This is a genomic window from Lysinibacillus sp. UGB7 (assembly GCF_049058285.1).
GTDB lineage: Bacteria > Bacillota > Bacilli > Bacillales_A > Planococcaceae > Lysinibacillus > Lysinibacillus sphaericus_B.
Window position 1 is genome coordinate 57,672 of sequence record NZ_JBMGUV010000020.1, and the last position, 44,237, is coordinate 101,908.

The 44,237-nt window shown below is 38.3% G+C and carries 39 protein-coding genes and 1 pseudogene; 21 read left to right on the forward strand and 19 right to left on the reverse strand.

All coding sequences use genetic code 11. From position 1 onward, the window contains the following. Nucleotides 1-87 precede the first annotated feature (87 nt). From ACOMCU_RS17665 to ACOMCU_RS17690, 6 genes are all read left to right on the forward strand, one after another. Nucleotides 88-573 carry a hypothetical protein gene (locus ACOMCU_RS17665; protein ID WP_421050909.1) on the forward strand — a complete coding sequence of 162 codons (486 nt, stop codon included), beginning with the start codon at nucleotides 88-90 and terminating at the stop codon, nucleotides 571-573. 151 nt (nucleotides 574-724) lie between these two features. After that, nucleotides 725-1,915, forward strand: coding sequence for a YbfB/YjiJ family MFS transporter (locus tag ACOMCU_RS17670; protein ID WP_421050895.1), 1,191 nt, complete (start codon nucleotides 725-727; stop codon nucleotides 1,913-1,915). A 257-nt stretch (nucleotides 1,916-2,172) separates the two neighbouring features. Further along, on the forward strand, nucleotides 2,173-2,514 hold the full coding sequence (locus ACOMCU_RS17675; protein WP_230491902.1) for a MerR family transcriptional regulator: 342 nt from the start codon (nucleotides 2,173-2,175) through the stop codon (nucleotides 2,512-2,514). Nucleotides 2,515-2,546: 32 nt separating this feature from the next. Next, complete coding sequence (locus ACOMCU_RS17680) at nucleotides 2,547-3,866, forward strand: hemolysin family protein (protein WP_421050896.1); 1,320 nt, start codon at nucleotides 2,547-2,549, stop codon at nucleotides 3,864-3,866. 158 nt (nucleotides 3,867-4,024) lie between these two features. Beyond that, nucleotides 4,025-4,429: a hypothetical protein gene (locus ACOMCU_RS17685; protein ID WP_010859855.1), complete on the forward strand. Its 405-nt coding sequence runs from the start codon at nucleotides 4,025-4,027 to the stop codon at nucleotides 4,427-4,429. Between the two features lie 182 nt (nucleotides 4,430-4,611). Continuing rightward, nucleotides 4,612-5,055, forward strand: coding sequence for a helix-turn-helix transcriptional regulator (locus tag ACOMCU_RS17690; RefSeq protein ID WP_010859856.1), 444 nt, complete (start codon nucleotides 4,612-4,614; stop codon nucleotides 5,053-5,055). A 537-nt stretch (nucleotides 5,056-5,592) separates the two neighbouring features. Here ACOMCU_RS17690 and ACOMCU_RS17695 read toward each other — a convergent pair. Together ACOMCU_RS17695 and ACOMCU_RS17700 are read right to left on the reverse strand one after the other, a co-directional pair. After that, nucleotides 5,593-6,549: a hypothetical protein gene (locus ACOMCU_RS17695; protein WP_421050897.1), complete on the reverse strand. Its 957-nt coding sequence runs from the start codon at nucleotides 6,547-6,549 to the stop codon at nucleotides 5,593-5,595. Then, a complete protein-coding gene (locus ACOMCU_RS17700; RefSeq protein WP_421050899.1) occupies nucleotides 6,542-7,051 on the reverse strand; it encodes an RNA polymerase sigma factor in 510 nt (169 codons plus the stop codon). The genes ACOMCU_RS17695 and ACOMCU_RS17700 overlap by 8 nt, the downstream gene beginning before the upstream one ends. A 284-nt stretch (nucleotides 7,052-7,335) precedes the next feature. Between ACOMCU_RS17700 and ACOMCU_RS17705 the strand changes: the two genes are divergently transcribed. After that, the gene (locus ACOMCU_RS17705; protein ID WP_010859859.1) at nucleotides 7,336-8,070 is read left to right on the forward strand and encodes a metallophosphoesterase; all 735 of its coding nucleotides are present in this window, start codon (nucleotides 7,336-7,338) and stop codon (nucleotides 8,068-8,070) included. A gap of 38 nt (nucleotides 8,071-8,108) precedes the next feature. Here the strand turns inward: ACOMCU_RS17705 and cyoE are convergent, their stop codons facing one another. Continuing rightward, on the reverse strand, nucleotides 8,109-9,059 hold the full coding sequence (cyoE, locus tag ACOMCU_RS17710) for a heme o synthase (RefSeq protein ID WP_010859860.1): 951 nt from the start codon (nucleotides 9,057-9,059) through the stop codon (nucleotides 8,109-8,111). A gap of 307 nt (nucleotides 9,060-9,366) precedes the next feature. Here cyoE and proC point away from each other — a divergent pair, with 307 nt between their 5' ends. After that, on the forward strand, nucleotides 9,367-10,167 hold the full coding sequence (gene proC / locus ACOMCU_RS17715) for a pyrroline-5-carboxylate reductase (protein WP_010859861.1): 801 nt from the start codon (nucleotides 9,367-9,369) through the stop codon (nucleotides 10,165-10,167). Nucleotides 10,168-11,024: 857 nt separating this feature from the next. On the opposite strand, the gene ACOMCU_RS17720 is transcribed toward proC, so the two are convergent. The 4 genes from ACOMCU_RS17720 to ACOMCU_RS17735 form a co-directional block, all read right to left on the reverse strand. Further along, nucleotides 11,025-11,678, reverse strand: a complete 654-nt coding sequence (locus tag ACOMCU_RS17720; protein WP_421050900.1) for an alpha/beta hydrolase — start codon at nucleotides 11,676-11,678, stop codon at nucleotides 11,025-11,027. Between the two features lie 183 nt (nucleotides 11,679-11,861). Continuing rightward, on the reverse strand, nucleotides 11,862-12,419 hold the full coding sequence (locus ACOMCU_RS17725; RefSeq protein WP_010859863.1) for a hypothetical protein: 558 nt from the start codon (nucleotides 12,417-12,419) through the stop codon (nucleotides 11,862-11,864). A gap of 291 nt (nucleotides 12,420-12,710) precedes the next feature. After that, nucleotides 12,711-13,412 carry an O-linked GlcNAc transferase gene (locus ACOMCU_RS17730; protein WP_421050901.1) on the reverse strand — a complete coding sequence of 234 codons (702 nt, stop codon included), beginning with the start codon at nucleotides 13,410-13,412 and terminating at the stop codon, nucleotides 12,711-12,713. 757 nt (nucleotides 13,413-14,169) lie between these two features. Further along, nucleotides 14,170-14,649, reverse strand: a complete 480-nt coding sequence (locus ACOMCU_RS17735) for a thioredoxin family protein (protein WP_010859865.1) — start codon at nucleotides 14,647-14,649, stop codon at nucleotides 14,170-14,172. A gap of 197 nt (nucleotides 14,650-14,846) precedes the next feature. On the opposite strand from ACOMCU_RS17735, the gene ACOMCU_RS17740 reads away from it, so the two are divergent. Both ACOMCU_RS17740 and ACOMCU_RS17745 read left to right on the forward strand, forming a co-directional pair. Then, nucleotides 14,847-17,159 carry a YhgE/Pip family protein gene (locus ACOMCU_RS17740; RefSeq protein WP_421050902.1) on the forward strand — a complete coding sequence of 771 codons (2,313 nt, stop codon included), beginning with the start codon at nucleotides 14,847-14,849 and terminating at the stop codon, nucleotides 17,157-17,159. A gap of 80 nt (nucleotides 17,160-17,239) precedes the next feature. Then, nucleotides 17,240-17,749, forward strand: a complete 510-nt coding sequence (locus tag ACOMCU_RS17745) for a PCYCGC motif-containing (lipo)protein (protein ID WP_010859867.1) — start codon at nucleotides 17,240-17,242, stop codon at nucleotides 17,747-17,749. 308 nt (nucleotides 17,750-18,057) lie between these two features. Here the strand turns inward: ACOMCU_RS17745 and ACOMCU_RS17750 are convergent, their stop codons facing one another. After that, on the reverse strand, nucleotides 18,058-18,594 hold the full coding sequence (locus ACOMCU_RS17750; protein WP_010859868.1) for an isochorismatase family protein: 537 nt from the start codon (nucleotides 18,592-18,594) through the stop codon (nucleotides 18,058-18,060). A 259-nt stretch (nucleotides 18,595-18,853) separates the two neighbouring features. Between ACOMCU_RS17750 and serC the strand changes: the two genes are divergently transcribed. Together serC and ACOMCU_RS17760 are read left to right on the forward strand one after the other, a co-directional pair. After that, the gene (gene serC, locus ACOMCU_RS17755; protein WP_010859869.1) at nucleotides 18,854-19,942 is read left to right on the forward strand and encodes a 3-phosphoserine/phosphohydroxythreonine transaminase; all 1,089 of its coding nucleotides are present in this window, start codon (nucleotides 18,854-18,856) and stop codon (nucleotides 19,940-19,942) included. Between the two features lie 435 nt (nucleotides 19,943-20,377). Further along, nucleotides 20,378-20,749, forward strand: a complete 372-nt coding sequence (locus ACOMCU_RS17760) for a hypothetical protein (protein ID WP_010859870.1) — start codon at nucleotides 20,378-20,380, stop codon at nucleotides 20,747-20,749. A 208-nt stretch (nucleotides 20,750-20,957) separates the two neighbouring features. Here ACOMCU_RS17760 and ACOMCU_RS17765 read toward each other — a convergent pair whose 3' ends face one another. The 3 genes from ACOMCU_RS17765 to ACOMCU_RS17775 are packed head-to-tail and all read right to left on the reverse strand — an operon-like array spanning nucleotide 20,958 to nucleotide 23,007. Continuing rightward, entirely contained in the window at nucleotides 20,958-21,386 is a 429-nt protein-coding gene (locus tag ACOMCU_RS17765; protein WP_010859871.1) for a Fur family transcriptional regulator, read from the reverse strand. Then, the gene (locus ACOMCU_RS17770; RefSeq protein WP_010859872.1) at nucleotides 21,383-22,246 is read right to left on the reverse strand and encodes a metal ABC transporter permease; all 864 of its coding nucleotides are present in this window, start codon (nucleotides 22,244-22,246) and stop codon (nucleotides 21,383-21,385) included. The genes ACOMCU_RS17765 and ACOMCU_RS17770 overlap by 4 nt, the downstream gene beginning before the upstream one ends. 14 nt (nucleotides 22,247-22,260) lie before the next feature. Then, a complete protein-coding gene (locus ACOMCU_RS17775; protein WP_010859873.1) occupies nucleotides 22,261-23,007 on the reverse strand; it encodes a metal ABC transporter ATP-binding protein in 747 nt (248 codons plus the stop codon). Between the two features lie 105 nt (nucleotides 23,008-23,112). Between ACOMCU_RS17775 and ACOMCU_RS17780 the strand changes: the two genes are divergently transcribed. After that, nucleotides 23,113-23,349: a hypothetical protein gene (locus ACOMCU_RS17780; RefSeq protein ID WP_010859874.1), complete on the forward strand. Its 237-nt coding sequence runs from the start codon at nucleotides 23,113-23,115 to the stop codon at nucleotides 23,347-23,349. Nucleotides 23,350-23,430: 81 nt separating this feature from the next. Here the strand turns inward: ACOMCU_RS17780 and ACOMCU_RS17785 are convergent, their stop codons facing one another. Next, on the reverse strand, nucleotides 23,431-24,324 hold the full coding sequence (locus ACOMCU_RS17785) for a deoxyribonuclease IV (protein WP_010859875.1): 894 nt from the start codon (nucleotides 24,322-24,324) through the stop codon (nucleotides 23,431-23,433). Nucleotides 24,325-24,336: 12 nt separating this feature from the next. Then, nucleotides 24,337-25,638, reverse strand: a complete 1,302-nt coding sequence (locus ACOMCU_RS17790) for a DEAD/DEAH box helicase (protein WP_010859876.1) — start codon at nucleotides 25,636-25,638, stop codon at nucleotides 24,337-24,339. Nucleotides 25,639-25,939: 301 nt separating this feature from the next. Here ACOMCU_RS17790 and ACOMCU_RS17795 point away from each other — a divergent pair, with 301 nt between their 5' ends. Beyond that, nucleotides 25,940-26,995: a 2,3-butanediol dehydrogenase gene (locus ACOMCU_RS17795; RefSeq protein WP_421050910.1), complete on the forward strand. Its 1,056-nt coding sequence runs from the start codon at nucleotides 25,940-25,942 to the stop codon at nucleotides 26,993-26,995. 97 nt (nucleotides 26,996-27,092) lie between these two features. Here the strand turns inward: ACOMCU_RS17795 and kdpC are convergent, their stop codons facing one another. From kdpC to kdpA, 3 genes are read right to left on the reverse strand one after another with little or no spacing between them, the layout of a single operon-like run. After that, nucleotides 27,093-27,734, reverse strand: coding sequence for a potassium-transporting ATPase subunit KdpC (kdpC, locus tag ACOMCU_RS17800; RefSeq protein ID WP_010859878.1), 642 nt, complete (start codon nucleotides 27,732-27,734; stop codon nucleotides 27,093-27,095). A 12-nt stretch (nucleotides 27,735-27,746) separates the two neighbouring features. Further along, nucleotides 27,747-29,810 carry a potassium-transporting ATPase subunit KdpB gene (gene kdpB, locus ACOMCU_RS17805; RefSeq protein WP_421050904.1) on the reverse strand — a complete coding sequence of 688 codons (2,064 nt, stop codon included), beginning with the start codon at nucleotides 29,808-29,810 and terminating at the stop codon, nucleotides 27,747-27,749. 15 nt (nucleotides 29,811-29,825) lie between these two features. Further along, the gene (gene kdpA, locus ACOMCU_RS17810) at nucleotides 29,826-31,520 is read right to left on the reverse strand and encodes a potassium-transporting ATPase subunit KdpA (protein ID WP_010859880.1); all 1,695 of its coding nucleotides are present in this window, start codon (nucleotides 31,518-31,520) and stop codon (nucleotides 29,826-29,828) included. Between the two features lie 371 nt (nucleotides 31,521-31,891). Here kdpA and ACOMCU_RS17815 point away from each other — a divergent pair, with 371 nt between their 5' ends. The 4 genes from ACOMCU_RS17815 to ACOMCU_RS17830 all read left to right on the forward strand — a co-directional run bounded on the left by ACOMCU_RS17815 (nucleotide 31,892) and on the right by ACOMCU_RS17830 (nucleotide 37,444). Next, on the forward strand, nucleotides 31,892-34,600 hold the full coding sequence (locus ACOMCU_RS17815) for a DUF4118 domain-containing protein (protein ID WP_421050905.1): 2,709 nt from the start codon (nucleotides 31,892-31,894) through the stop codon (nucleotides 34,598-34,600). Further along, nucleotides 34,593-35,297 (forward strand): response regulator, encoded by a 705-nt coding sequence (locus ACOMCU_RS17820; RefSeq protein WP_010859882.1) that lies wholly within the window; start codon nucleotides 34,593-34,595, stop codon nucleotides 35,295-35,297. The genes ACOMCU_RS17815 and ACOMCU_RS17820 overlap by 8 nt, the downstream gene beginning before the upstream one ends. Nucleotides 35,298-35,726: 429 nt before the next feature. Continuing rightward, nucleotides 35,727-36,284: a VrrA/YqfQ family protein gene (gene vrrA, locus ACOMCU_RS17825; RefSeq protein ID WP_010859883.1), complete on the forward strand. Its 558-nt coding sequence runs from the start codon at nucleotides 35,727-35,729 to the stop codon at nucleotides 36,282-36,284. 191 nt (nucleotides 36,285-36,475) lie between these two features. After that, a complete protein-coding gene (locus ACOMCU_RS17830; RefSeq protein WP_010859884.1) occupies nucleotides 36,476-37,444 on the forward strand; it encodes a 4-hydroxy-3-methylbut-2-enyl diphosphate reductase in 969 nt (322 codons plus the stop codon). 130 nt (nucleotides 37,445-37,574) lie between these two features. Here the strand turns inward: ACOMCU_RS17830 and ACOMCU_RS17835 are convergent, their stop codons facing one another. After that, nucleotides 37,575-38,663, reverse strand: coding sequence for an IS3 family transposase (locus ACOMCU_RS17835; protein WP_421050906.1), 1,089 nt, complete (start codon nucleotides 38,661-38,663; stop codon nucleotides 37,575-37,577). Between the two features lie 245 nt (nucleotides 38,664-38,908). Between ACOMCU_RS17835 and ACOMCU_RS17840 the strand changes: the two are divergent. Then, nucleotides 38,909-39,043: pseudogene (locus ACOMCU_RS17840) on the forward strand (IS5/IS1182 family transposase); the annotation flags it as partial. 25 nt (nucleotides 39,044-39,068) lie between these two features. Here ACOMCU_RS17840 and ACOMCU_RS17845 read toward each other — a convergent pair. After that, nucleotides 39,069-39,770 (reverse strand): response regulator, encoded by a 702-nt coding sequence (locus ACOMCU_RS17845; protein WP_010859886.1) that lies wholly within the window; start codon nucleotides 39,768-39,770, stop codon nucleotides 39,069-39,071. A gap of 43 nt (nucleotides 39,771-39,813) precedes the next feature. Further along, complete coding sequence (locus ACOMCU_RS17850; protein WP_230491903.1) at nucleotides 39,814-41,394, reverse strand: ATP-binding protein; 1,581 nt, start codon at nucleotides 41,392-41,394, stop codon at nucleotides 39,814-39,816. Between the two features lie 111 nt (nucleotides 41,395-41,505). Between ACOMCU_RS17850 and ACOMCU_RS17855 the strand changes: the two genes are divergently transcribed. After that, complete coding sequence (locus ACOMCU_RS17855; protein ID WP_421050907.1) at nucleotides 41,506-42,555, forward strand: TRAP transporter substrate-binding protein; 1,050 nt, start codon at nucleotides 41,506-41,508, stop codon at nucleotides 42,553-42,555. A 263-nt stretch (nucleotides 42,556-42,818) separates the two neighbouring features. Further along, the gene (locus tag ACOMCU_RS17860) at nucleotides 42,819-44,081 is read left to right on the forward strand and encodes a dicarboxylate/amino acid:cation symporter (protein ID WP_421050908.1); all 1,263 of its coding nucleotides are present in this window, start codon (nucleotides 42,819-42,821) and stop codon (nucleotides 44,079-44,081) included. Nucleotides 44,082-44,237 lie beyond the last annotated feature (156 nt).

Here is a 44,237-nt window from a genome sequence, read left to right on the forward strand (position 1 = left end):
ATCTCCTCATGCCCTTTTTTCATGTTTTCCTTTTCGCTAATATAGTAAATAACAACTTGCTTTCTGGAGGGATTACTTGTGAAATGGATGACCAAAGTTATTTGTATCATATGCCTCTCTACATTACTTGTAGGCTGTGGCGATCGACTAACCGAAATTAAAGATGCCGCATCTGGCATTTCCTCAGCAGCTGACTCAGCAGCTACTGCAGTTAGCCGTGATGTTCACGCGATCAGAGCGATTCCGATTGACTACAACGACAAAACATTTACTGTTAATGACTTATTTAAAACTATTTTACGTGACGTACGCTGGGATTATGACGCTAAGCACAACGAGCTACAAGTACATGGCACTTGGCAACCACCATTATTTTCTGAGCAAGGCTGGGACGATACTATACAGAAACAGCTTGCTGAAACTGGTTTGGTCACTGTTACATGCACGATTAAAGGCGATAAAATCGACCGTGCCCTCACCGAGTTAAAGCTTGTCTATAATAATGAAATAATGTACCAAATGAATGGCGAAGAGGCTCTTCATTATCTATATGATACATACTTACAAAAGTAAATTTCTTAGCTTTTCTAGCGATTATTTCGCCTAGAAGAGCTATTTTTATGTAATGGCCTACTACGTAAAGTTTAATTTCAATACCCCTCCCCTCTCATCTCCTATATACTAAAATAATAGCTTTATATTTTTTCACAAAGGGGTTTTGGCTATGAATAAAAAGCATGCTGGCGTTTTACTGGGGGGTGTCCTGTTGCTTGTCATTGCGATGGGCATCAGTCGTTTCGCGTTCACACCGATTTTACCGTTTATGCGGAGAGACGCGGGTTTCACACTAGAAACAGCTGGGTATTTAGCATCTAGCAATTATGTTGGCTATTTTTTGGGGGCTTTATGGGCAGGATTTTTGTTTAGACGTAAAAAATACTTATTATTAGTTAGTGTTATAGTGAATATCCTATCGGTTATTTGGATGGGTCTTACAGAGGCATTTTTTATATGGATGTTGTTGCGCTTTGTTGCAGGTGTTACAGGCGGACTTATTTTTGTCTTAACGTCCAGCATTATTATGGATTACCTAGCGCAGGTGATTTTAACAAAATGGTCTGGCTATTTATTTAGTGGGATTGGGCTTGGTATCGCCATTTCAGGCTTACTTGTGCCTTACTTAGAGCTTTCTTATACATGGAAAGGTGCATGGCTAGGACTTGGGTTTCTTTCACTTGTCTTTTTCTGTATCACCCTTGTCACATGGCGCAAGTTAACCATTCAAGATGGGGTAAAGAAAGTGTCTACGGCTAGCGGAAAGATGACAGCTGGTTTTATGCCATGGCTGATTGCTTCATATAGTTTAGAGGGGCTTGGCTATATTATAACGGGTACATTTTTAGTAGACATTATTCATAATATCCCTACATTATCAGCCTATTCTTCATATAGCTGGGTAGTGGTTGGTTTAGCTGCTGTGCCATCTGCCCCTGTATGGATTATGCTGTTATCGAAATATTCACCTGTAACCATATTATCGGTTGCATATGTGATGCAGGTTGTCGGCATTATTCTGCCAGTCTTTTCACAAACCGTTCCTAGCGTACTCATTTCAGCGTTTTTATTTGGTATGACCTTTGTTGGTATTGTAACGATGACCACATCCTATGCTAGACAAGTATTTCCTAGCCAGAGTAACGCAGTGGTTTCTGTGTTAACAACATTTTATGCATTCGGACAAATAATCGGACCGATTATTGCGGGTAAATTGGCCGCTTATTATGATAGCTATAAAGCAGCCTTACTTTTCGCTGGGATTATGGTTTTTGCAGCCCTTGTGATTATGCTCATCGGCCATTACAAAACACATGTACGTATGGACAGTCACAATAATGGTATATCCATCGAAACATAGAAGCTACGCTGTGCCATGTGCACAGCGTAGCTTCTATGTATTTACATATCAAAATTGGTATGAACCAGCCATGAAATCAGTGCATACTTTCTCAAAAAATCTTACAATTTTGAAATATTCGAGCCTATTATTTGAATTCTATTAAACCATCACGTTATAATCAAAGTATCACGTGATGGTTCGGAGGTGTTTGTATTGGGACAGAGAAATTAAGAATTGGCGAATTTGCAGAAAAAACAGGCATTACTAAAAGAACAATTGATTACTATACAAATATTGGTCTGTTAGTAGCTGAACGATCTGCATCGAATTATCGCTACTATGAACCTACTATGATTGACCGGCTCCATTATATCGAGCAACGCAAACTGGAGGGTCTGTCACTTGAAGAAATACAGCACGAACTAAACATCACACCGTATGAAGAAATTGATGTCCAAACGCTTCGCTTAAAAATGCAAGATTTGGAGCATGATGTCACGTCTCTACTTGCGCAGATGGACAAACAAGACCAAAAAAATATACAAACAATCAAAAAAAATGTTTCGCCTGAAAGTATTGCACTTATGCAATCTTTACTACTACTCATTAATAATTAGGAGGTGACGTTCTGTTTTAACAGAACGACTATTTGGAGACCATACTTAACTTATCGATTTTTACCATTTTATTAGCATTAACAGGCTTTTTCGTGGCAACAGAATTCGCTATCGTAAAAGTACGTTCCTCAAGGCTTGACCAACTGATTGCAGAGGGCAATAAAAAAGCCATTTCTGCCAAGCATGTCGTCGATCACTTAGATGAGTACTTATCGGCCTGCCAGCTTGGTATTACGGTTACAGCACTTGGTATCGGGATGGTCGGTGAAAAAACCTTTGAATTTATGCTACATCCACTTTTTGAAATGGTCGGTATTTCCGATAAGTACATGACAATTTTTACAATTGGTTCAGCTTTCGCCATCGCAACATTCCTACATGTTGTTGTCGGAGAATTAGCACCTAAAACAGCTGCCATCCAAAAAGCAGAAACGATTACACTACTTTTTGCTAAACCAATTATGGCTTTCTATAAATTAATGTATCCATTCATTTGGTTTTTAAACGGCTCTGCCCGTGTTCTCGTTGGCTTATTTGGCATGAAGCCCGCTTCTGAGCATGAACTATCACATACAGAGGAAGAATTACGTCTTTTGCTTTCTGAAAGCTTTAAAAGCGGTGAAATCAATAAAAACGAGTTAAAATTCGTTAATAATATCTTTGAATTTGACGAACGCATTGCACGCGAAATTATGGTGCCACGAACGGAAATAGTAGGTATAGAAAAAAACGAATCATTTACAGATATCATTCACTTTATCGCCTCAGAAAAATATACACGATACCCCGTTTATGACGGTGACCGTGATAATATTTTAGGCTCACTCAACTCAAAGGAATTATTCACCCATGGATTGATTGAGCAGTTAACAGACGAATCATTAGTGCTTGAAAATTTTATTAATCCCGTTATTCGTGTTATTGAGACAATCCCAATTCATGAATTACTCGTACGTATGCAAAAAGATCGTATTCATATGGCGATTTTAATGGATGAATATGGCGGTACTTCTGGTTTGGTAACGGTAGAGGATATTTTAGAGGAAATCGTCGGTGAGATCCGTGATGAATTTGATGGTGATGAAATTGCTGAAATTCGAAAAGTAAGTGAAAATCATTATATATTAAATGCAAAAATGCTTGTAGAAGATGTTGAAAATTTATTGCAAGTCAAACTTGATGCAGAAGAGGTAGAAACACTAGGCGGCTGGTTTTTAACAGTTAATAATGCCAATAAAATAGCCAAAAACATTGAGCTTGCTCCCTATGTATTTAGCGTCTATGAACAACAAGGTCACCAATTACATTATGTAGAGGTTCGACCTTTACGAAAATCAGCAGAAATTAAATAAACCTGCTACTGTTTTATTGATAGTTTTTATTAAATATACATTAAATCACACTATACTAATAGGCTATTCTATCCAAATGTACTTGTCTTGTTCCATTATTAGCCATCCCCCTATATAATGAAACTATGAATTTGATTCTATTCTCAGGGGGCAATGCTATGAAATTATTCAAGCTTTATCATTCGGACGGTATTCACATTATTACCGACGTAAAAAAACACAAAACAAATATCGAATTAAAAACTATTACAGGTGAAGTATTATATATAATCGTTGTAACTGACGAAAATTATACAGTGTATGATGACCGTTTTGCTGGTGCTTCTAAGCAGTTAAATTCTGTAGAGGCATTTGATATTGACGGTAGCTTCCGAAGCCTAGACTTCGATAATATGCGCACACTATTCAAAGAGGCCTTCACAAAACTGTTACAGGAAATCGCTGAGTGCGTGAATGATAAAGACGAGCTAGTAGATATTGATACACTTCGTCATAAAGTAAGTGCTCAAATTAAAGGCATTCACTTCAGAGTCATCTCTGACACGAAAAAATACGAATATTAATAGCCTTTTCTCATTATTAACATTAAATAGACTGCTCAATGTGGATTATTCCATTGAGCAGTCTATTTATTTTTGTGCGTATTCTATCAATCTTAATACATGTTCCATCGGTCATAGCCGCTCCCACTTTTTCAACTTTCATGTATAATGGAGCTTAACAACCTGAAAGAAAGGGTGTTTGGATGAATCGTGAACAACTAATCACACTCGTTACAGAAAAACTAAAATTAATTCGAACAGAAAAAGCGTTAACACAGGATCAGATGAGTGATTTGCTGGGTCTTTCAAAAAAAACACTTGTCCAGATTGAAAAGGGACGTATTCAAACAGGCTGGACAACAGCCGTAGCCATTTGTGCCCTATGCCGTGACAGCTCCATTTTACAACACGAACTCGGAGGTGATCCTCTCGAGGTCATCGATTTAATCGCCAATCACGGGACATTACAACCGAAAGATAAAACAATGGGTGGCTACATATGGTGGAAAAATCTTAGCGAACGCAATGGCTATCGCCTACAGCAAAACGTTATCAGTAATCACTATCGAATTTTAGATACCAACAACTACCGCCTTCTCTCTTCGTTTGACGAGCAAATCACCATGCAAGTATGGGAGAAACTATAAGGTTCCTTTGACTGAGTCAAGATAGTCCATAACAAGGTCTATCTACTAGAACTGTATCTAAAAAGTCCTTCAAACAATAACGCCGTCCGCCTATTATGGTAAAAATCCGCTTCACTTTCCGCAGGCAAGGCATGAGCCGCATTGCGCACTGCTATCTCATGCACTTGCCATACCTTTTCCTGTCGCTATTTTTCACTCACGTTTTCATCGTAAAACCAATTCGTAGGAGTCTACTGGTGATTATTACCCTTTTATCGAAAAATAGCCTACTGAATCAATCAATTTCATAATTCACTTTCATATCAATAAAGGCGAAGATGATGAAAGAAAACAAAGCAATTGTTCCTATCACATAAGTATATTCCGCTACAGGCGGACGCTTTCCGCGGAGCACCGATCCTTTGCTTTTTTCTCGCTGGAGTTGCCTCTTTACGCTCCTACCAAAAATGTTCGTGTTTCTTTATAGAAAAAATATTTATGAAATGACTTCTAATAGAAACCTAAAACTTCTTGCTTTACTTTTGGGACAGCCTCATATTAAGAAAGCATGTAAAATAAAATGACAAAAATATATGCAACATATAAATAACGCAATAGTAAATAGCCAGATTGCGGAGTTAGCTTTCGATTAATCCAATACTGCCAATAACATATCATGATTACACCTGGCGTGATGCATCCAATAAATAACGGTTGAGCAAATTTGAATAAATGTAGCATCCCCAATATGAACAAGAGGCTCACCCAAATTATATCCACAGCCACCCATTTTTTTTGTGGGAATAGCTCTGGCTTTTTCGGAAGTTTGTATTTTTTCAATATTAATCGAGTCAACAAAGCGTTTAGTAAAACCGCCACAATTAATATGATAGATCCCTTAATTGAAATGTGTGAAAAATCTTTCTGGAGCTGCCATATCTCTTCTCTTACTTCTAATGCAGTTGCCTCAGGAATCATGTGAAAAACTTTTGTATCCCAATCCAACATTAATAGTTCGCCGTCAGTAGCAGCATAGTGATACCACTTTAGACGTTGTTGATGCCCATCTTGAAATGTAATGACCAAATCATAAGCTTCGCTGTCAAAATCCTTTACCACATTTGCGGGCAATTGCGTGTTTTGCTGTAAAGCTAAAAGTTTTTCTAGCTGTTGATAGGCTGTTGATGTGAGCTTTTCTACACCCAAATATAATCTTGAGTCCTTGCCATTAAATTGATTGGGTGTATCTGTTTCATAAAAATGAACCGTACGAATAGCATTCGACAAAGGTAGGGTCGCATTTTTATTCGAATAGTTACTTTCAGTTATTAGCATCGCCATAATCAGTACTAACATCGCAAGTACCACTGTAAACACCGTCCGATATTGCCAGTGGTTGGATCTTGTCTTCTTCTGCAATCTCCCCTGTAGTTTTCTCCAGGTTTCCTCCTTTTCTGCATCGTTTCGCTTAACTTCCTGCATTTCCTGTAACAAATGATTTAGCTTTTCATTCATAAGTTAACCCCTCCTCCCCTAAGTGTTTTCTTAGTGTCTGTAAGCCTCTTGCTGTATTATTTTTCACCTTGGCCTCGCTCCACCCAAGTAACTTCGCCGTATCTTTTACTGAAAGTTCTTCTAAATAACGTAAGATAATTGCTTCTCGATATTCGAGCTTAATTTTATAAAGCGCTAGGAATACTGCTGAAAAATCCTCCCCTTTTATTAGAAATTCCTCTGGTAGTACAGTTTCATCTCGGATACATTCGTTATGAACAAACGGGATAAATCGCAAAATTTTCTTGCGCCGAAAATGGTCGTATACTAGGTTTCTTGCTATTTTACGTAGCCACGTATGAACGTTTGATTCTTGTCTGTATGTATGGAAATGTTGAAAGGCTTTATAGAACGTTTCCTGCGTTAAATCCTCGGCCATCTCCTTATTGCCTACTAAATAATAAATGTATTTATAAATGGCATCACTATGCATCTTATAGTCCTGTTGAAATTGTTGTAGCACATATTTCCCTCCTTTCCTACCTCAACTCTATAGACGAATGAATAAAGAAATGGCATCACCCCGACATATGATAAAGTGAAACTATTAACAGTAGAGATACACACTGACTATTAGTTAATACATATGGACGGGGTCACTGTTACTTGGATGTCTTACTTACTCATAGTTAAAAATGGTTGATGTAGTAACCGTCAAACATGCTCAAAGTAGAACAGTCGAATTTTGTAGAACATTTCTCTATACTTAATAGTAACCGCGTTTATACTGGAAAGGATGCTGTTTTTATGACACGAATACTAGCAATTAGTGATATCCACGGGGAATTAGACCTTTTTGAAGAATTATTAGTAAAGGTAAAGTATGATGCTACTCAAGATCAGTTATTTTTACTTGGTGATTATATCGACCGAGGACCTTCTTCTAGCGGGGTTTTAAATTTAGTAAGTGAACTACAAGCAAAGGGTGCTCGTGTTTTGCTTGGCAATCATGAAGCTATTATGTTAAAAGCCTGTCGCTCAGGCCTTCCTAAGTCTTGGAAGCATTGGATTAGTCTTTGCGGGGGAGATGCAACACTGTCAAGCTATGGCTTTCAGGCAGAAGACTTTGAAGAGGCCCTTAACAGCGATACATTACCTAGTTTTATTCAAACTTTACCTAAGCTCGAAGAACATTTACAGTTAATTGAAACGTTTGAAACCTATATTGAATTAGAAGATGCTATTTTTGTCCATGCCGGAGTGGTGCCTGGTATAGCTATAGAGGATACTGATCCCTTGCAGTTATTATGGATTCGAGAAGAGTTTCATGCAAACTATGCAGGGGAAAAAACCGTGATTTTTGGGCATACCTCAACTTATAGGCTTCACCACGATCCAACCAATTTCAATGTCTATTTTGGGGAAAATAATATAATCGGAATTGATGGTGGAGCTGTTTTTGGTGGTCAACTACATGCCTTGGAATGGCCGAGTTGCCACATAACCTCCGTGGAAAGGGAAAAGCCAACAAGCGAAGAATAACTTGTTGGCCTGTCCTTTTCTATACAATTTCAATATCCTTAATATAATTTAAATATAACGCCTACCAATGAGTAAATAATAACCGTTGAAAATAGGATTGTCATATGAAATAGAGAGAAGACAAACATTTTCGTCGCCCACTTCACTTGATCCTTATTGCTATGATAGCCGTAAATACTCATCACAAGCCATGCTACACTTAATAATAACGCAACGAGCATGATACCCACGCTCAATGAACCGAATAAAAAACTAGATAAAATGAGTAAAATCAAATAAAAGTTCGTTTGATAGTAAGTGCGACGCATTCCTTTAACAACAGGTAACATCGGTACACTTGCCGCTTCATAATCAACACGCTTACGAATGGCAATGGCGTAAAAATGAGGCATCTGCCATATCACCATCACAAAAAATAAACCCATTAAGGCTGGGTGCGTAATATCAGATGCTACAGCGGACCAACCGATTAACGGAGGTACAGCTCCCGATATACTACCAATTTCCGTATTATAAATTGTGCGACGTTTTGTCCACATTGTGTAAGGCACTACATATAAAAAGAGGCCTAGGAAGCCAAATAGTGCAGCAAGTGGTGAAGCAAGTGCTAGTACTCCTACCCCAACAATGAGCATAGCAATAGCAAGCATCAACGTTGCTTTCGCTGACATTTCCCCTGTTACAGTTGGGCGATTTTTTGTACGTGGCATAATGGCATCAATATCACGATCATACACATTATTAAATGCTCCTGCTGCCCCTATTACGAGAGCAGAACCGATTGTTGCAAAAATTATTTCTGGTATATTACCCATTAATGTCATTTTATTTTTATACATACCTAGCGCCAATCCAGCCCACATGGGAATTAAATTGGACTTAATAATCCCAGTTTTCACTGTCTGCGCCAAAATATCAGAACGCGAATGCTTCTCTAAAGTTGTTTCTACAGATTGTGGATTGTGCTCCGTTTTTAGATTCTGTTCCATTCATCTTAATTCCTTTTCTCTCATAATTTCTACACGCTTTCCTCCCCCGATAGAAAGCGACAAATTTTGCATCAAACATATCAAATTATTATTTTACCTCTTTTGGAACGAGTATGTCTCAAAGTTCACATAAAGTACATGATTTCGTAAATAAACGATGCATGTCCATTTCACAACTCCTTCTATGATACCACCGACTGTCATGAATTTGAACCGTATTGCCTTCATTCCTGCATATTGCTATTCAAGAAAAACTTTCTGTTCTATACTTATATGTATGTTCTACTAAACGAAGGAGTGTTACCCAGTGAAATACGGATTTATTGGCCTAGGAAATATGGCCACTGCCATTATTAAAGGGATGTGCAAAAGCGGTGATTTCCAGTCCAATTTTATATACGGCTATAATCGTACAAAAGCAAAAACAACAAAATTAGCAACCTCTTATGGCATACAAGCAACTGACTCTATAGAAGAGTTAATGTCAACTTGTGATGTTATTATTTTAGGCGTCAAACCACAAATGTTACCCGATGTTTTACCTGAAGTAAGAACGTATTTGCAAGAAAAGCATGTGATTGTTTCTATTGCCGCAGGAAAAAATTTAACGTACTTACAAGGGTATTTATCAGAGGTCACACCCATTATTCGTGTTATGCCAAACATCAATGCTCTGATCGGTGCTTCTACAAGCTGTTATATGGCAAGTGAACAAGTCACAACAACACAACTTCAATTTGTCACAACTTTATTCGAAACTGTTGGTACCATTATCGAAGTACCAGAACATTTATTTTCGATTTTCACAACCATTGGCGGTGCTTCACCAGCATTTACCTATATGTATATTGATGCTTTAGCTCGAGCGGCAGTACGTGAAGGTATGCCTAAAAATATGGCGCTCGAAATCGCTGCAAATGCAGTACTTGGCAGTGCGAAAATGATATTACAATCACAAGAACACCCCTGGTCACTTGTCGACCAAGTATGTTCACCTGGTGGTACTACTATTCAAGGTGTATCCTCCCTACAAAGTAATCATTTTGAAACAACGATTCATGATGCCGTTGCAGCGGTAACGGATAAAGATCGTAGCTTGTCAAAATAACGCAGAACGTCTTTCTCTGATAGAATTCGGCTCCGTTCGAAGAAAAAGGTCTTGAAAACACTAAGTATTTTCGAGACCTGAGATGCTACAAATGAATAGATAAAATTAAAATCAATAGCAGCTTCCAATTTACGTACTAACTGGTCTTCAGGCACCATTTGGTCCATTGTCAGCATTTCTAATGATATATCGTTCACTATTACTATTGTTCGTCAACCTATCCATCACCTCCATCATTTATAGACGTACACGAGTTGATTGGCGCGTAGGCGGCGACTTCTGCAAAGAATAGCATGAACTGAATGCCCCGCAGGAGCGTAGCGACGAGGAGTCTGAAGCCATGCCCGCGAAAAGCATCCACCGTAGCGGAAAGAAACGGGTTCATGTATATACTTCTATATTTGCTACTAATGGATAGATAAAATTAAGATCAATAGCAGCTTCCAATTTGCGTACAAAATGGTCTTCAGGCACTATTTGGTCTATTGTCAGCACTTCTAATTGTTGTCGTTCATTATTTATATTTCTTCATCCTATCCATCATCTTTATAACCGTACACTAGTTGATTGGAGCGCAGGCGGCGACTTCTGCGGGAATCGCATGCGTTGAGGGCCCCGCAGGAGCGTAGCGACGAGGAGTCTGAAGCCATCGTCTGAAGCCATGCCCGCGAAAAGCGTCCGCTGTAGCGGAAAGCAACGGGTTCATTTAGATACTTCTATATTTAAAAGAAGAGAGACTGTAAACAAACTCAGTTTTTTGAGGTTGTCTATTATCCATTAATAAAAAGAACACCACTATCACATAAAAACAGAGTATCTCAAATCATAATCATTTGAGACACCCTGTTTTTTGTCATTTAATGCACGTTGTCTAGTAATTCTTTTGCTAAAAACACACCTAAATCCTGCATATTTTCTGGTGTGACACCGTGCCCATCTGGATACTGCTTGAATGTTACACGTGCACCAAATTGTTCAAACATTTCCTTGCTCTCAACGCCCCACTGAGATGGTATAACGTAATCATAATCACCATGTGAGATAAATATTTGTAGATGATTGATTGGACGAATAGCGTACTCTTCTGTTACAAATTTCGGCATGTATCCACTAAGTGCTACAACACCACGAATTAAATTCCCCATGACGAAAGCCAGGGATTGCGCTAAAACTGCACCTTGACTAAAGCCTACTACGTAAACTTTATGTGGATCGATTTGATATTCTTCAATCGCTTCAAGCATAAAACGTTGTAGAGCCACTAACACCTGATCGAAAATTGCACGATCTGGCTTACCGACTTCTTGTATCGTAAAAAATGCATAGCCTGGCTTTTGTGTAATTGGACCACGTAAGCTAAAAATATGGCACTGCTCTTTGAAATTTTGCACTAATTGCGGCAAGTCATGCTCATTACTGCCCATACCATGCAGTAAAAAGATTGCTGGGTATTTTTTATGTGGGTCCATATTGGACGGTTGTGAATGTTTAAATGTAAATGGTGTATTCATGGGCAAAATTCCTTTCAAATAACATTACTACTATTTTACCATACTCAATTATTATCCTGCACAAATGTTGGTTTATTTACTTCTTATCTCATCTAAAAACGTAAATCTTACTCCTACTTCAGCATTTGTAAGACTCACTGCAATAAAAAGACTCCACTGCACAAAGGAAGGGAGTCAATATCATTACATTAATTTGGTTTTGTTGATGAGACCATCTGTATGATAAGCAATATAACCATTGATAATACGAATTGTTTCCTGTGGCTCGGCATCAAAAAGTACCTTCGATTGTTCTGGAGTAGATACTAGCACCGTCAATAAATCCATGCGCATTGAATGTCCTGCTGAACTATAGGCATAATCATAAACGATATCTTCTTCTGTTAAGCCTTGCGTTTCATACTGTTGATGGAACAATTCCTTTGCTGTATCCATTTGTTCAGCAACTTGCTGACGAATACGCATTTGGTGCATCAGTAGCTCTTCTTCAAGTACAGTTGGCTTTAACCACTGTTTTTTTACAAGCATTTTTAAAAATTCTTTTTCCCAAATTTGCTCATTTTCTGTGAAATATAGCATATTCATCATCAGCATATCCCAAAAAGCGGTTTGTGATTGCACAGACTCTCGCTGCATTGTAATGGTCTCTTTAAAATGCTGTTCGACCTGGGTAATATTCATGTTTCGAACTAAATGGTTACATACATTTTCTATAAATTTATTCGCCACTTCTTGTGCCATTATAAAAACCCGTCCTTTATATCTACAAATCATTTCACATCTATCATACCATGATTGTAGAACATAAATAAACGGGCAACGTTTAGGCTTTTACACGTGGTTGTTGGAATAACAATGAAACTCAAGGACATCCTGGCTCATCTCAACCAAATAGCTGACTCAATAAAAGGTCAACTGCTTAATCGACGGTAATCCTGCTTGTTTCTATTGTCTTACTCGCCTACAAGCGTTTCTATGTACGCATTGTCATGATAACCGTCCAATATTTTTGGACAGTCATGGCGCTTTAATTTATGAAAATACATAGCTATCCATATTGGTAATGGTATTTTGGATAGCCTCTTTTAACGATAGCTGATGCTCAACACAATCAGCAAGTGCTTCCTCTAATGTAATAGCGGCATTCGCTATAAAAGGAGCCATTTGTAAATCTTTTGCTAATTGGATAAGAACGAGTGCCTTATTCCACTTCCAACGTGCATTTGTTGGATCAAGAATAATTGCTTGCTCTAAATAACCGAGTGCATCAAACGGCATCCAGCCAAAGCGATGCATCGTTTGACCCGTTATCCCCCAATATAATCCCTTATTTGGATTCTCCGTCACTGCCTGTTTGAAACAATGCACACTTTCATTATAATGATGGGCAAATAGGAATAGCTCGCCCTGAGTAAAGAAGGATTGCGCCTTTTCGTTCGCTGTGCCCGTTTTCGCCATTTCCTCAAGTTCTTTCACACGCTTCGCAAATGCAGCCTCATCCTTTATAGCACGAATTTCTACGACAACAGCTGATTCAGGATAGCTTTCATCAGCTCGTTCACCATGCTGTATTTCTACTGAAAGTGTTGGCTTTGGATATTTCGCAAAATCATACCCCTCAAGTAAAGCAATATATTTATCAGCTATTGCCTTGTCAGGTCCTTCAGCTACTTGCTTTGCCATTTCATAACATCTCATCAACTCTCCATTGTAAAAATAATCATCCATTGTCATACATCTTTCCCCCAGTTTACAATTCATCAGTATGTATAGTATACACTACAAAAAACATGACAAGATAGAATGCTTTTTACAACTAAAAGTCCAAGCAATCTCCACACATTCCACAATCAACAGGTCTATTCTAGCTTACTCTATCATTCTTTAAAGTGACGCCAAAGAAAGAGCCAGCCTTCAAAAGGCATCGACAATGGTACTCTCGTCTTTTGTGGTTAGTTTTTCGAAATTTCCTGGAAATAAAAGGACACATATCCTGCATACACGATTTCTTTTAAGATGCGATAGAAAATCTGTTTAAATATAGCTGAATCTTTAATGCGACGTTCATAATTGTCATCGATAGACCTGCACTAGTTGGTTGGAGCGCAGGTGGCGGAGCGACTAGGAGACTGAAGCCATGCCCGCGAAAAACGTTCGCTGTAGCGGAAAGAAACGGGTTCATATAGAGTCTTCAGTCACCATTTGATCAATTGGGCAGCATGTCTAATTGATCAAATGGTGCTATTTTTCATCATCCTATCCATCACCACAATCATTTTTAGACGTACACGAGTTGCTTGGAGCGCAGGCGGCGACTTCTGCGGGAATAGCATGAGCTGAAGGCCCCGCAGGAGCGTAGCGACGAGGAGACTGACGCCATGCCCGCGAAAAGCGCCCGCCGTAGTGAAAAGCAACGGGTTCATATAGATAGTTCTATTTTAAAAGAAAAAAGACTGTCCAAAAGTAAATTTTGGACAGTGACTTTGTAAAGCTATTTTTTTAATACTTCTGAATTAAAGAATGCACGTAAGTCTTCCTCTTGTAACGCACCTTCGAAACGATTTACCTCTTTGCCATCTTCAAAACGGATGAATGTTGGTGTTGCTTTAATGCCGTATTTATCCCATAACTCATCATACTCATAGACATTTATTTGCGCAATATCGACACCAAGCTCATCAGCAATTGGCATTAACTTAGGTGTGAAAGCTTGACAGTGCACACAAATTGGACTGAAGAAATAAGCATTCACATCTTCACCTGCTTCGATTTTTGCTTCTAGCTCGTCAGGGAGCATAATGTTTTGGTAATTTTCATCATCCAATTGGTCAATTGTTTCTTGTTTTAATTTTTTGTCACCGTAGGGGTTATTTCCACTCGATAGTTTGTTATTGTTAGACACATTTGTTAGCACAATCACCGCTGCAAATAATACAACAATAATCGATCCGATAATTAATAGCTTTTTCAATGGACAAGCTCCTCCTTTTTCACACTAAAACATCCTAGTTTTAGTGTATCCGGAATTGATTATAAAGTGTTTTGAAATCCTAGTAAACTAATTAGTCTTTGAACTTAAGATTTCTCACTATTCAAACATAATTCAGATGTTTTTTGGAAAACTACTACCTATAAATGCTCAAAATGAATTTGGAGTGAAATGTAGCTATGAAACACACTTTCCATCATGTTTTCAAAATTTATAAAAATGATATCCATAACATATTAACAAACTGGGTAGTTGCTGTCATTATTGGTGGACTCATCTTTTTACCTTCTCTTTATGCCTGGCTTAATATTTACGCCTCGATGGACCCTTATGCTCATACAGCAAATATGAAGATTGCCGTTGTCAATGAAGACACCGGAGCAACTGTAAAGGGAGAAGATATAAATATCGGAAAGGAATTAACCGTTAATTTAAATGCCAATAAAAATTTTGCCTGGCAATTTACTTCAAGGCAAAAGGCTGTCGCTGACTTAAATAACGGCGACTATTTTGCAGTCATCATTGTTCCAACTGATTTTTCCGAAAAGCTGACGTCAATTCTTACTGATAAACCGACAAAAGCGCACATCGATTATTATGTAAATGAAAAAATTAATCCGATTGCGCCCAAAATTACTAGTAAAGGAGCCAGTGTTTTAACCCAACAAGTTTCCAGTGAATTTATATCCACCGTCAATGGAACACTTTTTTCTATTTTCAATACACTTGGCGTTGAAATGGAACAAGACATCCCAGACTTTAGAAAATTTGAAAACTATATTTTCACCATCGAACAACATCTGCCAGATATTGAATCATTTCTAATTCAAACATCTAAAGATGCGCAAAAAGCAGAAAAATTAATGAATCAAGCTACAACGCAAATCCCTGAAGTTCAAAAAATGACAACTGATGGAATTACAACTGTTCAAAAAGGCTTACATCTTATTAATGAGGCCGAAGCGGTGTTCAATAAAATATCTCCTATTGTCAAAAAGGATTTACAAACCGTAAAAAATATAGCAAATCAATTTACCCAGCTTTTTGAAAAACTAGAACATGCCAATTTAGATACATCTGGTTTAACGCAAGCCAAAGAGGACCTTCAAAACCAAGTAAATTTGTCTCTGCAGAAAGTAAATAGCAGCATTCAAACACTCGAGGCATTAAAAAAATTAACCCAAGCGGAGACTGCGACTCGACAACAACTTGAAAAAGATTTACAAAACGTGCTTACTTCACTTCAACAAACTGATTCACAAGATGTCATTCATCCGTTAGCAAGTAAGCAAATTATACAACAGCTTGAAACCCTTCAAGGCAATTTGCAAGTTAATCCTAGTATAAGCGATTATTCCTTCAGCTCACTAACTGCCTTAAATCAGCTAAAATCTAACCTAATAGAGCTATCTGGAAATTTACAGCAGTTGGGTCATGTAGATGCGGAGACGATAAAAAAAGACGTCGCTGATGTACAACTGGTCGCACAAAACGCAGCAAATCGAATAAATGAATTTCTTAGTTACTACGTTAATCAGCTAGAGCCACAAATTCAAACGACTTTGACAACTGCAAAAAATACATTAACAAATGCCTCCTCCATGCTGACAAAGGTACAAACAATTATTCCACAGGCCTCACAATTATTAACCAATGCGCAAAAAACATTAGCTACCGCAAATAATACCCTTGCTGTTGCACAATCAGATTTTCCTACGTTAAGCAAAAAAATTATCGAACTGGCAAATAAGCTCAGAACACTTGAAAATGAAGCAGATCTATCCGAAATCGTGCAATTATTAAAAAATGATGTTAATGCCGAACGAGATTTCTTTGAAGAACCCATTAAACTAGAAGAACATAGAATGTTCCCCATCGCTAATTACGGAACAGCTATGACACCTTTTTATACAGTGTTATCTATTTGGGTTGGTTGTTTATTATTGATATCACTTCTTGCAGTGAATATCCACCAGACAGAGCTCTATAGTGTGCGTGAAGTATATTTTGGCCGCTTACTAACATTTACTACTCTTTCCTTTATTCAAACACTTATCATTACAATTGGTGATGTTATCATGCTAGACGGTTCAATCAGTGCGCCCTATTATTTTATATTATTTGGTCTTGTTATTAGCATTGTATTTGTCACAGTGGTCTACACGCTTGTGTCTGTATTTGGAAATGTGGGCAAAGCATTAGCGATTGTTATGCTGGTCTTGCAAATTGCAGGTTCAGGTGGCACATACCCTGTTGAATTATTACCAAAGTTTTTTCAATCCCTAAACCCATTTTTACCTTTTACCTACGCAATTGAAATGATGCGTGAGGCAGTTGGTGGCATCATATGGACAAAAGTTTGGATAGATCTCACTTTTTTACTAGGGTTTTGGTTATTCTTTATACTGTTTGGTTTCTTCTTAAAAAAATTATTGAGCGAAAAAATGGAACTTTTAATGAACAAAACACGTGGTTCAGATATATTTCATTGATAATCGTCCTTGTCTTCTATATATGTTCAGTCGAACGATGATATAATGGAAGCATTGTAAACATGTAGGAGGCGCTATCTTTGAAAAAACTTACATCTATTTTTGTTATGGCATTACTCGTTTTAAGTGCATGTGGAGAAGAAAAACAAGTAATTGAACAACAACCAACCGAATCACAAAGTGAAAGCTCACATGACGGGCATGATCATGCTTCTGGAGATATTCAGGAGGAAACTGCCGGTGCTGATGTGCTACCATCTTTTTTAGATAGTCAGTCAGAAAATATTCGACTGGTGTATCAAATTGCTGGTCAATCAACAGAGATTCTAGAATGGATGCCATGTTACTGTGGTTGCGGTGAATCCGCTGGGCATAAAAGTAATTTGAACTGCTTCATTCAAGAAAAACGTGAAGATGGGACAATGGTGTGGGATGATCATGGTACCCGTTGTATGGTATGTTTAGAAATTGCCCTACAATCAGCAAAAATGCATAAAGACGGTATGAGCCTAAAAGAAATTCGTCAAACGATCGATGACACTTATAAAAATGGCTATGCCAAACCAACTCCAACAGAGATGCCCGCTTAAAATACAAAAAACTCATCGTATTGATGAGTTTAAACTATAGACAAACTCAAAAAATTGAGTTGTTTACAGTTTTTTTCTTTTAAACATTGAAGTATATATGAACCCGTTGCTTTCCGCTACGGCGGACGCTTTTGCAGGCATGGCTTCATTTTGGACATCGCAAAGACCAAAAATGGAAGAAAATAGTTATTCGTAGCGTACTACTGTCGTTGCTAATAGGGGTTATTCAAACTACTATTTCTGATAAAATTTCAAAAGGTATTCGGCATGTGATCATTCCGAATACCTTTTGTCATCAATCTAAAAACTTATTTAATGAGTTGTAATACTGTTTTAAAATGTGCATGATCCGCTCTTTGAAGTAGCTCATATAGAATCATTTCTGTACTCGTCGGCAAAATCTCTAGTGCCTTCAATTTTTCAAGGCCAATCTCTTTGTTCGCCTTTGTTCGTGAAGATACGGCATCCACTACAACCTCGACCTCAAAGCCCTGCTCTTTTAACTGTCTTGCTGTTTGGTACACACAAATATGTGTTTCGATACCTGTCACAATAAACTGTGTACGGCCGCTTGCCTTCATTGCATCGACAAAAACATCCTCCTGACATGCACTAAAGGCTATTTTAGCAATCGGTTGCCCCTGTAGGTGCTGTGCAATGTCTAGCGCTGTGCCACCTAAACGACTTGGATTTTGTTCGAGCCATAGAATGGGTACTTCCAGTGCGTTCATAGCCTGTACTAATTTTGCTACATTTTGAATGACAGCCTCACTGTCATCTACAATTGTCGCTAATTTGCCTTGTACATCAACCACAACAAGACAAGCTTCCTCTACTGTAAACATTAAAACACCCCTTATCTCAATATTCACAGTTAATTATACCGAAAATTTTATGTTTATGTTGAGTTTTATGCTATTCCTTCAAGAGTCGGCGAATTGTCCAGAAGTAGCGCAAACCCTAAAAACGTATCGATTGTGTTTGAATTGTGTGCGTGCCTGGCACTATTATGCTCAAATATTGAGAATTTTATTTTTTCTCTTGAAAATTAAGTTATAATCCTATAAAGTGCATTTATCAAACAAAAATAAGGAGTGTACCATTTTGACACAACGTGCATACAATTTTAACGCAGGCCCTTCTGCACTACCGCAAGAAGTATTAGAAAACGCTCAACAACAATTAGTGAACTTCCGTGAATCAGGTATGTCGATCATGGAGATGAGCCACCGTAGTGCAATTTTTGATGATGTACATAACGAAGCAATTGCTCTTTTGAAAAAACTTTATGCCATCCCCGAAAACTATGAAGTACTATTCCTACAAGGTGGGGCAAGCCTTCAATTCACGATGGTGCCAATGAACTTCTTACAGGCTGATCAAAAGGCTAGCTACGTATTATCAGGCTCTTGGTCTGAAAAAGCAATCAAAGAAGCGAAATTTTTCGGTTTAGCTGTTGAAGCAGCAAGTACGAAAGAAAACAAATACCGCAATATTCCTGCATTGGCTGATATTCAATTCAATGAAGATGATGCTTATGTCCATATCACGTCAAACAACACAATTTACGGTACACAGTGGTATGATTTCCCTGAAACTGGTAATGTTCCATTAGTAGCCGATATGTCTAGTGACATCCTTTCTAAACCAGTTGATATCAGCAAATTTGGTATTATCTATGCGGGTGCACAAAAAAATCTTGGTCCCTCTGGTGTTACAGTCGTAATTATTCGCAAAGATTTACTTGAAAAAGCAAACAAAGAGATTCCAACAATGTTAAAATACACAACACATGCTGACAGTAACTCTTTATACAACACACCTCCGACATTTGGTATTTATATGTTAGGTGAAGTGTTGAAATGGGTTGAATCTAAAGGCGGCGTTGAAGCAATCGCGAAGCACAATGAAGTTAAAGCAAAAGTCATTTACGACGCCATTGACAATAGCAATGGCTTCTATACTGGACATGCAACGCCAGAAAGCCGTTCATTAATGAACATCACTTTCCGTGTCGCTGATGAGGAGCTAGAAAAACAATTCTTAGCTGAAGCAAAAGCAGCTGGTTTCGTCGGGTTAAACGGTCACCGTTCAGTTGGAGGCTGCCGCGCATCTACTTATAACGCAGTACCTTTAGAAGCTTGCGAAGCACTACGCGACTTTATGGTAGCATTCCAAAACAAACATCTATAATTTAACCAGCGGCGAATGATTATCTTAAAGAAATCATTCGTCGTTTTTTGGCATTATTATAACAATCAATTACACCTCTATGTCGTTTCTCCATTCGAATTTTGTATCCCCCATTAAATATTAAAAAATCTAAGTGCTCCATCTCCCACTTTTAAGATGTGTGAAGCTTCTGTGCCTAGCACCCTATTTTCAGTACAATAATACAATTGTTAAACGAAGGTAAACTTTACAAGGAAGAAAGAGGTAGGAAAACAAACTCATTTTATAGCATCCTTATCAGCTTGGGGATTCATACAACAGAATAATTTTTTAGAAAAATATAGTTTTTTAAATGCTTTATCGGACATATTACCAATCTCCTTTCTTTCATAAATCATAGATTATAAGTGTAAGGCCTTAGCTTTACATTTACTATGGAGAAGGGAGGTCTTGTAAATGGAGGATAGACGATATGGAACACATATGAACTGGGATCGTTGCAAATGCCAAAAACCTAGCAATTGTTGTAAAAAAGAGGAAAAATGTCACTGTAAAAAAGAAGACAAATGTCACTCTCATAAAGAAGACAAATGCTCAGACAGATTTGCTAACAATTGCAGAAGTTGTATTTGCGACCAACTAAGAAAATTAGAGGCTGGAACTCTAGTTGATATCTTCTTGTCAGGCGGTGGTAGCTTCCTTGGCTTGACTTTTATCAGCTTCAGTCCGCAAAATTGTTGCGCTTATTTCCTTGAGAATGGAACAGCAACTTCACCGCTTATTATAGACTGTAAAAAAATTGACGCTCTTCGCAGATTGTCTAATTAGTTTTTGAAGAGGCTGTTTAATTAGTCCTTCAAACAACAATGCACGTCTTCCTATATGGTAAAAATCCGCGGGAGTCTACGCGGATTTTTACCTTTGTATTAATAACAGATTACGCTTAGCCTATTTTACAGCTCTTTCGACGCTGGCTGACAACATCGATAACTATTTTTTCACAACCCCTTTTCCAAATAAAAAACCCTGTCAAAGTTTATTTTGACAGAGTTTCGTGCTTACAATTTGGACATTTTCCGTAAATCTCAAATTTATGGTTTTCAATTTCATAATTAGGCAGTTTTTCTCCGAGCATTTCCATCGGGCAAAGATGCAGCTCTTTGACATTGCCACAGTCCATACAAATAAAATGATGGTGATGATGTTCCGACTCGCATTGCATACGAAAATTTCGTTCGCCTGATAATTCCGTTTCTTCTAAAATGCCAAGCTTCACAAAAGTCGCTAGATTGCGATAAATCGTATCAAAGCTCATGCCAGGAAATTCTTTTTTCAGCACGTCTAATAAATCACGAGCGGTTAAATATTTATCCGTTGCCGCAAACATGTCTAATATTAATTCACGCTTATCTGTTTTTTTATAGCCGTTTTCTTTTAAAATTTCCCACGCTCTTGAAATATTCACAGTGCTGCCTCCCCTTGTTTTGCAGATAATTTGAATACTACTTTCTTAACTACGATTACCAGTAATAAAATCAAAATCGAAGTGACTACAATTGTACCACCGGGTGCTAAATCCAAATAAAATGCACTCACTAAACCAATTAACACAGCTGTTTCACCAAAAACAATAGCATAGATGATTGTTTGCTTAAAACCTTTTGCCAGGCGCATTGCTGCTGCAACTGGTAATGTCATGAGAGAAGATACCAGTAAAATACCCACGATTCGCATGCTTGCAGCAATAACGAGCGCTGTTACAATCATAAACAATAGATGTACCCAACGTGCAGGCAGGCCGCTAGCTTTCGCATATTCTTCGTCAAACGACAGCACAAATAATTCCTTAAAGAATAAAAATAAAAAGACAATGACAACAACAGCAATCCCCACAACCACCCATAAATCCTGGCGTGATACAGCTGACACCGAGCCGAATAAATAACTCATTAAATCCGTACTAAAGCCACTTGCAAGTGAAATGAATATCGCACTAATCCCAATCCCACCTGACATAATAATCGGAATCGCTAGCTCTTCATAATGCTTATATAACCGTCGCAAGCGTTCTATTAAAATAGAGCCACTTACCGAAGCCAAGATACCTAAATAGATAGGATTAAGCATAGCAAACATTGCAAACGATTGACTTACATACAAGCTACCTGCAATCCCAGCCAGTGTCACATGTGATAAAGCATCTGCAATTAACGATAATCTGCGCACTACAATGAATACACCGAGAAGTGGTGCAATTATGCCAATTAAAAGCCCTGAGAAAAAGGCGTTTTGTAAAAATTCATAGTTTAAAATTGCTTCAATCATTACGCCTTCTCCTTTTAGTGAATCTTTCTCACGGAATGGCCGTACCAAGCATCGAGCGCATCCTGTGAAATTGTATCAAATTCATTTTTATAGCCATGGAAGTGAATCGTTTGATTTAAACACGCTACATGACTGATACGGTTCGAAACTGTATCGACATCATGTGTGACAAGAATCATCGTAATTCCCTGTTCCCGATTCAATTTCGCTAGCATATCATAAAACGACTGCACATTCTCGTGGTCGATGCCAACGGTTGGCTCATCAAGAATTAGTAGACTTGGCTCACTCACCAAAGCTCGTGCAATAAAGACGCGCTGCTGTTGTCCACCCGACAATTCACCAATATTACGATTCATAAAGTCTTCCATCCCTACTGCTTTTAATGCTTCTTGCACTCTATCTTTTGCATCTCGCGCGGAACGCTTAAAAAGCCCTATTTTTTTTGTTAATCCACTTTTAACTACCTCTTGTACAGTTGCCGGAAAACCTGAGTTGAAGGCATTGGATTTTTGTGACACATAACCAATCCATTCTCGGTGCTTGAATGTTGCACTTGGCTCACTAAATAATTTTATTTCACCCGACATTGGCTTCAGTAAACCTAAAATAATTTTTAGTAACGTTGACTTACCTGAACCATTAGGACCAAGTAATGCTAAAAAATCTCCTTCCTCCACTCGAAAAGAAATATTTTTTAATACTTGTGTATAGTCATATTGAAATGACACGTTTTCAATTTCAATTAACGTTTTTTTCATATCTTCGCTTCTTTCTAATTCAAAATCATTACGATTTACAAGTTGTAATTATAAATGATAGTTCAGTTTTTGTAAAGAAAACAAAACTTAAAAGGAGGGTTAGCTTTGAGTATTCAATTTTTACAGCAATTATCTCAAAGTAGTGATAAGGAAATTGTGGCGATTGCACGTGCTGAAGGCTTTGAAATTAGTAGTTCCGAAGTGAAAAAACTTCGTCCTTATTTAGAGCAATTCTCATTTTCTTGGCTTTTTTTAGGTATTCCTAAAGACATACTTGTAGAAGTCGAAGCAGTGTTGGGAAGAAAACGTTCTCGCCAACTTATAGCCCTATTTACAAAGTAATGTGATGTTTACACGCTGACCATTATAGACAAAGCAAAGCCCAAAATCAGTACATCTACTGATTTCGGGCTTTTTCTTTACCTATCCACGTAATACATCGATCAGTTCAGGTTTGAATTCTTCACTTCGCAACATATCAATTTCGTATTTATAAGGTGCTGACTTTGATTTCGCATCACTATTTAATGGGACAAATGGTGTTTCTAAAATTTTTGGTATCGTCATTAATTGAGGGTGATGCACTACATATTTTAATGCATCGAAACCGATATGACCAAAACCAATATTTTCGTGGCGATCTTTACCGGCACCACGAACATTTTTGGAATCGTTAATGTGCAGTACTTTAATGCGATCCACACCGATGATTTTATCGAACTCATTTAACACACCATCAAAATCTTCTACGATATTATAGCCAGCATCATGCGTATGACATGTATCAAAACATACCGAAAGTCGTTCGTTATGTGTGACACCATCAATGATTTTTGCTAGTTCTTCAAAGGAACGACCACATTCTGTACCTTTCCCTGCCATTGTTTCTAAGGCAATTTGCACGGGGAAATCCTGTGCTAATACTTCATTCAAGCCTTCAATAATCTTAGCAATCCCTGCATCTGCCCCTGCGCCAACATGTGCACCAGGATGCAAGACAATTTGTCTAGCTTCCAAAGCTGCAGTACGTTCGATTTCAGATTGCAAGAAATCGACACCAAGGCGAAACGTTTCAGGCTTTTCTGTGTTCGCAATATTAATAATATAGGGAGCATGCACAACGATATTAGACATGCCATTTTCTTTCATATGCAGTAAACCATTCATAATATTAAGATCAGAGATCGGTTTACGACGTGTGTTTTGTGGAGCACCAGTATAAATCATAAAGGTATTGGCTCCATAAGAGAGCGCTTCTTTACTAGAACCGAGTAGCATATCTTTCCCACTCATTGAAACATGTGAGCCAAGTAGCATCAGTATACCTCCTTATTTTTTGCCGCGTGCCTTTATACGACGTTCACGTTTTTTAATTTTATCCATTTCCCATTTCATGTTACGTTTATAGCCAGGCTTCACTTTCTTCGGCTTACGTACCATCGATTTGGCTTTCGCATCAATTTCATTTTCATGCTTGACGCGATTTTTACGGGCATGACGTTCTTTTAGTTCTGTCCATTCCCCATCTTTTACGTCCTTTTGTACGAAAGGAATACCCATTTTTTCGACACGTGCTAATGCATCCTCATCAGACGGCTCAAATAATGTAATGGCTGTTCCTTTATTACCTGCACGCGCTGTACGGCCAACACGGTGGATAAAGAACTCTAAATCTTCCGGAATTTCATAGTTAATAACATGGGAAATCCCTTGAATATCGATTCCTCGAGCAGCAAGGTCAGTGGCTACAATATATTGATAATCTAAATCGCGAATTTGCTTCATCATACGGCTACGTTCACGTGGCGCTAAATCACCATGAATTTGTCCACACCGAATACCATTTTCCGTTAAATAGCCCGCTACGTGCTCAGCTGTTTTACGTGTATTCGTAAAGATAACCGCTAAGAATGGGTTGATGCCTTCAAGAACATCTAGTAAACGTTTGTTACGTGATTTTGAACGAATTGGTACTAATACAAAGTCAATGCCTTCTGCTACAGGGCGTTTATCGTTCATATGCACGTGAACTGGTGCTTCCATATATTTTTTCAAGAATGGTTGCAAACGTTCTGGAATAGTTGCTGAGAATACATACATTTCAAGCTTGTCCGGCATTTGAGAAGCAAACCCATCGATATCTTCTATAAAGCCCATATCGAAAGCTAAGTCTGCTTCATCCACTACTAAAATTGGTGCGGTATGCACAAATAACGCTTGCTCTTTCACAAGATCACGAATACGTCCTGGTGTACCAACAACGATTTGTGGTTGCGTTTTTAACTTATCAATGGAGCGTTGTTTGTCCGTACCCCCAATAAATAATTTCGCTTGAATATCTGTTCCTTCAATTAGTTGAGTTAATGCATCAAAGATTTGTTGCGCTAATTCACGTGTTGGTGAAGTAATAACAGCTTGTACCTCTTGTTTTGCCACATCGACACGTTGCACTATCGGAATTAAGAAACTATGTGTTTTCCCTGTACCTGTGTGGGCTTGGCCAATTGCACTTTTCCCTTTAAGAATAAGTGGAATGATTTCTTTTTGTATCGGCGTTGGTTCTGTGAAGCCAAGTTTTGCTACTGCGTCCTGCAAAAATGGCTGAAAATTATAATCTGTATATTTTGACATATTTCGTACCTCCTAATATCTAACCTATTGTACCATGATTCGTACATTTAGGTATCTTTACGTTCTATAAACACAAGGATTATCATTAATCTCTTGTTTTTATCACCGTTTCAACGCTAACCCTTATCAAACTTACTTTAAATACAGCTATTATGCAATTAAAAATGTGCTGTGTGTAAAATGTAAAAGAGTGTAGGTAAACTTTTAGTAGTTTTTATGTCAATTTTCACATACTAATGATTTGTAGAATTACCACATGTTATGATAGAAAATGTAAGATAATAGAGGAGGTTGATTTTTGATGAAAGCAGCAAGATGGTATAAAGCAAAAGACATCCGAGTAGAAAACATTGAAGAACCAGCTATTGCACCTGGAAAAGTGAAAATCAAAGTACATTGGACTGGTATTTGTGGAAGTGATTTACATGAGTATGCAGCTGGGCCAATATTTATTCCAGTGGAACAACCTCACTATGTAAGTCAAGACATTGCGCCAATTGTTATGGGCCATGAATTTTCTGGCGAAGTTGTAGAAATTGGTGAAGGTGTTACAAAAGTAAAAACAGGTGATCCTGTAGTTGTAGAGCCAATTCTTGCATGTGGCGAATGTGCAGCTTGTAAGAAAGGAAAATATAATATTTGTAAACACTTAGGATTCCACGGTCTTTCTGGCGGTGGTGGTGGTTTTTCTGAATACACGATGGTAGCCGAACACATGGTACACAAAATGCCACAAGGTCTTTCCTATGAACAAGGCGCTTTAGTTGAACCAGCAGCAGTAGCCTTACATGCAGTGCGTCAAAGTAAACTAAAAGCTGGGGACAAAGCGGCGGTTTTTGGCACAGGTCCAATCGGTCTACTTGTTATTGAAGCCCTTCGCGCAGCGGGCGCATCTGAAATATATGCAGTAGAGCTTTCAGCAGAGCGTGCAGCAAAAGCCATGGAATTAGGCGCTACGGCAGTCATCAATCCAAAAGATGAAGATGCAGTGGCTCGACTGCATGAGTTAACAAATGGAGGCGTAGATGTTGCATTTGAAGTGACAGGCGTGCCTGTCGTATTACAACAAGCCATTGACGCTACTACATTTGAAGGCGAGACGATTATCGTTTCGATTTGGGAATCGGCGGCTTCCATACTACCTAACAACATCGTTCTGTCTGAGCGAAATGTAAAAGGAATTATTGCGTATCGTGATATTTTCCCAGCAGTAATGGAGTTAATGACACAAGGTTACTTCCCTGCTGACAAGCTTGTGACAAAACGCATCAGCCTTGATGAAGTTGTCACAGAAGGATTTGAAGCATTAATGAAAGAAAAAAACCATATTAAAATACTTGTAAATTCACAAGAGTAGCCGGGCTGAAAACTCGCTTATCCATATAAAAGCCGGTAGAGAAGTGACATATTTTCTCTACTGGCTTTATTTTTGTGGCTTTTTCTACATTAGCTTACTAGTCATTTTGTGTCATTTTTTTATATAGATCCACGTTTGCCTTAAGGAAGTTTACTTTGTCCTCACCAAATACACCTAAATCACGACTTTCGGTATTAGCCTTGACAATTTCTCCTATCTCCTCTAGCGAAAGTCCGCTTGCTCGAGCAATGCGCTCTATTTGAATTTCAGCTGCCTTCACGCTGATATGTGGATCCAGACCTGACCCAGAGGCTGTTAACAGATCAGCAGGAATATCTTCACGTTTGACAGTCGAATTAGCTTGTAAAAATGCTGTAATATCCAACTCCATTCGTTTTTTTAGCTCAGGGTTGGACGGGGCATAGTTAAAAGTCCCAGAGCTGATACCACTATAGGCTGTTTCGCCATTTTCATTTGGAATGGTATCTTCTTCTGTATAAACATTATAATTAATAGAAGATACTCGACCCCAAAAGTACTCTGGTGATGTAAAGGCCTGACCTAACTTCTCAGAACCAACTACTTTGCTATCGATTTCTACTAAACTACCGTTTGCCTGATGATAAAATAGCCCTTGGGCAATTCCAGTTACGGCAAATGGATAAAACAACCCACATAATACGAACATTGTAAAAGTAATCATCAGCGCTTGTTTCGAGTTTTCAATAAATTTATGCATATAACTGCCCTCCTATAAGCCCAATATGTGTAATAGTGGTCCGATTAATAAATCAATCACCTTTATACCAATAAAGGGAGCAATTATGCCACCTAGTCCATAAATAAGTAAGTTCTTGTTTAATAATTTGGATGCACTCATAGGCTTATACTTTACCCCTTTCATAGCAATAGGGATTAAAAATGGGATAATCACCGCATTAAAAATTAAAGCTGCAATGATTGCACTTGTTGGCGAATTGAGATTCATGATATTTAATGCATTCATCTCCGGTACCGCTACCATCAACATTGCTGGGATTATGGCAAAGTATTTAGCTACATCATTAGCAATACTAAAAGTAGTCAATGCCCCTCTAGTCATCAGTAATTGCTTGCCTATCTCCACAACTTCGATGATTTTAGTTGGATTGGAGTCTAAATCTACCATATTTGCTGCTTCTTTTGCTGCATTAGTCCCTGAATTCATCGCAAGACCAACATTCGCCTGAGCTAATGCCGGTGCATCATTTGTACCGTCCCCAGTCATGGCTACTACTTTGCCAAGTGCCTGTTCATCCCTTATAACCTTGATCTTGTCTTCCGGCTTACTTTCCGCGATAAAACTATCCACTCCCGCCTCTTTAGCAATAGCAGCCGCCGTGAGTGAGTTATCTCCAGTGCACATGATAGTTTTTATGCCCATTGCTCGAAGCTGATCAAAACGCTCCTTTAAGCCACTCTTTACAACGTCTTTAAGATAGATAACACCTAAGATTTTGTTATTCACTGCCACAACAAGTGGTGTTCCGCCAACAGAAGATACTTGATGAACAAGCTGTTCCAAGTTTGCAGGCATTCTATGACCTGCTTTAATACTTTCTTGTTTGATCGTATCGTAAGCACCTTTACGAAGTATTGTGCCATCCTTCATATTCAGGCCACTCATCCGAGTCTGCGCTGTAAACGGAATATGCTCACTTGATTGAATAACATGCTCTTCCACTTTTGTCTCCACACCTAAATCATAAGCCAATGATACTATCGACTTACCTTCTGGTGTATCATCTGTTAGTGAGCTAAGCCATGCAGCTCGCATCAATTCCCTTTGGTCGACACCTTTCACAGGTAAAAATTCAGATGCCATGCGATTGCCATACGTTATAGTTCCTGTTTTGTCTAATATCAGCGTATCTACATCACCACAAGCTTCCACAGCTCTTCCTGACATAGCAATGACATTAAATTGTGTCACCCGGTCCATTCCTGCAATCCCAATCGCAGACAGCAATCCACCAATCGTTGTCGGTATTAAACACACTGTAAGTGCAATCAACGTAGCAATTGAAATATGCACATTTAAATACGCAGTCATTGGATAAAGTGTAACGACCACTAATAAGAAGATCATCGTTAAACTTACTAAAAGTGTATTCAGGGCAATTTCATTGGGCGTTTTTTTACGACTAGCACCTTCTATGAGCATAATCATTTTATCTAAAAAGGACTCCCCAGGCAGTGAGCTGATTACAATCATTAGCCAATCACTTGTTACAGTAGTTCCCCCAGTTACAGAACAAAAATCACCACCACGCTCTTTCACAACGGGTGCAGATTCACCTGTGATGGCTGATTCATCAACTGTGGCAATGCCATCAATTACTTCGCCATCATTGGGAATAACTTCACCTGCCTGAACTAACACAATATCTCCTTTTTTAAGTTCGTGAGCCTGTTTCATGATTTCTGAGCCGTCTTCTAAAAGGACACGTGCTTGTGTAACTGTATTTGTCTTTTTTAACGTTTGTACCTGTGCCTTCCCCCTGCCCTCAGCAATAGACTCTGCGAAATTAGCAAAAAGAATCGTAATGAAGAGAATAATCGCGACAATGGCATTATAAAGCCGATCATGTTCTCCTTCCCCACTTCCTAGAAGGCTAGGGAAAATCGTTAACAATAGAACAAATAAAAAACCAATCTCGACTACGAACATAACAGGATTTTTGATCATATATACTGGATTAAATTTTTTAAATGACTCTATCATAGAGCTTTTCAGCATATCACTCGTAATAAAACTTTTTCTTGCCGTTTCCATAAGTGACTCTCCTCATCAAGAATATATTTGTAAATGTTCTGTAATTGGGCCAAGTGCCAATGCAGGTAAAAATGTTAAAGCGCCAATCATCAGTACAATGGCAACAAGTAAGATTGTAAAGGTCGTATTGTCGGTTTTCAATGTGCCCACCGAATCACCATGCCACATTTTTTTAGCCAAAAGTGATGCAATAGCTAGTTGAATAATAATCGTTAGATAGCGCCCAAAGAACATCGCTAGACCTGTCGTAACATTCCAAAAGGTCGTATTATCAGCTAACCCTTCAAAGCCCGAGCCATTATTGGCAGAAGCTGAAGCAAATTCATATAGTACTTGAGATAATCCATGTGCCCCCGGATTCGTTATGCCTGCCACGCCAGTTGTAGTGGCAACTGCCAGTGCTGAAAATAACAAAATAATGGCAGGATGTATTAAAATACAAAGTGCTATTAACTTCATTTCCTTTTCCTCAATTTTCTTCCCTAAAAACTGAGGTGTTCGACCAATCATTAGGCAGGCAATGAAAATCGTCAATATCACATACATCATCATGTTCATCAGCCCGACTCCTTTGCCTCCAAATACTACGTTTAACATCATGTTAAACATCGGCACAAGTCCACCAATTGGCGTTAACGTGTCATGCATATTATTAACAGATCCTGTTGTAAAAGCAGTTGTTACCGTTGTGAATAACGCAGATTGCGCGATACCAAAGCGCATCTCTTTCCCTTCCATACTGCCAAGTTCCTGTGAAATGCCAAGCTCACTAATGATTGGATTACCCGTGCGCTCGGCTACATAGACAGTAACTAGCCCCATAAGGAACAGCATACTCATGGCAACAAAAATAGATAGCCCTTGCTTGCCAAATATTGTTTTCCTTTTTCTATAAGCAACCATCAAGCTAAAAGCTACAACACAAGCCCCAGGCAACAACATCATAGAAAGCATTTCAATTATGTTAGAAATAACCGTAGGGTTTTCAAAAGGCGTTGTCGAATTAGCACCATTAAAACCACCACCATTTGTACCTACGTGTTTAATAGATTCAAGCGATGCCACAGGCCCTAGCGCAATATCCTGAAACTTTCCTTCAATCGTTTCCACAGTCTTGTTCGAACTTAAAGTTTGAGGCGAGCCTTGCGATACTAAAATGATTGCAACTAGCATTGAAATTGGCATTAGTACACGTGTAATGACACGTACAAAATCTATAAAAAAATTACCTAATGTATCAGTTTTAGCTACTAAACGACGACAGAATGCCATGCAGGCTGCATAGCCAGTAGCAGCAGACGTAAACATCATAAATATAATCACCAGCATCTGAGACAAATAACTAAGTCCTGATTCACCACTATAGTGCTGAAGGTTGGTATTAGTCATAAATGAAATGATTGTATTAAAGGAAAGTGTAGCTTCCATATTGTCAATATCATTTGGGTTTAATAACAAAACCGATTGAATCCGTAATAGAATATAGCCAATAAACACCATAAAAGCATTTGACAGTATTAATGTCAGCACATATTGTTTTCCTGTCATATCGACTTGCTTAATACCACATATTTTATAAATAGCACCATCGACTTTATCCAATACTGGATCAAGCCATGTTTTTTTTTGCATCGTTACTCGAAAAAGATAATGGCCCGCTAATATGACAAGCGGTAAATAAATGATTAAAACAATGGCAATTTGCCACATACCCTACCCCTCCTAAAAGCCTATTAATAGTTATCTGGATACAATAATGCATGCCCCAGATAACCAAAAAGCAATACAATCGTAATTCCCATGACTATCCACATACTGATTCCTCCTTTATTTTTCATTGACTAGCTTATAGCACCAAGCCGTTAACGCATAAAGACTGGCAAAACAAATAATCAGCAAGCCAATCATTAAAAGATCCATCAATCGAAACTCACCCTTCCTGCTATTTGATGTTTTCATCATACTGACTTTCAAATTAATGTAGTGTTAGGAAATAGCCTCTTGGTATTAAGAAATCATAAAGGTGAAATCTTTATACTTTCTTAATGGAAGTTAGCGCTATAATACAAATGAGGTGAAGGATGATGGAAGATGTACGCCTCTCTCCAGAGACGTTTTTAGCGAAGATACGTGAGGAAGACGCCACTGCTGGTAAACTAAAGATATTTCTTGGTTATGCCGCTGGCGTAGGAAAAACTTATGCTATGCTTGACGCTGCACATCAAGCAAAGCAATTAGGAAAAGACGTGGTGATTGGCTATGTGGAGCCACATCCTCGTCCTGAAACATTAGCTTTAATGGAAGGGCTTGAACAAATACCAACCAGAAAAATCAATTACAAAGGGAAAATCTTTCAAGAATTAGATATCGATGCGGTACTTAAACGTAAACCAGAGATTATCTTAATCGATGAGCTAGCCCATACAAATGTTCCGACTATGCGCCATTTAAAGCGTTTTGGGGATGTAGAAGAATTACTTGCAAAAGGTATTCATGTTTATACAACTGTCAACATTCAACATATTGAAAGTCTCCAGGATATAGTTGAAGAAATTACAGGCGTAAGAGTGCGAGAACGTATACCTGATTACTTAATTGATCACGCAGCTCTAATAAAAATTGTAGATATAGAACCAGATGAGTTAATCCAACGTCTAATAGAAGGAAAAATTTATCATATCCAACAAGCAAAAAAAGCTATGGAGTCTTTTTTCCGTAAAGAAAATTTAATAGCGCTTCGAGAAATTGCTCTTCGAAGAACAGCTGATACCATCAATTACAAACAAGTAATGGATAACCCTTCTTTTAAACAATGTACACACATAGAAGAGCATATTTTAGTTGGTATTAGTAGCTCTCCTACCAATGCCAAAGTGATTAGAACTGCTGCCAGACTCGCACAAGCCTTACATGGTAAATTTACTGCACTTTACGTCCAAAAGGGAAAAGATGACAAGCGGAACGAAGCGAATACCGAACGATTACAACAGCATATCAAGCTAACTGAACAACTTGGTGGGCATGTCGTGATTGTTCAGGAAGACGACGTAGCAGTAGCCCTTGCCAACTATGCACAAATTAGCGGCGTAACAAAATTAGTAATAGGCAGAACTGCTGTGAAAAGGAAATGGTGGCAACCTAATGCTAAAATCAGCGATCGGCTCAATGAGTATGTACCAAACTTAGCCATCCATATTGTACCTGACCATGACAACGAACCAATTTACCTTCCAGAAGTAAGAAATCAACTGACATTTGAATGGTTGGACTTGCTGAAAATGTTTGTAGTATTCAGTTTGGTTTCGCTATTAAGTCTCTATTTCTTCACGATAGGGGTCAGTGATTCAAATATTATCACCATCTACATTTTAGGTGTGTTAATTCTTGCCATCTGGTCGTCTGGATGGATGATAAGCATTATTAGTTCAGTGATAGCAGTGCTCCTTTTTAATTTCTTTTTTACGGAGCCTCGCTTTTCATTTGAAGCTTATCATCGCGATTACCCTATGACTTTTTTAATTATGTTCATTTCAGGAGTCATCACAAGTAGTTTAACGAAAAAGATAAAGAAACAAGCTTCAATTGCAGTTCGAAAATCTTATCGTATGGAAGTACTCCTTGAAACAAATCGAAAGTTACAGCATGCCAAATCAATGGACGATATTATTTACGAGGGTATGTCACAAATTGTTAAATTAGTGGAAAAACCCGTTCAATTTTATGAAATAGAACATAATTTGATAGTCAAATCGATTTTTTATAGAACGAAAAGTATGACAAACAATGAGAATAATGAAATCGCGGCTCTCTTTGAAAATACCAATGAACGAGGTGTCGTAAATTGGGTAGTTAATAATCAGCATGTAGCTGGCGTGACGACAGACATTTTCCCAGAGGTCAATGCTTACTATTTGCCGATTGTTTCTAGTGGTAGTGTAAGAGGGGTAGTTGGTGTAGCTCTTTCAAAAAATTCACCTTTACCTGCATTTGAACGCAATATTCTCCATGCCATTATGAATGATTTTTCATTTGCTCTAGATAAATGGTATTTACAAAAATTAAATGCAGAAGTTGCAAAAGAAGCGGAACTAGAACAAATGAGAGCCAACCTTTTACGAGCTGTATCCCATGATTTACGAACGCCATTGACGACGATTTCTGGCAACGCAGATATCTTGATGACCAATACAGCTGACATTTCAGAAACTGAAAAGCTTCGATTATATGAAGATATTTATAAAAATTCGAAATGGCTTGTACAAATGGTCGAGAATTTACTGGCCGTTTCTAAGTTAGATGATGGGCAGTTTGCTATAGAGATGCAACTAGAGCTTGTAGAGGATATTATTCAAGAAGCATTTTCACATGTTATTCCCATTAACAACACACATAAAATAGCCTACCATGTCGAGCCAGAATTATTATTGGCAGTGATGGATGCACGCCTTATTATTCAAGTAATCATTAATATCATGGATAATGCGTTGACCTATACATCATCGGATAGTCACATAACCTTCATTGCAAAGGAAGTTGGAGAATCCGTACACTTTAGTATCATGGATAATGGACCAGGTATTGATGACGCTTTAAAAGAGACATTGTTCGAGCCATTTGTAACAGGTAAGGTACAACGAAGTGATAGTCGAAGAGGTCTGGGGTTAGGTTTAGCTTTGTGCCAGACTATATTACGATTACATGGAAGTGAATTAACGGTTTCAGACAATAAACCACAGGGGACGATTTTTAATTTTTCACTTAAAAAAGGAGTAATGAATATCCATGAATAAACGAATTTTAGTAGTGGAAGATGATGTGGCAATTGGTAATTTAATAAAAATGACATTAACAACACAGCATTATGCATTCGACATTGAACGTGATGGTACAAGTGCCGTGCAAAAAGTGCTGTCAATGAAGCCGGATGTCATTATTCTTGATTTGGGTTTACCAGATATGGATGGTGTAGATTTTATTCATAAAGTGAGAAGTTGGACACAAACGCCTATCATCGTGGTTAGTGCTCGAAGTGAAGAACAGGATAAAATTAATGCGCTCGATGCTGGAGCCGATGACTATGTAACGAAGCCATTTAGTGTGGAGGAGTTACTAGCACGTATTCGAGTAGCCTTACGGAGAACTGCAAGCGAGCATCATTTAGGTAGTGAGCAGTCCGTATTTGTGAACGGACATTTAGAAATTCATTATTTAGCAAACACCGTGTTAGTGCATGGTGAAGAAGTGCATTTGACACCCATCGAATATAAGCTATTGGTCGTATTGTCAAAGCATGTTGGCAAAGTGCTAACACATAATTTTCTATTGAAGGAAATTTGGCAAAATGTTCTTCAGTCAGACGTTCCAAGCCTACGCGTGTTTATGGCGACACTACGCAAGAAAATAGAAGATAATCCATCTCACCCACAGTATATCCAAACACACGTACGTGTTGGATACAGGATGCTACGTATTAGTGACGACGGCTAATGTTTCAAAAATTTAATGAAGAGTGGATTTCAAAAAAAGACAATACACTTTCACGAAAAATAGTAGCAGGAGTAAAAACTTCTCCTACTACTTTTTATTTTTGTTTATTTTAATAAAAAGGTCCACATCTTTGCTAGATTTTAAATTTTTTTATGTCTTCTTTCATTGACAATACCTACCACGTTAAGTTCATGTATGATTGCTACGTGTTTAAGACATTTCATGTACAGATGCAGCCACTTCTTCAATACTCCCTCCAAGTCAACACATCACATACATCGCGTTCCTGACGCATGAACTGTGGAAATGAAAACATGACGTTCTATCGTGACTTTAAGTGCATTTGTCGAACGCTAATCTAAGTATCTGCATATCATATCTATAATCAGGTATGTCATCAACGATTAACTTGTATGAAAGGAGATCAACATGGTATTTCGACCACCTTATCCGTTTCAAATGTATCCCGGCGGCATGGGGATGCCCATGCAAATGCCAATGCAAATGCCTACACCTACACCAATGTCACCACAATCCTTTTACCCACCCGGAGGCTTCCCTATTCAACCAAGAATGCCAGGTGGCTTTCAACCAAGAATGCCAGGTGGCTTTCCAATGTCTAATGGGATAGGGTCATTTGGAGGACAAATGCCCATGCCACCTGCGCAGGAGCCTTCAAAAATAGGTTCTTTTTTACAATCAGCGAATAGTTTATTTAACTCTGCCAAAACGTATACCCCTTATATTCAACAAGCAATGCCGATGGTAAAAAATATCCCTTCCCTTTTAAAATTGTATAAAGGGTTTCAGGGTCTCCCGGCTGCCGGTGCTGTTGCAGGGGCCAGTGCCGTTGCAGCCGAGGCAGCTACTGCAGGCGAGAAAGTAAGTTCACCTAGAAGTAGGCGTTCTTCACAGCAGAATGCACCATCATCTACACCACGTGAACCGCTTCCTTCTAAACCTCGTATTTTCCAGCCACCTTTGTAGTTTAGAAGTTTTTAATATTGCAAGATAGTAATAAAACAACCTCATATTCTTTCATATCGGTTGTTTAGTCGATACAAAAACAGTCTTGGTGCAATTGCATCAAGACTTCATTGATAGATAGAACGTTTCTTTGTATTCGCCGTGCCTGTCCGTTATAATGTAGATACGTAAGCTTGAAAGGAGTCACAACCATGCAAGTATTAAAAATTAATCCACGTGGCTATTGCTACGGCGTTGTTGATGCGATGGTAATCGCACGTAATGCCGCACTAGATAAATCATTACCAAGACCTATCTACATTTTAGGGATGATCGTACACAATAAACATGTCACTGATGCCTTTGAAGAGGATGGCATCATCACATTAGACGGCGACAATCGCTTAGAAATTATTGAACAAGTTGAAACAGGCACTGTGATTTTCACTGCGCATGGTGTTTCACCTGAAATTCGTGAGATTGCGAAGCGTAAAGGCTTAGTATCGATTGATGCCACATGTCCTGACGTAACAGTTACCCACGATTTAATTCGTGAAAAATCAGCTGAGGGCTACGATATTATTTATATTGGTAAGAAGGGGCATCCCGAACCTGAAGGAGCAATTGGCGTTGCGCCAGACCATGTCCATTTAGTCCAGTCGTCCACTGATATTGATTCTTTAAACTTAACGAATGATAAATTACTTGTCACGAACCAAACAACAATGAGTCAATGGGATGTTGTACATTTAATGGATGGTTTAAAAGAGAAGTTTCCTCATATAGAAGTGCACAAAGAGATTTGTTTAGCTACACAGGTACGTCAAGAGGCTGTTGCTAAACAAGCAGGAGAAGCCGATTTACTAATTGTTGTTGGGGACCCAAAATCAAATAATTCGAACCGTTTAACGCAAGTGTCAGTTGAGATTGCTGGAACACCATCTTATCGTATCGCAGACGTTTCTGAGCTAAAAATCGAGTGGTTAAAAGGGATAAATAACGTAGCGGTTACCGCTGGAGCATCTACACCAACACCTATTGTGAAAGAGGTTATTAATTTCCTTGAGCAGTATGATGATAATGACGAAACAACACATACCATTAATCGGACAGTCACACTTGATAAAATCTTACCAAAAATCAAAACACCAAAGCCTGTTGAGAAAATAATGCCCTACTAAATTTCTCCAACTAAACTTTAAAAAGAAGCTGTCTAAAAAGTGACAAGACATACTTTTTAGACAGCTTTTTCTTCTGGAAAAAAGTTATTTATAGTTAGTTGATCTGACCCAAAAAAGTTAGACAAATATTTTAAGCAGCTTCTAAGATTTGAGTCCGGTATTGTACCGGACTCAGATCTTTTAATTTTGCCTTCATACGATTGTGATTATAGTAATGAATATAGGCATCCAATTCTTTTTCAAAGTGCTCCATACTTTCAAATTCTTGCAAGTAAAGCAACTCAGACTTTAATAAGCCAAAGAAATTTTCCATGACAGCGTTGTCTAAACAATTTCCCTTACGGGACATACTTTGTATGATGGCATGCTCCTTTAATGTCCTTTGATATTTTTTCATTTGATAATGCCAGCCTTGATCGGAGTGAAGGATGACTTGATCTTCAGGTTTTAAACGCTTAACTGCTTGTTCTAACATATCACCTACAAGTTGATAAACCGGTCGTTTCATTACTTTATAGGCAATGATTTCCCCATTGCATAAATCAAGGATTGGTGATAAATAGCGCTTCTCTCCGAATAAATGAAATTCGGTTACATCGGTTACCCATTTTTGATGCATCTTCTTTGCTTTAAAATCTCGCTGGATTACATTTGGGGCAATGCGTCCAACATTCCCTTTGTAAGAGCGATACTTTTTCAATCGAACGAGGCACTTTAAGCCCATTTCATTCATTAAACGGTTGATGGTCTTGGGATCATGAGAAAATCCAAGTTTCTTTAATTCTTTTGTGATACGACGATAACCATAACGTCCTTTATGTTCATGATAAATGGATTGGATAGCTGTCTTCACTGCAGAATATTTATCTTTTCGGTTCAAACGCTTTTCCCAATAATAATAGGTGCTACGTGGAATACCAGCGACTTTGATAAGGGCCACGACATCATAGGTTACCTTTAGTTCATAAATTACTTGCGCTTTGATTTTGGATGTAATTTTTCCTGCATTTGAATTAAGTACATCCATTTTAAACTCCGCAGAATAACTTGTATAGGATTTCTTAAATCCCTCTTCTCCTTGTACTTGATATAAACAGACCCATCCTTGAATCATTTGATAAGAAACCTTATATAAATCTTGAAGTTCCAAATAACTATGTTTCCCCTCAAGGTAAAGACGAGCCATGAATACTTTCTCTTCGGCAGTAAAGTTTGCCATAAAAAAACACCCCTAAATCGTTAGATTTGGTGTCTAACAATTTAGGGGCAGTTCATATTGATTTTAATTTTATCTTTCCAATAATAGCAAATATAGAAGTATCTATATGAACCCATTGCTTTCCGCTACGGCGGACGCTTTTCGTGGGCATGGCTTCAGTCTCCTCGTCGCTAAGCTCCAGCGGGGCCTTTTCACTCATACTATTCTTTGCAGAAGTTGCCGCCTGCGCTCCAATCAACTAGTGTACTTCTATCGGTGACAATTATGAACGTCGCTTTCAAGACTCAGTTATATTTGAATAGATTTTCTATCGCATCTTAAAAGAAATTGCGGATCAAGGATTATTGAGCGCTGACCATGTCTTCATTGATACGATACATAATGACAGGTGTGCAACTCCTTTTACTATTTACTAAAGTAATAATTTATAGGTCGTCCGATGCCTCCATAGTGCACATCCATTGTTATTTCTTCTTGCTTATCTAGATAATCTAAATAACGCCTTGCCGTTACACGTGCGATACCGACGCCACTGGCAACTTCTTCTGCCGAAGCACCGTCCACTGATTGTAAATAATGTAAAACCTTTTCAAGGGTTGAGCGATTAAAACCCTTCGGCAAATTCTTTTCATATTTCAAGACATTTGTATGCTCTCCCTCTTCATAGCCACCATGATAATGGAATAATTGATCGAGCTCCCCTTGTGTTAACGCCCTTTCCGTCTGTATCCTCTGCTTAAAACGCTTATAATTTTCGAGTGTTCCATGCACGCGCTCAAACGAAAATGGTTTCATAATATAATCAAAGACACCGAGATGCAATACCTGTTTCACCGTTTCCATATCATTAGCCGCAGTTACAGTAATGACATCGACATGCATCTTTTGTTCACGAATTTTATGCAAGCTTGTAATCCCATCCTGCTCCGGCATGAATATATCCATAAATACTAAATCTGGCTTGAGGGTACAAATTTGCTGTAAACCTGTAACTCCATTTGCCGCTTGTCCAATGACCTCAAACCCCTCAACCTTTTCAATAAACTGGCGATTGACCTCACGTACCATGGGATCATCTTCTATTAATAATACTTTTATAAGTGTCACTGTCAGCCCTCCTTACACTACGCTTTCACGAAAAAACCTTTTGTTAATGCAGATAGAATGTTATTAAAAAACTTGTGCCTTTATTTGACTCACTAATCACTTCAATATCGCCATGTCCTTTTTGAACAATTTCTTTTATCAAATAGAGTCCAATGCCTCTACCCTTCTTTTCCTTCGTTGAAAAACCATTATCAAAAATTCGAGCTTTTACTTTTTCTACCATGCCAACGCCATTATCTGTGACTAATATCGCAAGTACATCGTCTTCCTCAGCAACTGAAACATGCACAGTTTTTTCTCCAACAGGCATGTCTCTTAATGCATCAAAGGCATTTTCTATTAAGTTGCCAAATAAAATGACAAAATCATGATGATCTAAATTTTTCGGAAATGTTGAGAGATGACTCGCTCGATCAATTTCCAACGTAATCCCCTGTTCTTTTGCATAAGAAATTTTACTAAGCAGCAGTCCAGAAATATTTTCGTTTTTAATACGTTCATTTAGAAAATTGGTGATTTCATCATGTTCTTCCTTCACTTGCGTTAAATAGGAAAGCGCTTGTGCATGATGACCAAGCTGTAAAAGCCCCGCAATGGTATGCAGTTTATTTTTATGCTCATGTGTTTGCACACGAAGAGCTTGTACAAACGCCTTTACGCCCGTTAATTCCTCTGCAAGTTGTTTCACTTCAGTACGGTCCTTAAACATAGCGACAGCTCCAACCGTGTCGCCGTTTACCTGTATCGGAATTCGATTACTCATAATACTATGATCATTAATATATAGCTCACGATTGTAAATTGGACGATCTAATTCTAAAATTTCGGGTAACCGTGTGTCGGGTAACACCTCAAAAATTTTCTTGCCAATTAGCGTCGTATGTCGCCCAGATACCCCTAAAATATCACAGGCCTTTTCATTGAAAATTGTAATAGTCAAATCATTATCAATAGCAATAATTCCTTCATGCATGGCGTTAAATGTTTCCGTTCGTTCCACATACATTTTGGCAATTTCATGCGGCTCTAAGCCAAACATTTGCTTTTTCATGTGAAGTCCTAAAGTATGTGCACCCCAGGCACTAAATAACAATGACAATAGTATTGTAATGAACAGCTCTTTTTGGATCGACTGAAGTAACTCAGCGACCGTTAAAACACTATAACCAACAACGACTACGCCAATTTGGTGGCCATCATTGCTCATAATCGGTACGAAAGCACGTACCATCTCTCCGTATTGTCCATGTGCGATTGATGTATAATAATGTTCAGAAAACGCGGCGTTTAAATCGCCCGACTGAGAGATACCACCAATCTCTTCGGCACTTGGATGCGTGTATTTGCGTCTTTGCATATCGAGCACAACAATATACTGTGCCCCATTTATATCTCGAATTTCTTCCACAACAGGATTAATATACTGTGTTGCCTTTACAAAATCATCATTGGAAATATTGCTTTTCAGTTCTGGCAACTGCGATACTGTTTTTGCCACAAGTAAAGCTTGATTTTCAAGCTTATCTTTCTGCTCATTCATTACAAATCCTAACAAAAAAGTACCACCTATACTAAAGGAAACAATGAGGATAAAAAAAGTAAGAGACATGATTTTTCTCTGCATTGATAACTTATGAAATTTCAAGATCATCGCCTCCCCCTACTATATTTTAGCTTACTCCATATGTTAGAATAACAAAAACATAAGAAAATACGAATCAATCGGGTGTAATATATGAAAAAATTTATTATTGGAACAATAACCACTGCATTACTGTTAACAATTGCAATAAGCATACAGCAAGGTTTACTATTTGCAAAACCTCTCCCCTATGACGATGAACAAAAGGGCTTAGATACACAAATCACGATTCACTTAAGTCATGTTGTTGCTGAAAACACACCGAAAGGGTTAGCAGCAAGTAAATTTGCTGAGCTCGTCGAAGAAAAAACAAATGGTGAAGTCAAGGTACATGTCTATCCAAACGCCTCGCTCTTTAATGATGAAAATGAGTTTAATGCACTACAAAACGGTGAAGTTGAGATGATTATCCCCACGTTTTCTAAAATGACCTCATATGTACCAGATTGGCAAGTGCTCGATTTACCCTATCTTTTCAATACGGATGATGAGGTGCAAAAGGTACTAACAGGCGCAATTGGTGAGCAATTATTAGAAGAGCTTGAGCCCTTACATGTCAGGGGTCTTAGTTTTTGGCATAATGGCTTCAAGCATTTAACAGCAGTCGATTATCCTATTCAAACTTTTGAAGACTTAAAAGGTTTACGCGTACGTACAATGCCTAGCAAAGCCCTTGAAAAACAATTCGAGGCAGTCGGTGCGACCCCCATTCCGATTTCCTTTAGTGAGGTCTTTACTGATTTAGAAGCACACGCTATTGATGCACAAGAAAATACGGCGTCCAATATTTTCTCAAAAGGTTTTTACAAAGTACAGCAACATATGACTTTAACAAAGCATGGTATTTTAGGATACGCTGTGTTAATAAACGAAAAATTTTGGAAGTCACTACCAATAAAAATCCAAAAGGAAATTGAGGAAGCTATGGCAGAAACGACGGATTGGCAATTTGAGCAAGCTGTTCTGATGAATGACACCGATTTACATAAACTAGAGCAGCAGCAAGGCTTTGATATTTATGATATGTCTGAACAGGAGCGTAAACGTTTTAAAGAAAAACTATCTCCTGTCTATGACTATTACCGCGCAAATGTCGAAAATAATCATATACTCGCTGAAATCCAAAAGATTGTTTCTCCTTAATACTTTTGGTCATTTATGATAAAACCTCACTTTGAAGTGGGGTTTTTTCTTTTGTATTATAATAGCTCCCCTAAAAAACCTCTACTATAAAACAGCCTCAAACCCTTGCTATTCTTTGTTTTTAATAGCTATTCTCAAAAAATGAACAAAATGAACAATAGAAACTTTTCGGTCATAAAAACTATTGTCGGAAAATTTCAGCTATGATAACGACATGAAAACGTTCACAAAATATTCATCGACTTTTTAAGGGGGAGAGTTTAATGCGTATAAATTTTAAAAATTTAACTGTACAAGTACTGATTGCAATCGTGCTCGGTATTGTTGTCGGTGCTATGTTCCCAGAATTCGGAGCTAGTTTAAAAATATTAGCAGATATTTTCATCAAATTAATTAAAATGTTAATTGCACCTATCATTTTCTTAACAGTTGTTATTGGGATTGGTAGTATGGGTGACTTAAAAAAGGTTGGTAAAATCGGCGGAAAGGCACTTATTTATTTTGAAATTGTGTCTACGTTTGCACTCGCAATCGGCTTACTCGTTGTTAATGTTGTCCAACCAGGTAAAGGCTTTGATACAGATGCTGCAAATGGTGCAGATGTATCACAATACACGGAGCAGGCCGCTGCTGCAGAGCATGGTTTTGGTGCATTCATTATGCAGATTATTCCTGATAATGTTGTTGGAGCACTTGCTAATGGTGAGTTATTACCGGTGTTATTCTCGGCTGTATTATTCGGTTTAGCGGCAGCTGCTATTGGCGAACCTGCCAAACCAGTCATTAAATTTTTTGAACAAGTAGCCGATATCTTCTTTAAAATTGTCAACATGGTGATGAGAATTTCACCAATTGGTGCATTCGGTGCCATGAGTTATACGATAGGAAATTTTGGGATAAAATCACTTGGTAATTTAGGTTTCTTAATGTTATCTGTATACATTACCATGTTCCTATTTATTACGTTAATCATCGGTGTGATCACACGTTACTTTGGCTTTAGCATTTTTAAATTTATTAAATATATTAAAGATGAAATTTTCATCGTCATTGGGACATCCTCTTCTGAATCGGCGCTGCCTTCTATGATGCGTAAGTTAGAAAATTACGGCTGTTCTAAACAAGTAGTTGGACTGGTTGTACCAACAGGGTACTCATTTAACCTAGACGGTACATCCATATACTTATCAATGGCGGCTATTTTTATCGCACAGGCGTATGGTGTCGATTTGGATATTTGGCATCAGATTACGTTGCTTGCTATTCTCATGCTGACTTCTAAAGGAGCTGCAGGTGTAACAGGTTCTGGATTCATCACACTTGCTGCTACACTTGCTGCATTCCCTATGATTCCAGTTGAAGGTATTGCACTATTAATTGGTGTAGACCGCTTTATGTCAGAAGCCCGCGCCGTAACAAACTTAATCGGGAATGGCGTCGCTGCAGTAGTCGTTTCTAAGATGGAAAAAGAGTTTGACCCCGAACAGGAAAAACGCGCGTTAGCTGGCGAGGTAATGATAAAGTGAAACTTCAATTAGTGGGGGGTTCTTCCCTACTGATTGTTAGTTGAACCAATCGGGCTTTTACGGTCAGTTGGTCGTCCACCTCTTGTCTTTCAACTTGAGGTGGGCGACTTAATGACCGTTTATGCGGGATAAAGTGAAACTTCAATCAGTGGGGGT

Excerpts from the sequence above, each read along its gene's own strand:
- ACOMCU_RS17665 (WP_421050909.1), top strand. The coding sequence starts at position 88 with ATGACCAAAGTTATTTGTATCATATGCCTCTCTACATTACTTGTAGGC.
- ACOMCU_RS17670 (WP_421050895.1), top strand. The coding sequence starts at position 725 with ATGAATAAAAAGCATGCTGGCGTTTTACTGGGGGGTGTCCTGTTGCTT.
- ACOMCU_RS17685 (WP_010859855.1), top strand. The coding sequence starts at position 4,025 with ATGAAATTATTCAAGCTTTATCATTCGGACGGTATTCACATTATTACC.
- ACOMCU_RS17690 (WP_010859856.1), top strand. The coding sequence starts at position 4,612 with ATGAATCGTGAACAACTAATCACACTCGTTACAGAAAAACTAAAATTA.
- ACOMCU_RS17695 (WP_421050897.1), bottom strand. The coding sequence starts at position 6,549 with ATGAATGAAAAGCTAAATCATTTGTTACAGGAAATGCAGGAAGTTAAG.
- ACOMCU_RS17705 (WP_010859859.1), top strand. The coding sequence starts at position 7,336 with ATGACACGAATACTAGCAATTAGTGATATCCACGGGGAATTAGACCTT.
- cyoE (WP_010859860.1), bottom strand. The coding sequence starts at position 9,059 with ATGGAACAGAATCTAAAAACGGAGCACAATCCACAATCTGTAGAAACA.
- ACOMCU_RS17720 (WP_421050900.1), bottom strand. The coding sequence starts at position 11,678 with ATGAATACACCATTTACATTTAAACATTCACAACCGTCCAATATGGAC.
- ACOMCU_RS17725 (WP_010859863.1), bottom strand. The coding sequence starts at position 12,419 with ATGGCACAAGAAGTGGCGAATAAATTTATAGAAAATGTATGTAACCAT.
- ACOMCU_RS17730 (WP_421050901.1), bottom strand. The coding sequence starts at position 13,412 with ATGACAATGGATGATTATTTTTACAATGGAGAGTTGATGAGATGTTAT.
- ACOMCU_RS17740 (WP_421050902.1), top strand. The coding sequence starts at position 14,847 with ATGAAACACACTTTCCATCATGTTTTCAAAATTTATAAAAATGATATC.
- ACOMCU_RS17750 (WP_010859868.1), bottom strand. The coding sequence starts at position 18,594 with ATGTTTACAGTAGAGGAAGCTTGTCTTGTTGTGGTTGATGTACAAGGC.
- ACOMCU_RS17760 (WP_010859870.1), top strand. The coding sequence starts at position 20,378 with ATGGAGGATAGACGATATGGAACACATATGAACTGGGATCGTTGCAAA.
- ACOMCU_RS17770 (WP_010859872.1), bottom strand. The coding sequence starts at position 22,246 with ATGATTGAAGCAATTTTAAACTATGAATTTTTACAAAACGCCTTTTTC.
- ACOMCU_RS17775 (WP_010859873.1), bottom strand. The coding sequence starts at position 23,007 with ATGAAAAAAACGTTAATTGAAATTGAAAACGTGTCATTTCAATATGAC.
- ACOMCU_RS17785 (WP_010859875.1), bottom strand. The coding sequence starts at position 24,324 with ATGCTACTTGGCTCACATGTTTCAATGAGTGGGAAAGATATGCTACTC.
- ACOMCU_RS17790 (WP_010859876.1), bottom strand. The coding sequence starts at position 25,638 with ATGTCAAAATATACAGATTATAATTTTCAGCCATTTTTGCAGGACGCA.
- ACOMCU_RS17795 (WP_421050910.1), top strand. The coding sequence starts at position 25,940 with ATGAAAGCAGCAAGATGGTATAAAGCAAAAGACATCCGAGTAGAAAAC.
- kdpC (WP_010859878.1), bottom strand. The coding sequence starts at position 27,734 with ATGCATAAATTTATTGAAAACTCGAAACAAGCGCTGATGATTACTTTT.
- kdpB (WP_421050904.1), bottom strand. The coding sequence starts at position 29,810 with ATGGAAACGGCAAGAAAAAGTTTTATTACGAGTGATATGCTGAAAAGC.
- kdpA (WP_010859880.1), bottom strand. The coding sequence starts at position 31,520 with ATGTGGCAAATTGCCATTGTTTTAATCATTTATTTACCGCTTGTCATA.
- ACOMCU_RS17815 (WP_421050905.1), top strand. The coding sequence starts at position 31,892 with ATGATGGAAGATGTACGCCTCTCTCCAGAGACGTTTTTAGCGAAGATA.
- ACOMCU_RS17820 (WP_010859882.1), top strand. The coding sequence starts at position 34,593 with ATGAATAAACGAATTTTAGTAGTGGAAGATGATGTGGCAATTGGTAAT.
- vrrA (WP_010859883.1), top strand. The coding sequence starts at position 35,727 with ATGGTATTTCGACCACCTTATCCGTTTCAAATGTATCCCGGCGGCATG.
- ACOMCU_RS17830 (WP_010859884.1), top strand. The coding sequence starts at position 36,476 with ATGCAAGTATTAAAAATTAATCCACGTGGCTATTGCTACGGCGTTGTT.
- ACOMCU_RS17835 (WP_421050906.1), bottom strand. The coding sequence starts at position 38,663 with ATGGCAAACTTTACTGCCGAAGAGAAAGTATTCATGGCTCGTCTTTAC.
- ACOMCU_RS17850 (WP_230491903.1), bottom strand. The coding sequence starts at position 41,394 with ATGCAGAGAAAAATCATGTCTCTTACTTTTTTTATCCTCATTGTTTCC.
- ACOMCU_RS17855 (WP_421050907.1), top strand. The coding sequence starts at position 41,506 with ATGAAAAAATTTATTATTGGAACAATAACCACTGCATTACTGTTAACA.
- ACOMCU_RS17860 (WP_421050908.1), top strand. The coding sequence starts at position 42,819 with ATGCGTATAAATTTTAAAAATTTAACTGTACAAGTACTGATTGCAATC.